Annotated in this window: 53 protein-coding genes, 3 tRNA genes, 1 other RNA gene and 3 other annotated features (1 of these 60 running past the window's edge); of the genes, 15 read left to right on the top strand and 42 right to left on the bottom strand. The window is 29.6% G+C overall.

Annotated elements, in window-relative coordinates:
* From mreD to J418_RS0105315, 11 genes are all read right to left on the bottom strand, one after another.
* Positions 1 to 418: the 5' portion of a rod shape-determining protein MreD gene (gene mreD / locus J418_RS0105365; protein WP_017894986.1), read on the bottom strand. 83 nt of this gene lie to the left of the window's left edge; the window shows 418 of its 501 coding nt (coding positions 1–418); its start codon is at positions 416 to 418; its stop codon lies off the left edge, out of view.
* An 11-nt stretch (positions 419 to 429) separates the two neighbouring features.
* The gene (mreC, locus tag J418_RS0105360) at positions 430 to 1,302 is read right to left on the bottom strand and encodes a rod shape-determining protein MreC (protein ID WP_023625383.1); all 873 of its coding nucleotides are present in this window, start codon (positions 1,300 to 1,302) and stop codon (positions 430 to 432) included.
* Between the two features lie 9 nt (positions 1,303 to 1,311).
* Positions 1,312 to 2,322, bottom strand: coding sequence for a rod shape-determining protein (locus J418_RS0105355; protein WP_017751241.1), 1,011 nt, complete (start codon positions 2,320 to 2,322; stop codon positions 1,312 to 1,314).
* Between the two features lie 20 nt (positions 2,323 to 2,342).
* A complete protein-coding gene (radC, locus tag J418_RS0105350) occupies positions 2,343 to 3,020 on the bottom strand; it encodes a RadC family protein (protein ID WP_017751240.1) in 678 nt (225 codons plus the stop codon).
* 13 nt (positions 3,021 to 3,033) lie between these two features.
* Entirely contained in the window at positions 3,034 to 3,612 is a 579-nt protein-coding gene (locus J418_RS0105345) for a Maf-like protein (RefSeq protein WP_017751239.1), read from the bottom strand.
* A 10-nt stretch (positions 3,613 to 3,622) separates the two neighbouring features.
* Entirely contained in the window at positions 3,623 to 3,883 is a 261-nt protein-coding gene (locus J418_RS0105340) for a DUF4321 domain-containing protein (protein ID WP_017751238.1), read from the bottom strand.
* A 184-nt stretch (positions 3,884 to 4,067) separates the two neighbouring features.
* Entirely contained in the window at positions 4,068 to 4,829 is a 762-nt protein-coding gene (locus J418_RS0105335; RefSeq protein ID WP_017751237.1) for a hypothetical protein, read from the bottom strand.
* Between the two features lie 136 nt (positions 4,830 to 4,965).
* Complete coding sequence (gene thrB, locus J418_RS0105330; protein ID WP_017751236.1) at positions 4,966 to 5,865, bottom strand: homoserine kinase; 900 nt, start codon at positions 5,863 to 5,865, stop codon at positions 4,966 to 4,968.
* A 12-nt stretch (positions 5,866 to 5,877) separates the two neighbouring features.
* Positions 5,878 to 7,122 carry a homoserine dehydrogenase gene (locus J418_RS0105325; protein WP_017751235.1) on the bottom strand — a complete coding sequence of 415 codons (1,245 nt, stop codon included), beginning with the start codon at positions 7,120 to 7,122 and terminating at the stop codon, positions 5,878 to 5,880.
* 65 nt (positions 7,123 to 7,187) lie between these two features.
* Positions 7,188 to 7,423: a binding site (T-box leader), on the bottom strand.
* A 7-nt stretch (positions 7,424 to 7,430) separates the two neighbouring features.
* Positions 7,431 to 7,868, bottom strand: a complete 438-nt coding sequence (locus J418_RS0105320) for an ACT domain-containing protein (RefSeq protein WP_017751234.1) — start codon at positions 7,866 to 7,868, stop codon at positions 7,431 to 7,433.
* A gap of 265 nt (positions 7,869 to 8,133) precedes the next feature.
* Positions 8,134 to 9,987, bottom strand: coding sequence for an APC family permease (locus tag J418_RS0105315; RefSeq protein WP_017751233.1), 1,854 nt, complete (start codon positions 9,985 to 9,987; stop codon positions 8,134 to 8,136).
* A 257-nt stretch (positions 9,988 to 10,244) separates the two neighbouring features.
* Here J418_RS0105315 and J418_RS0105310 point away from each other — a divergent pair, with 257 nt between their 5' ends.
* The 3 genes from J418_RS0105310 (at position 10,245) to ssrS (ending at position 12,008) form a co-directional block, all read left to right on the top strand.
* On the top strand, positions 10,245 to 11,603 hold the full coding sequence (locus tag J418_RS0105310; protein WP_017751232.1) for a sigma-54 interaction domain-containing protein: 1,359 nt from the start codon (positions 10,245 to 10,247) through the stop codon (positions 11,601 to 11,603).
* A 46-nt stretch (positions 11,604 to 11,649) separates the two neighbouring features.
* Positions 11,650 to 11,734: transfer RNA gene (locus J418_RS0105305), tRNA-Leu, on the top strand.
* A 96-nt stretch (positions 11,735 to 11,830) separates the two neighbouring features.
* A non-coding RNA gene (gene ssrS, locus J418_RS16035) (6S RNA) lies at positions 11,831 to 12,008 on the top strand.
* 102 nt (positions 12,009 to 12,110) lie between these two features.
* Here ssrS and J418_RS0105300 read toward each other — a convergent pair.
* Genes J418_RS0105300 through polA form a run of 3 tightly spaced genes read right to left on the bottom strand, consistent with a single transcriptional unit; the run spans position 12,111 to position 15,948 of the window.
* Positions 12,111 to 12,650: a lytic transglycosylase domain-containing protein gene (locus tag J418_RS0105300; protein ID WP_017894985.1), complete on the bottom strand. Its 540-nt coding sequence runs from the start codon at positions 12,648 to 12,650 to the stop codon at positions 12,111 to 12,113.
* A gap of 13 nt (positions 12,651 to 12,663) precedes the next feature.
* Positions 12,664 to 13,293 (bottom strand): dephospho-CoA kinase, encoded by a 630-nt coding sequence (coaE, locus tag J418_RS0105295; protein WP_017894984.1) that lies wholly within the window; start codon positions 13,291 to 13,293, stop codon positions 12,664 to 12,666.
* A gap of 15 nt (positions 13,294 to 13,308) precedes the next feature.
* Positions 13,309 to 15,948 carry a DNA polymerase I gene (gene polA / locus J418_RS0105290; RefSeq protein WP_017751229.1) on the bottom strand — a complete coding sequence of 880 codons (2,640 nt, stop codon included), beginning with the start codon at positions 15,946 to 15,948 and terminating at the stop codon, positions 13,309 to 13,311.
* Positions 15,949 to 16,067: 119 nt separating this feature from the next.
* Between polA and J418_RS0105285 the strand changes: the two genes are divergently transcribed.
* From J418_RS0105285 to J418_RS0105275, 3 genes are all read left to right on the top strand, one after another.
* Positions 16,068 to 16,700 carry a hypothetical protein gene (locus J418_RS0105285; RefSeq protein WP_017894983.1) on the top strand — a complete coding sequence of 211 codons (633 nt, stop codon included), beginning with the start codon at positions 16,068 to 16,070 and terminating at the stop codon, positions 16,698 to 16,700.
* A gap of 230 nt (positions 16,701 to 16,930) precedes the next feature.
* Complete coding sequence (locus tag J418_RS0105280; protein WP_017751227.1) at positions 16,931 to 17,623, top strand: iron-sulfur cluster assembly scaffold protein; 693 nt, start codon at positions 16,931 to 16,933, stop codon at positions 17,621 to 17,623.
* Positions 17,624 to 17,645: 22 nt separating this feature from the next.
* Positions 17,646 to 18,647, top strand: coding sequence for a GGGtGRT protein (locus J418_RS0105275; protein ID WP_017894982.1), 1,002 nt, complete (start codon positions 17,646 to 17,648; stop codon positions 18,645 to 18,647).
* Between the two features lie 71 nt (positions 18,648 to 18,718).
* Here the strand turns inward: J418_RS0105275 and J418_RS0105270 are convergent, their stop codons facing one another.
* On the bottom strand, positions 18,719 to 19,273 hold the full coding sequence (locus J418_RS0105270) for an MEDS domain-containing protein (RefSeq protein WP_017751225.1): 555 nt from the start codon (positions 19,271 to 19,273) through the stop codon (positions 18,719 to 18,721).
* Between the two features lie 315 nt (positions 19,274 to 19,588).
* On the opposite strand from J418_RS0105270, the gene J418_RS0105265 reads away from it, so the two are divergent.
* Positions 19,589 to 19,675, top strand: a tRNA-Leu gene (locus tag J418_RS0105265).
* A gap of 410 nt (positions 19,676 to 20,085) precedes the next feature.
* The gene (locus J418_RS16510) at positions 20,086 to 20,295 is read left to right on the top strand and encodes a hypothetical protein (protein WP_017894981.1); all 210 of its coding nucleotides are present in this window, start codon (positions 20,086 to 20,088) and stop codon (positions 20,293 to 20,295) included.
* Positions 20,296 to 20,380: 85 nt separating this feature from the next.
* Here the strand turns inward: J418_RS16510 and J418_RS0105255 are convergent, their stop codons facing one another.
* The 3 genes from J418_RS0105255 to J418_RS15460 form a co-directional block, all read right to left on the bottom strand.
* Positions 20,381 to 20,785 carry a NusG domain II-containing protein gene (locus tag J418_RS0105255; RefSeq protein ID WP_017751223.1) on the bottom strand — a complete coding sequence of 135 codons (405 nt, stop codon included), beginning with the start codon at positions 20,783 to 20,785 and terminating at the stop codon, positions 20,381 to 20,383.
* 200 nt (positions 20,786 to 20,985) lie between these two features.
* Complete coding sequence (locus J418_RS0105250; protein WP_017894980.1) at positions 20,986 to 22,452, bottom strand: MFS transporter; 1,467 nt, start codon at positions 22,450 to 22,452, stop codon at positions 20,986 to 20,988.
* 159 nt (positions 22,453 to 22,611) lie between these two features.
* On the bottom strand, positions 22,612 to 22,887 hold the full coding sequence (locus tag J418_RS15460) for a hypothetical protein (protein ID WP_017751221.1): 276 nt from the start codon (positions 22,885 to 22,887) through the stop codon (positions 22,612 to 22,614).
* A 148-nt stretch (positions 22,888 to 23,035) separates the two neighbouring features.
* Here J418_RS15460 and J418_RS0105240 point away from each other — a divergent pair, with 148 nt between their 5' ends.
* Positions 23,036 to 23,662 carry a hypothetical protein gene (locus J418_RS0105240; RefSeq protein ID WP_017751220.1) on the top strand — a complete coding sequence of 209 codons (627 nt, stop codon included), beginning with the start codon at positions 23,036 to 23,038 and terminating at the stop codon, positions 23,660 to 23,662.
* Between the two features lie 59 nt (positions 23,663 to 23,721).
* On the opposite strand, the gene J418_RS0105235 is transcribed toward J418_RS0105240, so the two are convergent.
* From J418_RS0105235 to nirJ1, 14 genes are all read right to left on the bottom strand, one after another.
* Positions 23,722 to 25,056, bottom strand: a complete 1,335-nt coding sequence (locus J418_RS0105235) for a bifunctional folylpolyglutamate synthase/dihydrofolate synthase (RefSeq protein ID WP_017751219.1) — start codon at positions 25,054 to 25,056, stop codon at positions 23,722 to 23,724.
* An 80-nt stretch (positions 25,057 to 25,136) separates the two neighbouring features.
* Positions 25,137 to 27,788: a valine--tRNA ligase gene (locus J418_RS0105230; RefSeq protein ID WP_017894979.1), complete on the bottom strand. Its 2,652-nt coding sequence runs from the start codon at positions 27,786 to 27,788 to the stop codon at positions 25,137 to 25,139.
* A gap of 71 nt (positions 27,789 to 27,859) precedes the next feature.
* Positions 27,860 to 28,072, bottom strand: a binding site (T-box leader).
* Positions 28,073 to 28,147: 75 nt separating this feature from the next.
* A complete protein-coding gene (locus J418_RS0105225; protein ID WP_017751217.1) occupies positions 28,148 to 29,164 on the bottom strand; it encodes an ABC transporter substrate-binding protein in 1,017 nt (338 codons plus the stop codon).
* 121 nt (positions 29,165 to 29,285) lie between these two features.
* Complete coding sequence (locus J418_RS0105220) at positions 29,286 to 33,584, bottom strand: 2-hydroxyacyl-CoA dehydratase (protein ID WP_017894978.1); 4,299 nt, start codon at positions 33,582 to 33,584, stop codon at positions 29,286 to 29,288.
* A 353-nt stretch (positions 33,585 to 33,937) separates the two neighbouring features.
* Positions 33,938 to 34,573: a flavodoxin family protein gene (locus J418_RS0105215; protein ID WP_017751215.1), complete on the bottom strand. Its 636-nt coding sequence runs from the start codon at positions 34,571 to 34,573 to the stop codon at positions 33,938 to 33,940.
* 155 nt (positions 34,574 to 34,728) lie between these two features.
* On the bottom strand, positions 34,729 to 34,929 hold the full coding sequence (locus J418_RS0105210; protein WP_017751214.1) for a DUF4177 domain-containing protein: 201 nt from the start codon (positions 34,927 to 34,929) through the stop codon (positions 34,729 to 34,731).
* 65 nt (positions 34,930 to 34,994) lie between these two features.
* The gene (locus J418_RS0105205) at positions 34,995 to 36,680 is read right to left on the bottom strand and encodes an acyl-CoA dehydratase activase (protein WP_017894977.1); all 1,686 of its coding nucleotides are present in this window, start codon (positions 36,678 to 36,680) and stop codon (positions 34,995 to 34,997) included.
* Positions 36,677 to 37,951 (bottom strand): 2-hydroxyacyl-CoA dehydratase subunit D, encoded by a 1,275-nt coding sequence (locus tag J418_RS0105200; protein WP_017751212.1) that lies wholly within the window; start codon positions 37,949 to 37,951, stop codon positions 36,677 to 36,679. Before J418_RS0105200 ends, J418_RS0105205 begins: the two co-directional genes overlap by 4 nt.
* A 78-nt stretch (positions 37,952 to 38,029) precedes the next feature.
* Positions 38,030 to 38,755, bottom strand: a complete 726-nt coding sequence (locus J418_RS0105195; RefSeq protein WP_017751211.1) for a serine/threonine protein kinase — start codon at positions 38,753 to 38,755, stop codon at positions 38,030 to 38,032.
* Positions 38,752 to 38,976: a hypothetical protein gene (locus J418_RS0105190; protein ID WP_017751210.1), complete on the bottom strand. Its 225-nt coding sequence runs from the start codon at positions 38,974 to 38,976 to the stop codon at positions 38,752 to 38,754. Before J418_RS0105190 ends, J418_RS0105195 begins: the two co-directional genes overlap by 4 nt.
* Positions 38,977 to 39,067: 91 nt before the next feature.
* A complete protein-coding gene (ahbB, locus tag J418_RS0105185; protein ID WP_017894976.1) occupies positions 39,068 to 39,532 on the bottom strand; it encodes a siroheme decarboxylase subunit beta in 465 nt (154 codons plus the stop codon).
* A gap of 1 nt (position 39,533) precedes the next feature.
* Positions 39,534 to 39,989, bottom strand: coding sequence for a siroheme decarboxylase subunit alpha (gene ahbA / locus J418_RS0105180; RefSeq protein WP_017894975.1), 456 nt, complete (start codon positions 39,987 to 39,989; stop codon positions 39,534 to 39,536).
* Between the two features lie 21 nt (positions 39,990 to 40,010).
* On the bottom strand, positions 40,011 to 40,988 hold the full coding sequence (nirJ2, locus tag J418_RS0105175; RefSeq protein ID WP_017894974.1) for a putative heme d1 biosynthesis radical SAM protein NirJ2: 978 nt from the start codon (positions 40,986 to 40,988) through the stop codon (positions 40,011 to 40,013).
* The gene (gene nirJ1, locus J418_RS0105170) at positions 40,985 to 42,151 is read right to left on the bottom strand and encodes a putative heme d1 biosynthesis radical SAM protein NirJ1 (protein WP_017894973.1); all 1,167 of its coding nucleotides are present in this window, start codon (positions 42,149 to 42,151) and stop codon (positions 40,985 to 40,987) included. The genes nirJ2 and nirJ1 overlap by 4 nt, the downstream gene beginning before the upstream one ends.
* A 153-nt stretch (positions 42,152 to 42,304) precedes the next feature.
* Between nirJ1 and J418_RS0105165 the strand changes: the two genes are divergently transcribed.
* From J418_RS0105165 to J418_RS0105150, 4 genes are read left to right on the top strand one after another with little or no spacing between them, the layout of a single operon-like run.
* On the top strand, positions 42,305 to 42,679 hold the full coding sequence (locus J418_RS0105165) for a GntR family transcriptional regulator (RefSeq protein ID WP_017894972.1): 375 nt from the start codon (positions 42,305 to 42,307) through the stop codon (positions 42,677 to 42,679).
* Positions 42,680 to 42,696: 17 nt separating this feature from the next.
* Positions 42,697 to 43,554, top strand: a complete 858-nt coding sequence (locus tag J418_RS0105160; protein WP_017894971.1) for an ABC transporter ATP-binding protein — start codon at positions 42,697 to 42,699, stop codon at positions 43,552 to 43,554.
* A gap of 3 nt (positions 43,555 to 43,557) precedes the next feature.
* Positions 43,558 to 44,196 (top strand): ABC-2 transporter permease, encoded by a 639-nt coding sequence (locus J418_RS0105155; protein ID WP_017894970.1) that lies wholly within the window; start codon positions 43,558 to 43,560, stop codon positions 44,194 to 44,196.
* Positions 44,197 to 44,214: 18 nt separating this feature from the next.
* A complete protein-coding gene (locus J418_RS0105150; protein ID WP_017894969.1) occupies positions 44,215 to 44,859 on the top strand; it encodes an ABC-2 transporter permease in 645 nt (214 codons plus the stop codon).
* A gap of 48 nt (positions 44,860 to 44,907) precedes the next feature.
* On the opposite strand, the gene J418_RS0105145 is transcribed toward J418_RS0105150, so the two are convergent.
* Both J418_RS0105145 and J418_RS0105140 read right to left on the bottom strand, forming a co-directional pair.
* On the bottom strand, positions 44,908 to 48,147 hold the full coding sequence (locus tag J418_RS0105145) for a DEAD/DEAH box helicase (RefSeq protein WP_017894968.1): 3,240 nt from the start codon (positions 48,145 to 48,147) through the stop codon (positions 44,908 to 44,910).
* Positions 48,148 to 48,208: 61 nt separating this feature from the next.
* Entirely contained in the window at positions 48,209 to 49,345 is a 1,137-nt protein-coding gene (locus tag J418_RS0105140; protein WP_242822891.1) for a GGDEF domain-containing protein, read from the bottom strand.
* Positions 49,346 to 49,749: 404 nt separating this feature from the next.
* Here J418_RS0105140 and J418_RS15455 point away from each other — a divergent pair, with 404 nt between their 5' ends.
* Entirely contained in the window at positions 49,750 to 50,613 is an 864-nt protein-coding gene (locus J418_RS15455; RefSeq protein WP_017894967.1) for a TerC/Alx family metal homeostasis membrane protein, read from the top strand.
* Between the two features lie 75 nt (positions 50,614 to 50,688).
* Positions 50,689 to 51,189 (top strand): amidase domain-containing protein, encoded by a 501-nt coding sequence (locus J418_RS0105130; RefSeq protein WP_017751198.1) that lies wholly within the window; start codon positions 50,689 to 50,691, stop codon positions 51,187 to 51,189.
* A gap of 156 nt (positions 51,190 to 51,345) precedes the next feature.
* Here J418_RS0105130 and J418_RS0105125 read toward each other — a convergent pair whose 3' ends face one another.
* The 8 genes from J418_RS0105125 to J418_RS0105085 all read right to left on the bottom strand — a co-directional run bounded on the left by J418_RS0105125 (position 51,346) and on the right by J418_RS0105085 (position 57,668).
* Positions 51,346 to 52,272, bottom strand: a complete 927-nt coding sequence (locus J418_RS0105125; RefSeq protein WP_017894966.1) for a methylenetetrahydrofolate reductase — start codon at positions 52,270 to 52,272, stop codon at positions 51,346 to 51,348.
* A gap of 142 nt (positions 52,273 to 52,414) precedes the next feature.
* Positions 52,415 to 54,331 (bottom strand): threonine--tRNA ligase, encoded by a 1,917-nt coding sequence (gene thrS / locus J418_RS0105120; RefSeq protein ID WP_017751196.1) that lies wholly within the window; start codon positions 54,329 to 54,331, stop codon positions 52,415 to 52,417.
* A 66-nt stretch (positions 54,332 to 54,397) separates the two neighbouring features.
* Positions 54,398 to 54,653 (bottom strand) — a binding site (T-box leader).
* Between the two features lie 66 nt (positions 54,654 to 54,719).
* Complete coding sequence (gene ytxC, locus J418_RS0105110) at positions 54,720 to 55,586, bottom strand: putative sporulation protein YtxC (RefSeq protein ID WP_017751194.1); 867 nt, start codon at positions 55,584 to 55,586, stop codon at positions 54,720 to 54,722.
* A 175-nt stretch (positions 55,587 to 55,761) separates the two neighbouring features.
* On the bottom strand, positions 55,762 to 55,950 hold the full coding sequence (locus tag J418_RS0105105) for a hypothetical protein (protein WP_017751193.1): 189 nt from the start codon (positions 55,948 to 55,950) through the stop codon (positions 55,762 to 55,764).
* Positions 55,951 to 56,068: 118 nt separating this feature from the next.
* Positions 56,069 to 56,275, bottom strand: a complete 207-nt coding sequence (locus tag J418_RS0105100; RefSeq protein ID WP_017751192.1) for a hypothetical protein — start codon at positions 56,273 to 56,275, stop codon at positions 56,069 to 56,071.
* A 77-nt stretch (positions 56,276 to 56,352) separates the two neighbouring features.
* Positions 56,353 to 56,763, bottom strand: a complete 411-nt coding sequence (locus J418_RS0105095; RefSeq protein ID WP_017894964.1) for a hypothetical protein — start codon at positions 56,761 to 56,763, stop codon at positions 56,353 to 56,355.
* Between the two features lie 63 nt (positions 56,764 to 56,826).
* Positions 56,827 to 57,216, bottom strand: coding sequence for a hypothetical protein (locus J418_RS0105090; protein ID WP_017894963.1), 390 nt, complete (start codon positions 57,214 to 57,216; stop codon positions 56,827 to 56,829).
* 378 nt (positions 57,217 to 57,594) lie between these two features.
* Positions 57,595 to 57,668, bottom strand: a tRNA-Cys gene (locus tag J418_RS0105085).
* Positions 57,669 to 57,671 lie beyond the last annotated feature (3 nt).

Here is a 57,671-nt window from a genome sequence, read left to right as displayed (position 1 = left end):
TATATACACTTGTAAAAAATACATCACTTATATTTATAGTCATTCCACTTAACCACAATATTACGAAAAGCAATACTCCTTTTAAGATTGACAATAAGAGACATGCTATTACTGGAATGAATCTCTTTTGTCTAAAAATATTTGCACCTACAAATCCTGCAACAAAACATATTATCATATTTACAAATGTATTTGTCCAAAACCCATTTATAAAATAGATATCCTGAAGGAAACCTGAAAATATACCTAGCCAAAGACCTTCCCAACTTCCACTGCTAATGGAGTAACAAACTACAAATGTAAAAAGCAGACTGGGATAAATGGTTTTAATTGCAAAGAATGGCATTAGTGAGTTATCAAGTATAAAGCATATAATACATATAATACCTACTATTAATAATTTGTTCAATTTTTTCATAGAACATCACCTTAATACTTTACATCTATTTGATTCTTGGGAACTACTATAAGCATTTCCTGAATTTTATTAAAATCTACAAATGGTTTTACAACAGCATTTTTCATTACTTTTCCCTTATCCAGTTCCACAGTTACAACACTTCCTATTCTTATTCCCCTAGGATATGAATTATCAATTCCTGAAGTCAAAATTGTATCTCCCTTTTTTATTTTCGACTCAATTGGAAGATAGTATAATTTTGTAAGTAGTTTATTTGTACCCTGATTATACCCCTTTACAATGCCTTCATCTGAAGTTTCATCTGAATTCTGGCTTTTTGTGTCTGATAACTGTGGTTCTGCACCTACGGCTAAATTTTCACTGGCTATAGATCTAACTATTGACCAATTCTTTTCTACATGTACTACCTGGCCTACAAGGCCTTCTGCAGTTTCGGCCACCATTCCTTTTTTTATTCCATCATTACTTCCTCTATTTACAGTAAATTCATCCAATATACTGCTTCCGCCTCTTCCTATTATGTCACAGCCTATATAGTTGTATTCCATTTTTTCCTTTTTAAAATTAAGTTCTTTTCTTAAAGAACTATTTTCACTTTTCAATAAATTATATTCAACAAGTTTATTTTCCAACTCACTATTTTTTTTAGTAAGTTGTTTATTTTGCTCTTTAATATCAGATATATTAAATATAAAACTCAAAGATTGTTTGATACCATTATTTAACTTATAAATTCCACCTTGTATTGGATTGAATACAACACCTACTCCATTTCTCATAAAGAACACTCCATTATTCTTTACGCTAAAAGAAATCAATATTAAAAACGCAACTGACAGTACTACTATAGCTACTGCCAGTTTATTTCTAAAAAATTTCATAATAATTCACTATTTTCTACTAGCTACTATTTTATCTATAGTATCTAGGGCTTTTCCTGCACCTAATGCTACACAGTCCAAAGGAGTTTCAGCTGTGTGAACTGGAATATGTGTTTCTAAATTTATAAGTTGTTCTAACCCTCTGAGCATGGCTCCTCCACCTGCTACCATGATCCCTTTGTCCATTATATCTGATGCAAGTTCTGGTGGAGTTTTTTCCAATGTTGTTTTTATTGAATCTATTATAGCAGCAACAGGCTCTTTAAGAGCTCCCCTTATTTCCTCTTCGTCTATAGATATTAATTTTGGTAATCCTGTTATCAAATCTCTTCCTCTTATTTCCATAGATTCATTTTCACCAGTATCATATGCTGAACCAAGCTGTATTTTTACATTTTCAGCTGTTCTTTCACCTATCATAAGATTATATTCTTTCTTTATATAGTTTATTATAGCTTCATCAAGTTCATCCCCTGCAATTCTAAGTGACTTACTTGTAACTATTCCTCCAAGTGATATTATTGCTACTTCAGTAGTACCACCACCTATATCAACAATCATACTTCCTGTAGGCTCATTTACAGGTAAGCCTGCTCCAATTGCTGCTGCCATAGGTTCTTCCATTAACAGTACATCTCTTGCACCTGCATGTTTTGTAGCTTCCTCAATTGCTCTTTTCTCTACTTCTGTAACTCCTGATGGAAAGCATACAAATATCCTAGGACTGGTAAATGCTGATTTGGGGCTAACCTTTTCAATAAACTTTCTAAGCATTGTATGTGTAACATCAAAATCAGCAATAACACCGTCTTTTAAAGGCCTTATAGCTACAATATTTCCAGGAGTTCTTCCTATCATATCCTTTGCTTCATTTCCAACTGCCATAACTTTTTTTGAATTAGTATTTATAGCAACAACTGATGGTTCTCTGAGAACTATGCCTTTTCCTTTTACATATATTAAAGTATTAGCTGTTCCCAAATCAATTCCCATATCTCTCGAAATTCCGAAAAATCCCATTTATACTTCTCCTTTCAACCTCACAATATTCCTTTTTCTTTCAAACTAATATATTGACCGTTTCCTATTATTAGATGATCAATAAGGTGTATACCCAATATTTCACCACATTTTTCTAGTCTATAAGTAACTTTTATATCCTCATCACTTGGAGATGGATCGCCAGATGGATGATTATGACATATTATTATAGACGCACTGCTGTTTTTAATAGCATAACTAAAAACTTCTCTAGGATGAACTATAGAAGAATTCAAACTTCCTATAAAAACATTTTTTACACTTATAACTACATTTTTTGTATTCAACATTATAACTACAAGGTGTTCCTGCTTTAATGATTTCATTTCTTTCATTACAAGCATAGCCGCATCTTGTGAATTGTGTATTTTATAATTGTCACCATCTTTAAAAGATTTAAATCTTTTAGATAATTCTATTACAGCCAAAAGTTTAGCTGCTTTTGCCTTTCCAATTCCGCTAATATTAGTAAAATCCTCTAGTGTAGAATCAAATACTCCATTTATTCCCCCATTATTTTGTATTATCCTACTACTCAAAGATATTATATTCTCTTTTTTACTGCCACAACCAAGAAGTATTGCTAAAAGTTCTATATTGGACAGAGCTTCAGGGCCATATCTAAAAAGTCTTTCTCTTGGTCTTTCATTTTCAGGTAAATCTTTAATTCTGTTCATTTAAAAACTCCTTTTATAGATTTACCCCCATTCCAATTAACATTTTGTACAATCTGTTGAGAGGCAAGCCTACTACATTGTAATAACATCCTCTAATTTCAGGTATAAATATCCCTGCATATCCCTGAATTCCATAGGCACCAGCCTTGTCTCCATATTCTTCCTTTTTTAAATACTTTTCTATCTCATTATTCGATATGTTGGAAAATCTAACACTAGTTTTCACAAATTCCTGTCTTACAATGCCAGAAAATTTATTAATAACTGCTAGGCCAGTATAAACTTGATGCTCATTTCCACTTAAAGACTTCAACATATGAAAAGCTTCTTCTCTATCTTTTGGCTTTCCAAGTATCTTTCCATTAAAATATACAACTGTATCACATCCTATTATGATAAGTTGCTTATCTTCAAGCTTATTACATACATCATTTGCCTTGCCTAAAGCAAGTTCCATAACATAAGTTTTACAATCCCCATTATACTTAATGCTGTTCTCTACAAAACCGCTTTCTACAATATCGAAATCATCTACAAGCCGTTTTAAAAGTTGCTGTCTTCTAATAGATGAAGATGCTAATATAATTTTCATTCAATCACTCCTAGTATCTTCTATATAATATTATAGCCATAATTACACCTATTATAGTCATAATATTTATATTAAAATTTATTCCTACAGTTAAAGTTAAAATTTTTAAATTTAACACCAAAGGTGTCTTTGCGCCTATTTCATAGGAATCTTTTAAAAATTGAAGTATACTTATTCTGCTGCCTATTGCATCACCTATAAGACTTCCAGCTACAGCACCCAAAAGTATCAGGAACCATAAAAAAGCTGCACTCTTAACTGTCCCCTTCACGTAAATCCCCCTACTTTAACAACATATCTAATATAGTTTATCATTTAATAAAAGCATAAACAAGTAAATATATTATTGTTAAAAAAATTTTTAAATTAAAAATAAAGATGGCAAGTATTGCAAGAGTTTTACTTATACTAACCACCTTTAATTATACACAAATATTACTAATTATTAAATTAGTTTATTTAATTTTTTTCAATACATTATATATATATATATAATTTCCTTCTACTTTATCTTTGGACAGCTGAGATGGGAGTTTGCTTACATTTTCCTTTAAATCTTTAAGTATTATAAAATTTTTGCTATTTTTATCAGCACCTTCCAAAGAGGAGCACCATTTTTTTAGTTGATCTGTCTTTATAGACTGTATATCTTTTTGAGAAAGCTTATTTAAAACTTGTAAATTTGCATCTATTATCTCTATTATTTCTGCATTGCAAACATCAGTCTTTTTTATTGTAAAATCCATATTGGAATTATCTACCTTTTGTTTCGTAAGTGATGCCATGATATCTTTTGCTGTATTATCTCCATATATCCCCAAAAAAATTCTAACTTTATCATCTTCCTGAATTTCAAAAGGTGTTCCATACTGCATGAGTAAATTTTTTTCTGCAGCCACATTTTTTTTATCTTTATAAATTCCGCCCTGTACTGCTACGAATTTAACTTGGCTTCCATCTGCAGAAGACTTTTTATTACCAGTATTTGAAGCAGCATTATTCTTATCATTGCTAACTGTGTTATTACTTTTATTTGAATTATTTTTGACAGTTTGCTGTGTACTTGCGGGAGTAGGTTCAGAAACATTATAATAATCCATGATTATTTTAGATGCCACTGTTCCGATGATAAATGCAGCTATCAATACCAAAGCTATCATAAGTACAAAATTCTTTGTTCCTTTTTCCTTTTTCAAATCATATCGTGTGTATTTCATTTTCCCACCTCATCTTCTTAAAGTTTAAATATTTATATCTATATATTAAAGATATTTAAAAAGTGAGAAAAATATTACTGGCTATTAAAATAAAAGCCTATCACTACCATAAATCAATAATGATAGTGATAGGCTTTTACAAGACCTTCGCTCCTTCTAGATCAGGTTCAAGTAAAATTATCTTCCAACTATTTTCAAGTCCATTTAAAAAATTCTTCATATAACTTATAAATTCATCGGCATTATTATCTTTAACAACAGCCATTAGTGTAGATCCTGATCCACTTATAAATTCACCTATAGATCCAAACTTTTTGACGTATTCAAAAATAGCATCATAATCTTCTATAAGTTTTTTTCTATAAGGTTGATGTATTCTATCTTCAAAACATATTCTAAGTTTGTCAAGTTCCCCATTGTTTAAAGCGCTTATAAGCATGGCAGATCTAGATATGTTGAATATACAGTCCTCTTTTAAATATGACTCAGGTAATACCTTTCTTGAAAGTGCAGTGCTCACCTCAAAGGTAGGTATCATTGCTGCAAATTTTAATTGTGTAGGCAACTTGACTCTAGAATAATTTATTCTATCTTTTATTTTTAAAGATATAACCATTCCACCAAGTGCTGCAGGCACTACATTATCAGGATGTCCCTCTATTTCAGTTGCAAATGAAATTATATCTTCTAAAGACATATTGGTATTCATAATTGAATCCGCAGCCCTTATTCCTCCAACTATACAGGCCGAACTACTTCCAAGCCCCCTTGACATTGGTATATCACATTTTGTTACATTTATTTTAAGTCCTTTATAATCATAACCATATTTATCCATAGTCTGTGTTATAGTTTTATATATCAAATTATCTTTAAAATTTTCTGTAAGTTTAGTTCCACAATTATATATTTCAGTTTCATTGTTTGTTTCTTCAACTTCCATTTCATTATATAATTTAAGAGCCATACCTAAAGTATCAAATCCAGGTCCCATATTTGCTGTAGTTGCCGGTATTCTGATATTCACTTTAGTCATACTATATCCTCCTTAGTTTTTTGAAATCAATATTTTTTTTGCAGACCTGATATATTCTCTCTTCCTTAAATTTTCAATATATTTATTTAGGTTATGTTCATTTTCAGATTTTATAAATGCCACCACTTCATCATCGTCAAATGTAGCTGCACTAGCCAATATATAACTACTTGTAAAATTTTCAGTTATACTTTCAATAACTTCTATTCTATTGTGAGTTTTTAATCTTACAAGCCATTCACTTTGTAATTCCCATTCCTTATTTATTTCAGCTTTTTTATCATTAAAAGTAATACTTTCTTCTTCTTTATGCATTATTATATCAGCTATATCTGCAAATACTGCACTAGCTGTTGGAAACATACCTGCACCTTTACCTGTAAATAAGACGTCTCCTACGGCATCACCTTCAACTAAGATTGCATTGTATTCATCTTCAATTCTTCCAAGTACAGAATTTTCTTTTACTATAATTGGCCTAACTGATGCAAATACATCTTTTCCAGTATCTTCACTGATACCCAGAAGTTTTATACTGCACCCTCTTGTTCTAGCATATCTAAAATCACGATCATCAATATTTGTAATTCCCTCTATATCCATATCTTTCCAATAAATTCTCTTATTATATGCTATTGTAGAGAGTATTGATAATTTTCGTGCAGCATCATATCCCATGACATCTGATTCAGGGTTAGCTTCAGCAAAGCCAAGGTCCTGGGCAAGTTTCAATGCTTCATCATATCCCATATTTTCATGATTCATCTTAGATAGTATAAAATTAGTAGTACCATTTAGAATAGCTCTTATACTCTTTATATCATTTCCAACCAAACACTCATTCATGGATTTTAGTATAGGTATTCCTCCACCTACACTTGCCTCAAAATGAATAGAAACTCCATTTTCCTTAGCTAATTCCAAAAGTTCATGTCCATATTCTGCAATTAAATCCTTATTTGCTGTTACTACATGTTTTTTCATCTTTAAAGCTCTTTTAATATATTCATAAGAAGGATTTAGTCCACCCATAGCTTCTACTACTATATCAACTTTTTTCTTGAAAATATCTTCTATATTATTTGTAATCAATTCCTTATATTTACTGTCTTTGTACTTTTCTACACTTCTTACTAGAATATTTGATATAGTAAGTTCCTCATCCAATCTACTTTTAAATTTATTTCTATTTTTTAATATAAGTTCAGCAACCCCGCTGCCAACAACTCCATATCCAAGCATAGCTATAACTGCCATATTCATTTTCCTCCTTAATTATGTACTTTTTTAACTAATTTGATATATAAAAAGAACTCATCCCTTACTGGGGCAAGTTCTACATGCGGTTCCACCCAATTTAACAGCAATTCTATATTATGTTTACATAGTAATACTGTCATCTCTTATAATTTAACGCAACCAAGCGGAAATACTTACTAAAATTCAGTATTCAATTCAAAGGTGATCTTCAATACTCTTACTTAAAGGATATTTCAGCATATTATCCTTTTCTCTACAAAAGCAGTTCATATCTACTCTTCCTCTTCATAATCTTTAATTTATTTTTATTCTACTGCTACCAACCTAACGTTTACTATACTATCTATAAGTTTTATGTCTTCAATCAATTCATTAATGTCTATTATAAGCTTGGATGCATCAAAAGTTATAGATACACTAGCTGCATTGTTTATAGGTATATCCTGATTTATAGTCAAGATATTGCCATGCTTTTGTGCTATTTTATCAATTATCTGTGACAAAGCTCCTGCTTTGTGCAAAATCATAAATCCCAAGGTAACTTTATGACCATTTACACCTTCTGACATTGCAAAAACTGAATCCTTATATTTATAATATGTGCTTCTACTTATTCCTACCTTTTTTACACCCTCCGATATATCCTTTACCTTTCCAGTTCTAAGAAACTCCTTTACCTTTATAACTTTTAAAAAAACACCCGGAAGAATCTCTGAATCTATTATTAAAAACCTATTATTCATAAGCTCTCCTTATTTGTTTGTCATTCGCGTACATATGTATGTGAAAAATTATATTTCTAATAATATCACATAATAATTTAAAGTTCAATCATAATTTTGAATTATTTATTTCATCTACTGAATATGTTATATTATGAATACGATGCCTTTTATCTTATTAATAAATGATAACGTTATATTTAAGTACATTTTAATAAATTGTAATAATTAAATAAAAAATAGATAAAAATTTGTGAGTTTACAAATTTTTATCTATAAATAATACCTACTTTTCAAATATTATATAAGGCACTGTTACTATAGCTATATTTCTCCTCTTAAGAAGTATGGTTTTAATTAGAAGAGCCGTCTGATTGTGCAGTATGTTTCCCCACCACTTGGTGACTACAAATTGAGGTAGAACCACTGTTACTGTATCTTTAGGTCCAGCTGAATACTCTTCAGATTCTATAAATTTCACAAGGGGTCCAACAATGCTTCTATAAGGAGATTTTTTTACTATTATAGGTATATCCATGTTATACTCATTATTGTATTCATTCCATTTTTTCAATAACTTTTCAGTTGTCATATCATCTACTGAAACATGAAATATTATTATATTATCTGATATAGTTCTTGCATAATTCAATGCTTTTAAAAATGATTTATTCAAAGTATCTATAGGTACTATCACATACCTCTTCTGATCTTTAAAATTTATTTCTTTAGGCATTTCATTTATAGATAATTTTAACTGTCTTGCAACTTCTGAGTAGTGTTTTTTTATAATAAGCATAAAATATACAAGTATAGGTATAACTATAAATACTATCCACGCTCCACTGATAAATTTAGTTATTCCAAGTATTACTGCCGTTACAAAAGTTATAAATGCCCCAATTCCATTTATGATTGATTTACGTCTCCATGCATGTTGTTTTTTTCTTCTCCATCTAATAAACATACCCAATTGGGAAAGAGTAAATGATATAAATACACCTACTGCATATAAAGGCATTAAATAATGTGTATCACTTTTAAATATTATAACCAATATAATTGATATAATACTAAGAGTTACAATTCCATTGGAATATCCAAGTCTCTTTCCTCGTTTTGCAAATTGCCTTGGTGCAAATCCATCTTTAGCTATATAAGCAAGAAGCATAGGTAGTCCTGCAAATGCAGTATTACTTGCCAATATAAGTATAATTGCAGTAGCACCCTGAACTACATAAAATAAAATATTATTGCCAAATACTTGAGATGCAATTTGTGCTACTACAGTTACTTGAGAATTTGGTACTGCATGATAAAGTGTAGCTAGGTAAGATAGTCCTCCAAATATTAAAAATACAACCAAAGACAGCAATCCAAGTACCATTTTTGCATTTTTCTGTGATGGTTCTTCAAAGTTAGGTATAGCATTGCTTACTGCTTCAATACCTGTCAAAGCTGTACACCCGGATGAAAATGCCCGTAAAAATAAAAACAATGTTATATCACCAGTGATCTGTGGGACTTTATAAACTGGCATAGGAGTATATCCTAAAACCTTAACCTTAAAAATTCCCCATACAATCATGGCCAATATCAATATCATAAATATATAAGTTGGAGTACCAAATGTCTTTGATGATTCTCTAAGACCTCTAAGATTCCCAATTGTCATAACAAGTATCAACAATATAGTTATCAAAACCTTATAATGCAAAATCTCAGGTATTGCAGATGTTATAGCTGCTGTTCCAGCTGATGCACTAACAGCAACTGTAAGTATATATCCTATGGTTAGGGATGCTCCAGCTACTAATCCAGGAATTTTTCCCAAATTATCTTTTGCAACAACATAAGAACCTCCTCCTCCAGGATATGCATCTATAGTTTGTCTATAAGAAAGAGTAACAACAAACATCAAAAATACAATGCAAAGCGATGCAAGGAACATATATTTATAAGCCATCATTCCAATCACAGGTATGAGAACCCATAATATTTCTTCTCCTGCATAGGCTACTGAGGAAATTGCATCACTAGACAGTATAGGCAACCCCCAAAAAACATTTAATTTTTGGCCTTTTAACTCTTCAGTTTTTAAACTCTCTCCTATCAAAAATTTTCCCAATTTAAATTTCATTTTTTGCACCTCTAAAAGTAATTTTGTTTTCATTTGATACGGAATGATTATATATTATTATCTATTTTTAGCATAACTCTTTTTTTTATACTTAAAGCTTATTTAGAACTATATTTATTTATATTATGGTATACATATATGTTTTTATCTGTTTTTCACAACAATTCTCCAATTTTTAAATAAAATGAATTCTAATTTTAATATTCATATAAAAATGTTATACTTAGGCTAAATAATTATAATTAAGGATGATATCTATGGATGATAAATTTATTTCAAATAACAATTTATTAAATTCAACATTCAAATCCATCTTTCAATCTGTAAATGATGGGCTTATAATAACAGATGATAAATTCAATATAAAAATGGCAAATCCAACTGCACTTAAAATATTTAATATAGGAGAAGATGTTTTATATAATATAAACTTGAAAAATATTTTAAAAGATACTATGTTGAATTCAATAATAATTACAGGTAAAAATATATTCAATGCAGATTGTATATTTTATTTAGGTAATAAAAAAATAAGATGTATAGTAAATATTGTACCTATAAAACTAAAAGATAAAGTATTGGGAATTGTTCTCTCCATAAAGGATACTAAAAGATTGCACAAAATAGTAAATAATGTGGTAGGGTACAAAGCTTCCTATACATTTCATGACATAATAACCCGCTCAACAAAAATGGAATATATTATTAAGCTCGCTAAAAGAGCCTCAAATACAGATTGCAATATATTGATTGAAGGAAAGAGTGGAACAGGAAAAGAAGTATTTGCACAATCTATACATAATTACAGTAGTAGACATAATGGACCTTTTGTAGCTGTAAATTGTGCTGCTATTCCAAGAGAATTAGTAGAAAGTGAGCTATTTGGATATGAAAAAGGTGCCTTTACAGGGGCTTCAAAAGGCGGCTACCCTGGAAAATTTGAACTAGCTGATGGTGGTACTATATTTCTAGATGAAATAGGAGAACTCCCTCTTGATATACAATCTAAACTTTTAAGAGTACTTGATAATCTAAAGATAGTAAGAGTTGGTGCAACCTACGAAAAATCAATTGATGTTAGAATTATAGCAGCTACAAACAAATTATTAAAAGATGAAATAAAAAATAGAAATTTTAGAGGCGATCTATATTATAGGCTGAGTGTACTTAATTTAAATCTTATGCCTTTACAGGAAAGGAAGGAAGATATCGAAATTCTAGCAAGACATTTTATAGACAGATTAAATTCCAAAAATCCCAACTTTCCAAAACACTTGGATAATTCCTATATTGGCAAATTAATTCTATATAATTTTCCTGGCAACATAAGAGAGTTGAGAAATATTGTGGAGAGATCCTACTATCTATGTGAAGATTCGTTAATAACTGATAAATATCTAATACATGAAAACATCAATTTAGATTTTAAAATAAATCCATTTACTCCCGATATACCAATGCCGCTTGAAAAAGTAGAAAAGGCTTATATAAGTAATGCTTTAAAATACTTTCATGGAAACGCTTCCGAAACAGCTCGTGTGCTTAAAATTGGTAAAGCTACCATATATAGAAAAATAAATAAATACAATATAGATATAAAAAAATTAAATAGTTGACAATATAAGTGAATGTGGTTATAATACAAATGTATCAATCAGCTATGCGAGAGTGGCGGAATAGGCAGACGCGCACGTTTGAGGGGCGTGTGAGTAAAATCGTACGGGTTCAAGTCCCGTCTTTCGCACCAAATTTAAAAAGTACTATTGACTTTTTAAATTACACGTTTTATAATGTGTATGTGGACATGATATTGTTTACATGTTTTAATGTGATATTAATTGATTTTTTTCTAGAATATGCGTAAGGCTTTAATTTGAACCTACATTACTAAATCGGGAGTTTAATATTTAGATGTGTATATGTAACCTTTGAGACATAGGAAGTGATAGATGCATCTGTGAGAACACCCACCTATCGAGAGATAGGTGTCAAATTAAGTTCAGCGGTATTTTGGAGTATCAATGAGAATAAAAGAGAGATTCTTATCTCTCTTTTTATTTTATAGAAAATTTATAGGAAATAATTTTTCAAAATAAATACGGATTGATATCAATCCGTATTTATTAATATAGATATTTATATACCTTATAGCTAACCTTAACTTTTTTCACGTACTTATCAGTTTCCTTAAATGGTATATAGTCCAAATTCTTCCCATCATAGGAATGATTTAAATTGCTAAGCCATTTTTTTACATTGCCCCTTCCACCATTATAAGCTGCCAATACCAAATTCATATTGTTGTTGAACTCACTTTTTAAATCATTTATATACCAACATCCCATTTTTATATTGAATTCAGGATCATCAAGCATATCTTCATTAAAATTATCTATTTTCATTTTTTGTGCAGCCCACTGAGCTGTGTCTGGTGTTATTTGCATAAGGCCTATTGCATTTTTATTAGATCTTACATTTTCTTTAAATCCACTTTCAGTTCTGATTATAGCCATAACCATATATGGATCCAAGTCATATCTTTGAGAGTATTCCTTTATATATGATGAATATTTAAGAGGATAAAAACATTTTGCTATATTTTTAGCATTTAATACTATTACTATTAGAATTATAATAGTTATTACTCTTTTTACAAATTTCAATGATGTATATGCCCTAAATATTTATTTCAGGACACTTCACCCCCTTATATTTTATGACTATCTGTTCAAGTATATCCTTTAAATTTTTTTTGGTTGTATCAAGATCTTTGGAATTATCCAATATATAATTGGAATACTTTTTCTTTTCATCTAATGACATTTGAGAATCAATTCTTATAATGACCTGGTCATATGTCAAATTATCCCTTTCTTTAACTCTATCTATTTGAGTCATTCTGTTAATCCAAACCAATATAAGTTCATCTACATATTTTCTGAAATTATTTTCTATCAAGGTTGCAGCATCAAGTATACATAATTTGTTTCCTTCTTTATCTAAGCTATCCATTTCAAATAGTATGTCTTCTTTTATATATGGCATTATTATACTTTCATATTTACATCTTCTATCACTACATTTAAATATGTAATCACCAAATTCTCTTCTCTTAAGATTGTGATTTTTATCAAAAAATTTTTTTCCGAAAGCATCCTCAATATTTTTAATTATACATGGATATTTATTTAATACTGTCTTGCTTATAAGATCCGCATCTATTACAGGTATGTTAGCCTTTTTTAACATATTGGAAATTGTGCTCTTCCCACTTCCAATTCCGCCTGTAAGACCTATTTTTATCATAAATACACCACCTTGCTATTTAATTTCGTACCAATTATCTCCTGAATTTATATCTACTTCGAGTGGAACTTTAAGGGAAACCGCATTTTCCATTTCTGTTTTTACAATATTTCTAACTACATCCAATTCGTCCTTGAACAAATTTAAAATAAGTTCATCATGTACTTGAAGTATAACTTTGCTCTTTAGATTTTTTTCCCTTAACTTATTATATACATTTATCATGGCTATCTTTATGATATCTGCCGCACTTCCCTGTATAGGCGTATTCATTGCAAGTCTTTCACCCAAAGATCTGACTATTTTGTTTGAAGATCTTATTTCTTTTATAGCCCTTCTTCTATTCATTATAGTAGTAACATATCCCTGATTTTTTGCCATATCAACAATGTCTTCCATATATTTTCTTACATTTGGATATCTTTCAAGATAAGTTTCTATATAATTTTTAGCTTCAGCTCTTGATATATGTAAATCTTTTGCAAGGCTAAAATCACCTATACCATATATTATTCCAAAATTTACAGCCTTAGCATTACTTCTCTGAGTCTTTGTAACCTTGTCTATTGGAATATTAAATACTTCTGATGCCGTTTTAGTATGAATATCACTATGATGTTTAAATGCATTTATAAGATTTTCATCATCTGCAATATGTGCAAGAACTCTAAGTTCTATTTGTGAATAATCTGCAGATAGTATTATACAATCATCATTTTCCGGTATGAATACCTTTCTTATTTCCTTACCCATTTCATATTTTATAGGTATATTTTGAAGATTGGGTTCTGTACTTGAGAGTCTTCCTGTAGCAGTCACAGTCTGATTAAAATTAGAATGAATTTTACCGTCATCATCTATAACAGACTTTAGTCCTTCAATATATGTAGAATATATCTTGGTAAGCTGTCTATAATATATTATCTTTTCTATTATAGGACTTTTATCTATGAGTTTTTCAAGTACCTGAGCATTTGTTGAATATCCGGTTTTAGTCTTTTTTATAACCGGAAGATCTAATTTTTCAAAAAGTATTTTACCAAGCTGCTTTGGTGAATTTATATTAAATTCTTCTTCAGAAAGAGCATATATTTCAGTTTTAACTTTTTCTATTTCTATTTTAAACTTTTCACCTAATTCATTTAATTTATCCAAATCAACTCTAAAGCCTTCACATTCCATGGAAGACAATACCCTTGTAAGTGGCAATTCTATTTTATACAAAAGATCCTTCATGTTTAAATCACTTATTTTTTTATCTAAATTCATATGAAGCTTACTTAATAAAAATGTTTCTTTTATCTTAAATTCACTGTCTTCTTCAGACAAGTCTACCCCAATATATTCCTTTATCATATCTTTCAAAACATATTTCCCTTTAGAAGGATTCAAGAGGTATGATGCTATTTTTACATCAAATTCAATATTAGTCAAATCCAATCCAAGTTTATCAAGTATACTGTATTGCGATTTAATATCATATCCTACCTTTTTAATATTCATACTTTCAAATATTTTCTTTAAAAGTTTCAATGATTTTTCATTATCTTCATCCATTGTAGATTTCATATTTATTACATAGTTATCGTTATAAATGTTTATAAATATATTTTCAATATAGCTCTTAGAATAACTTCCTCCATTGCATATTTCAAAATTAAAATACAATATATATTTACCATTGTATTCTAATATTTTATCCACTGCATTTTGAAACTTGTCAATACTATCTATAATCTCAAAATTCAAATTCAATTCTTTTTGTTCTGCTTTTTCAATTACATCTAAGCCGGGAATCTTATTTATTAAGGATTTAAATTGAAGTTTTTCAAATATATTTTTCAAGCCTAAAGCATCATAGTCATCTTTGGATTCTATAGATTGTAAATCTATTTCCACAGGTACATTTATCATAATTGTGGCTAATTTTTTGCTGAATACTGCCTGTTCCCTATATTCATTTAAATTTTCCTTTAACTTCTTGCCTTTTATATTTTCTATATTCTCAAGTACATTTTCAAGACTTTTATATTTCTTTATAAGCTTGAAAGCTGTTTTTTCACCTATGCCTGGAACTCCTGGTATATTGTCAGAACTATCTCCCATAAGTCCTTTTACATCTATAAATTCAGTGGGTGTAACCCCATATTGCTCTATCATCCTATTTCTATCATATATCTCTTTTTCTGTAATTCCCCTTTTAGTTATAACTATATTGATATTATCTGAAGCCAGTTGAAGTAAATCTCTATCTCCTGTTACTATATAAACTTGTATTCCCTTGTTTTCAGCAAACACAGATAAAGTTCCCATGAGATCATCTGCTTCAAATCCGTCTATCTCAAATGTATTTATAGAAAGAAGCCCTAAAATTTCCTTTAAAATTGGAAATTGTTCTGCAAGTTCAGAAGGCATTTTCTTTCTTCCAGCTTTATAATCGTCATATTGTTTATGTCTGAAAGTTGGTACACTTCTATCAAAAGTACAAACTATATAATCAGGATTTATTTCCTCTTTCATTTTAAAAAGCATATTTATAAATCCATAAACTGCATTTGTATGAAGGCCTTCATCATTAGTCAGTTCTGGAAGTGCATAAAATGCTCTGTTCATCAAACTATGGCCATCCAATATCAATAATTTTTCATTAGTCATTTAACTACTCCTTTTTAATCTTACTATTCCAACTAATATTTTATCACAAATATTAAAATAAGCTATTTCAAAAATATTAAAAAAGAACTAAACTTAACATATACAAAGGGGGATTTCTTATGTCACTTAATTATAGCTTTTATAATAATATTCCAGTATTTAAATGTGATTCTTGCGGAAAATGTTCTAACACCATAGAATCTATTTCTTATACCTCTATCAAAAACAGAGGATGTTGTTGGTACTTTCCGGAATACAGATTAATAGATATTAAAAATATAATAGATAATAATAAATTTAGTTTCATACATTATCTGGCTTCCTTACCAAATTGTTTATTACGAAATTACTCTATAAAAATAAATGGCACTTTTTTAAAGAACAAATATAAAGACTTCAAAAACTCTTGTTTCAAAAAATATAGTAATTTTGATTCATCTCTATTTTTTAAATTATGCCCATTTTCATCTAAAAATGGATGCAGTTTAAATTTTTTATTAAGACCTCATCCCTGTAATCTATATTTATGTAGAGAAATAATAAATTTATGCTCCGAAAAATACAAACCTTATTGTGATGAACGTAAAGACTACTTTGCTTACTGCAATTATTTCGACGAATGCATAAAACAAGACCTTATAGATAATCATGTAAGTTTAATCAGCAATATAAACAAGGCTATAGAGGTAATAAAAAACTGCCATATAGAAAAGTTTAATTCCAGATATTTAAAGCCTATAATTTTCAACTAATATACAATGAATTAAAATTTTTCTCTTTTTCTATTGAGATAGATTAATATATTTGATAAAATTAAATTGTTTGTGAATATATTTGCTCTTTGTGGGATAATTAAAGTCCCAGTGGGATAATTATAAAACCATATGCAAATATAATAATTTAACTTATTGTGTTAATTTAATTAAATATACAATTATTTACTAATACAATAGTTAATTATAAATCAGGAGGGAGATAAAAGATGATTTATTCAACAGAAGTAGATAGAATGTGCTGTGTAGCTAAAGGCCCAAATCATGGACCAGCTCCAATTCCAGAAGAAGGAAAATGGGTACAGGCTAAAGAAGTTAAGGATATTTCAGGATTAACTCATGGTGTAGGTTGGTGTGCTCCACAACAAGGTGGCTGTAAGTTAACTTTAAATGTTAAAGACGGTGTAATTGAAGAGGCTCTAGTTGAAACTATAGGATGTTCAGGTATGACTCATTCAGCTGCTATGGCATCAGAAATTCTTCCAGGAAAAACTATACTTGAAGCATTAAATACTGATCTTGTCTGTGATGCTATAAACGTAGCAATGAGAGAATTATTTTTGCAGATCGTTTATGGAAGAAGTCAGACTGCATTCTCAGAAGGTGGTCTTCCAATAGGAGCAGGCCTTGAAGATTTGGGAAAAGGCTTGAGAAGTCAAGTTGGTACTATGTACGGAACAAAAGCAAAAGGAACAAGATATCTTGAAATGGCTGAAGGTTATGTAAATCACATAGCTCTTGACAAAAACAATGAAGTTATAGGATACGAATTTATAAGTCTTGGAAAAATGATGGATATGATTAAAAAAGGTACAGATCCTGCTGAAGCTATTAAAAAAGCTACTGGTACATATGGAAGATATGCTGAAGCTGCAAAAATTATAGATCCAAGAGAAGAATAAGGTATAGGAGGAGTAGATTGTTATGGCATTATTTGAAAGTTATGAGAGAAGAATAGATCAGATTATACCTGTATTAAAAAAATATGGTATGAGCTCACTCGAAGACGCTAAAGCTGTCTGTGATGAAAAAGGAGTAGATGCTTATAATATAGTTAAGGGAGTTCAGCAAATTTGCTTTGAAAATGCCTGTTGGGCATACACAGTAGGTGCTGCAATAGCTATCAAAAAAGGCTGTACCAAAGCTGCTGATGCTGCTGAAGCTATAGGTGAAGGCTTACAATCATTTTGTATCCCTGGTTCTGTTGCAGATGATAGAAAAGTTGGACTTGGACATGGAAATCTTGCTGCAATGCTTTTAAGAGAAGACACTAAATGTTTTGCATTTCTAGCTGGTCATGAATCCTTTGCAGCTGCTGAAGGTGCTATAGGACTTGCTAACTCAGCTAATAAAGTAAGAAAGAATCCATTAAGAGTAATATTAAATGGTCTTGGAAAAGATGCAGCTTTTATAATATCAAGAATTAATGGTTTTACTTATGTTCAAACTAAATTTGATTATTATACTGGAAAACTTAAAATAGTTAAGGAAACTGCTTATTCAGATGGAGAAAGAGCAAAAGTTAAATGTTACGGAGCAGATGATGTTAGAGAAGGTGTTGCTATAATGCATCACGAAGGAGTTGACGTATCAATAACCGGTAATTCAACTAACCCTACAAGATTCCAGCATCCAGTTGCAGGAACATATAAAAAAGAATGTGTTGCTCTTGGAAAAAAATACTTCTCAGTTGCATCAGGTGGTGGTACTGGAAGAACTCTTCATCCAGACAATATGGGCGCAGGCCCTGCTTCATATGGAATGACTGATACTATGGGAAGAATGCATTCCGATGCTCAATTTGCAGGTTCATCATCAGTTCCAGCTCACGTTGAAATGATGGGACTTATAGGCATGGGTAACAATCCAATGGTTGGTGCATCAGTTGCTGTGGCTGTAGCTGTTGAAGAAGCAATGTCCAAATAATAAATAAAATACTAAAAGTTCTACTTAATTAGTTATAAACTAATTTGTAGAACTTCTTTTATTATTATAAACTAAATATTAAGTAATTTTTGACAATTCTGCAACTCGCCCTTATATAACCTACTGGAATGAGTTGCATAAGATTCTTCAATGATTTTATCATCTATAATATCCCTGGTATTCACATAGTTTTCAAAATCATATGCACACATAACAGAACTTCTAGTTTTATATATAATATCTAACATATCGGAATCAAACTTTAAAAAATCTTCTTTAGAGGAAATAGATATTATATGCTTCACATCTATAATGAATCTAATTCCATTATACCCTTTCTCAATAATTCCATTCTCATATTCAATTAATTTATTCCTAATTGATGATACTCCATAATATTTATAAAGATTTAATATTTTAGGAAAATTACATATGTTATGATACCAGTTTTCATATGCTCCTATATAACTTTTAATATTTTTATACACATCATTATTTACACATAACCATACAATTTCATTTTTTCTTATACCATTCTTTATATAATTATATATATTTACATAAAAATGCTCTAAGCCGAAGTAATAAAATGCAGAATTAACTCCAAAAATATTTTTATCATACATAATTTTTATCCCTTATCCTCACAATTAATTTATTATTTATATTCTACATACTATGCATATACTCCTCTTAATATTAATTAAATCAAATTAAATATTTTTATTATTTATCCCTAAAATATTCTACAATATCACTATTTTAGAATATTTTATATAATATTAGACATATATTCGATAAAACATATAAAAAAATACAATTTTATTATATATACATCATATAATATTGCAGAAAATTTCAATAATATTTTTTTATATTGACATTATACAAATATCATGATATAGTATACAAGTAATCGCAAAAAGAACTTAATATATTATGCCGAAGTGGTGAAATTGGCAGACGCAACGGACTCAAAATCCGTCGGTAGTGATACCATGCGGGTTCAAGTCCCGCCTTCGGCACCAAGTGTTTTCAACGTTTAAGAGAGTATTATTAATTTAATACTCTCTTTTGATTTTTACTATTTGTCATCACTTTGTCATCACATTTATTAATATATGTTAAAGTATAAATTACTATAATAGGATTTGAAGGATTACATTTCTAAATTATTCACATAATAAGGTAGAAATTTTTATAAATATTTAAAACAAATAATATTAATTGAAAAAATATAACTCCAGCTTGAAATTAAGCTGGAGTTTCTATCTTTAATCTATATTCAACATTAGCCTTATATCATAGAATACCTACTTCATTTTTTTAGGTTGCACTCACTTTTCGATATAATTTATTTAAATCTTTATATGATTTAAGAAAATATTAAGGAAACAGGTTTAAAATTATAGTAAAAATATATAAAGGAAGTGTAATCATGTCTAATGACATTAGCTCGTTAATTCCATATTTATACACCAACAGTATAAATACAAGTAATCAAATTTTTCAGAATCCACTTTTAAATTCAGATGATGATTCTGATAATGCAAATGACTCAATTTCAAGTTTGGGTTTGGATTCAATGCAACTTAGTCCTGAAGCATTAAGTCATCATATCATTCTATTAGAGTATTTGGTCGTATAAAACTTAATATTACATATTTATATGCTGCGTTAGTGCCTTGTATTCTCATAGGTGCCGAATTTGGTTTTACTATAGTAAATATATTTTAATTACCTGGCTGCCCTACAATTGCATCAAAATCATTATGCTTTGGATTTTTACCTTCTATTTCTACAATAAGTTTATATGGAGCACATACAACATTATCACCGGGGTTTGATATCCACCCCATCTTCATCCCTATTTTCCGGGGACTATTGGAATCAGAAATACGTATTCTACCTTTTTCAACCTTGATCTTATTAAAACCTGATTTACCATATTTTATAGTGAATTCATAGGATTTTTCTACCTTATTCAGATCAATAGTTTTTATTGTATTTCCATTTTCCTTTATAACTGCTATTTTATTTGAACTACCTAAATGGTTTCTATATGTATAAACTCCAGTTAAACTTATAATAATTAAAATTCCTATAATTAAAATAACAATTCTATCTCCTTTTTTCATATATAACCTCTTTTCAATCATTATAATTAAAATTTAACCATAATATTAATATTATTTGAAGGGCTCTGGAATAATCCAGAGCCCATATCAACCAATTATTTACAAACAGAATAATACTACTTAATTATTTAACAGACATAATAAAAATTTTATATCTATCTACATTTATTATATAGATATAATTCAATAAGTGACACTAATTATCCTACTTTATCCTGTAATTTTTTTATACTATCTTTATTATTGTTATTTATTCTGCTATTATATAATCTTAATCCAGTTATTAATATTCCTAACAAGCACATAACTCCAGCAAATATATATACATATCTCATTCCATATATAAATATATCATCTCTTCCCTTTATATAATCAATTACTCTATATCCAATCTTATGACTCATTCTATTATACAAAAGTAAAGTAGCCACAGCAGTACCTATAACCATTCCTACATTTCTGATAAGTGCATTTACACTTCCTGCAATTCCAAGCCTGTGTTTAGGTACAGTTGACATAATTAATGAATTATTAGGTGCCTGGAACATTCCATTTCCAGCACTCATAATCACTATATAAAACGTAACCATAATCAATGAAGATTTTTGATTTAAACTTGATATAAGAAATAAGCCCAAAGCCATAAATGTAAGCCCAATCAATGTAATTATTTCCGACCCTACCCTGTCTGATAAATGGCCGCTTAATGGAGCTGATATTGACAATACAATTGGTGATACCATCATAAACAACCCCGTAAGGGCTGGAGAAAGTTTCATAGAATCCTGAAAATAAAATGGAATTATTATATTAAATGCACTAAGAGCAACAAAAGCAAGAAAACCACAAACTATACCTATGGAAAACAAACTATTGTTAAAAATTTTTAGTTGAAGCAGCGGAATATCCACTTTGCTTTCTACAATAATAAATAATACAAAGCTTATAATCGAAATTACAAAACAAGAAATCATAATAACATTATCATATCCCATACTCTGCCCCTGGATAAATGCTCCCATAAACAGAATAACAGCTAACATAAAAAACACAGCACCTTTACTATCGAATTTTTCATGTACAACACTTTCTGCCTTGGGAAATACCTTGATAGTCATTATAAATGCAGCTATTCCAATAGGAACATTTATTAGAAATATGTATTCCCATCCTACAGCTGAAACTATAACTCCACCTAATGGAGGACCTGCCATGGCACCTAATGCTACAAAAGTCCCCAATATTCCAAGTGCACTTCCTCTTTCATTGACAGGAAACACCTGAGTTATAATTCCTTGACTATTTGCCATTGCTGCTCCTGCTCCAATACCCTGTATGGTTCTTGCAGCTATTAAAAATATCAATGAATGTGTGAGTCCGCATAAAAGTGATCCTATTGTAAAAAGTACAATTCCATATCTAAATATTCTTGTTTTACCTTTTATATCTCCAAATCTTCCAAATATAAGTATAGTAGCTGAAATCGTCATTAAAAATCCCGTAACTACCCATTCTATTCCAGCCATACTTACATTGAGTTTGGATGACATATCAGGCAGTGCTACATTTACAATACTTCCATCCAATGTAGCCATAAATGTAAAGGAAAGAACAGTAAATAGTATTATCCATCTTTTTCTATACACTTCATCATCAACTTTATTCATATTTTTTTCATCCCCCTACAATTCTCTATTCTATATTTTTAGATCTCCTTGGAAAATGCTATTGAATTTATAATTTGTTCCTCATCACTCCCTGGAGCTAAAATATCAACCAACTTCTCAATAACATTAAAAATCTCAGATATTATATATTTTGCCTTATCAGTTATATAATTTATATGCTCTTATATCATCTAGATTTTCCTTCTTTCTTATATATACCAGTTCTATCAACAATCTTATAGTTATTGCAGACATTGACTGGCCTACATTAAGCTCCATTGGCTTATACCAGGATATTTGCTTAATACAAGCCAATGGATATGTTCCTTTAGTCAGATTAAAATTCTTAAGTCTTTTATCAATATAAACTTGAGTACATTCATATATGATGTTAGTTAGTCTTATAAGATGGGTTACCTTGTAATTCTTGCTCATATTTTTTCTCTCCATACAATAGAATAACATAATTAATAACAATATAGTTAACTATATTGTTATTAATTAATGTAACACTTTATATATATCTACATAAACTACTAACGTAACACCTAATTAAAAATTCTTTAATAAGGAGAGATACAAATTGAAAAACATTAAATTTATAATAGATGAAACAGCTATGGATTCAAACTATGAAGACTCATATGAATTACCTGGTGGATATGATAAAGAAGTTCGTCCAAAAGATAAGTGTCCTGAACCTGAAAAACCAAAGTTTTGCTGTACAATTTCTGTACCAAGAGGGCTTACTGTTATTCCAAAGAGTTTAAAAGCAGCTGTTGTAAAAGGAAAAGGATTTAAGATAAAACCTTATGGAGATATTGAAAAAGAAGTTTGTGGCTGTAAAATAAAGTTAAAAACAATAAAACTCAGTGGTTGTGCCGAAGTATTCGTAAGTGTAGCTGTTAAAGATAGAAGTGGAAATATAAGTCATTTATGTTGTTCAAGTTGTGCATTCTTTGATGATGTAAAGATTACCTGCTGCGACGAGTGTAAAAATGACATTGAATTTAAAGTTAAGTTCTTCCCTATAAAACAGGTATTTGTAGACAAAGATGACTATGACAAAGATGGCTATGATAAGGATAAATGCCACGAAGATGATTATGATAAACCTTCTTCACCTGAGAAAGCTTGTGGCGAAAAAATATTCCAAATCTCAGGAAAAATTTTCACTATATGCAAAGATAATAAATATCCAAAAAAGTAGATATATGAGATTGAGTGCAGATTGGTGCAGAACACTAATCTGCACTCATTTTATAATCATCAGCTGTTAACTATGATTTTTCTCATGTCTCCTATCATATAAAGAGAACCTGAAATTACTATGATATCATCTTCATCTGCACAAGAAAGAGCCTCTCTATATGCATCCTCATAGCTGTAAAAAGCCCTTGACGTATCATTATATTTTAGTATTATTTTATTGAGTTCATCCGAACTCTCAGCCCTATAACTGTTTGGAGTAACAGCTATTACAGTTTTAGCCAATGGTGCTATAGTCGCTATCATTTTGTCAACCTGTTTATCTGCAAGTATACCAAGTATCAATATAATATCCTTATATTCAAAATATGTTTCTATATTATTTCTAAGTGCTTCTATACCTTGTATATTATGTGCACCATCTATTACCACAAGAGGATTTTTGTTTAAAATTTCAAGTCTTCCCATCCATTTTACTGTTGAAAGCGAACTGACTAAATTTTCTTTGTCAATATCAATTCCAAGTTGAATAAGTTCCCTTGCTGCATATACAGCAGTAGCACAATTCAACATTTGATGTGATCCTAAAAGAGACAATTTTATATAATATACTTCATCTCCTATGAAAACCTCTATGTTCTGACAGTATTCGGAACTGCTATTATTTATTTTGCTTGTTTGAACTGATTTTACTGAATCAATAGGAACTTTTGTAAGTTTGCAATTTCTTTTCATACATACTTCTTTTATAACCTTCTCCGAACTTTTTTCCTGAGGGTATAAGGCAACAGGAATACCGTTTTTTATTATTCCAGCCTTTTCATATGCTATTTTATCTAGGGTATCTCCTAAAATTTTCATATGATCATAACTTATGGATGTAATTACACTTAAAATAACTCCTCCACCAGTAGATCTTGAAAATGGCTGAACTACATTTGTAGCATCTAATCTTCCTCCCAGTCCAACTTCTACTACAGCAAAATCTACTTTAGACTTATAAAAATAATAAAACATTACACAAGTTTCTATCTCAAACTCTGTAGGATTATCATAGCCAAGTTTTATTACCTTGTCTACTGCTTTGGATACTTCTGTAACACATTCTGCAAGATCATTTCTAGAAATATTTATTTCATTAATCTGAAACCGCTCTTCAAATTGTTCCAGGTGAGGAGAAGTGTACATACCAACTTTATATCCACAACTGTCCAATATCCTGCTTATCATTGCAGTTACAGAACCTTTTCCATTAGTACCTGCTATATGTATGATACTTATCTTTTCCTGAGGATTATCCAAAAATTCAAGTAATTTTTGGACTCTTTCCAATCCTAGATTAGAGCCAAATTTAGCTGTATCATGTATATACTTCAATGCTTGCTGATAATTCATAAATTCACATCCTAATGTAAATATTAACCCCATCTCTTCGCAAAAGCAAACTGAGGTGGGGAATAATTAATACTTTATATCTATTTTAAGCTATTTATTCTTTCTAAAACTGATTCAAGCATTTCTTTATATTTTTCACCTTTAGCCCTCTCTCCTTCTACTACAGTTTCAGGTGCTTTAGAAACAAATTTCTCATTTTTCAACTTCCTATCTACTCTTTCTATTTCAGATATAAGCTTTCCCTTTTCCTTTTCAAGTCTCGCAAGTTCCTTGTCTTTATCCACAAGATCTAAAAGTGGGATAAATAATTCTGCTCCTGTTGTAACTGCAGATACTGCATTTTCAGGTAAATTGTTTTTATCTTCTAAAATTTCAACTTCACTTGCTGATGCCAACTTTTGAAAATACTCTTCACCGTTCTTAAAAGCATAAAGAGCTTGGCTTTCAGTTACATATACTATAAGTTTTGCTTTTCTTGAAAACGGAACATTCATGTCAGTTCTTATATTTCTAACAGATTTAATAGCTTCAATAATATAATCCATATCCTTTTCTGCCTTTTCGTCTTTTAATGATTCATCATATTTAGGCCATTTGGATATAGTTATGGATTCAGTTTCTCTATTATAGAGATGTGTATATATTTCCTCGGTTATAAACGGCATTACGGGATGAAGTAACTGCAGACTTACAGTAAGAACCTTATTTAATACATTGTATGCTATACCTTTAGACTTTTCATCTTCTCCATACATAACCGGTTTTACGAGTTCTATATACCAATCACAAAACTCACCCCATATAAAATCATATATCTTCTGAGATGCTATTCCCAGCTCAAATTTTTCTATATTATCTGTAACTTCCCTGACAACAGTATTTAATTTTGACAGTATCCACTTGTCTGCTTCAGTATAATCAATGCCGTCTTTATATTTGTTCATCAAATCTTCATCTAAATTCATAAGTACAAATCTAGATGCATTCCATATTTTGTTTGCAAAATTTCGTGAAGCTTCCACTCTCTCAGGATAATATCTTATATCATTTCCAGGGGCATTGCCATTTATCAATGTAAATCTAAGTGCATCTGCTCCATATTTTTCTATTACATCTATAGGATCAACACCATTTCCAAGAGATTTAGACATCTTTCTTCCTTCAGAATCTCTCACTATACCGTGAATGAGTACATTTTCAAATGGAATATCATTCATGCAATATAGTCCTGAGAATACCATTCTAGCTACCCAGAAAAATATTATGTCATAGCCTGTAACGAGTGTACTGGTAGGATAATAGTATTTTAAATCCTCTGTATTGTCAGGCCATCCCAAAGTAGAAAACGGCCATAATGCAGAACTAAACCAGGTATCAAGTACATCTTTGTCCTGTTCTAAATTATGTGAACCACATTTTGTACATTTGGTTGGGTCATCTACAGATACTATTACTTCTCCACAGTCCTTGCAGTACCATACAGGAATTCTATGCCCCCACCAGAGCTGCCTTGAAATACACCAGTCTTGAATGTTCTCCATCCAGTTAAAATACGTTTTTTCAAACCTCTTAGGAACAAATTTAACTCTTTCACTTTTAACAGCTTCAATAGCAGGTTTCGCCAGTGATTTCATCTTTACAAACCACTGTTTTGAAAGCATTGGCTCAACAGTAGTTCCACATCTGTCATGACAGCCAACATTATGTACATGCTTCTGTATTTTAACTAGAAATCCCTGTTGTCTTAGATTTTCTACTACTAACTTTCTGGCTTCATATCTATCAAGTCCATCATATTTAGTGCCTGTAAGTCTTATAGTTCCATCCTCATTCATTATTATGATTTCAGGAAGATCGTGTCTTTTTCCGACTTGATAATCGTTAGGATCATGAGCTGGAGTTATCTTAACCGCACCTGTTCCAAATTCCATATCAACATAGTTATCTGCAACTATAGGAATTTCTCTATTTATTATTGGAAGAATTGCCTTTTTACCTATAAGTTCTTTATATCTTTCATCTTTAGGATTAACTGCAATAGCTGTATCTCCAAAAAGTGTTTCAGGTCTTGTAGTTGCTATTTCAAGATATCTGTCACTATTTACTATTGGATATTTTATATGCCAAAAATGTCCTTCCTGCTCTTCATACTCTATTTCAGCATCAGACAATGCAGTTTGACATTTAGGGCACCAGTTTATTATTCTATTTCCCTGATATATAAGCCCGTCATTATATAATTTTACAAAGAACTTTCTAACAGCCTTATTAAGTCCAGCATCCATTGTAAATCTTTCTCTTGTAAAATCAACAGATGCTCCAAGTTTCTTTATTTGATTCCTGATTCTGTCTCTGTATTCATGCGTCCAATCCCAAGTTTTCTCCAAAAAAGCTTCTCTTCCTATTTCATTTTTCACAATGCCATCTTTTAAAAGCTCTTTTTCCACTTTAACTTCAGTAGCTATACTGGCATGGTCTTCACCGGGAACCCATAGAGTGCTATAACCCTGCATTCTCTTTGTTCTTATAAGTATATCCTGTATAGTATCATCTAATGCATGCCCAAGATGAAGCTTACCTGTAATATTAGGTGGTGGTATTACCATAGTATATGATTTTTTATTTTTATCCGGACTTGGAGTAAAATATTTTTTCTCCTGCCATGCATTATAAATCTTGTCTTCAAATTCCTTTGGATTATATGTAGTAGATATTTCCTTCTTTTCAGACATCCAAACTCCTCCTTAAATATATAACATTTAACTGTATCACTTATTTAAATAATAAAAAAATGTCTCCATCCATAAAGGACGAAGACCCGCGTTACCACCTTTTTTTCTGCGATATCATGCAGACTCTCAAAAATTTAACGGTCAGAAACCGTCTCTGCCTACTCCATTCAGCAAAGAAACTCCAAAGCTACTTTCAAGATATTTCATATAGAAAACCTTTCAACTAATAGATTTTCCTCTCTTTATAATCTATTATCTCTACTTCTCTTTATCACAGCTAACTATAATAATTCAATTTATACAATATTATTATATCGTTAAATCAAGAACTGTCAAGAATTTTTCACTTATTTATTATATTATTTTACTACCTCTTTAGCAAAAGAATTATCTACTATTTTATTAAAAGCTGGTCTCTGAGGTATTAAGCTTGATTTATATGACTGTATTATATCCATAAGTCTATCTAGATTTTCCTGCTTAATTTCAGGGGATGCGGCGTAAGCACCTATACTTCTATAATTTTTTACAACAGATTTAAGTACTTCCATATCAGTACCTGGGAAAAATGATTTTATAGCATTTGCTACTTCTTCATCATTGTGCTTTTGAACCCAAACCTGACCCTCATAAATAGCTTTCGTAAATTTTTTTATTACGTCAGGATTTTTCTCCATATAGGATTTAGTTGAGAAATAACATGTATATGGCAATTTACCTGAAGCCTCTCCTACAGAAGATACTATATATCCTGATTTACTTTTTTCAAGCATACTCGCTGTAGGTTCAAATAATGCAACATAATCTCCTGTACCTGCTTTAAATGCTCCTGATGTTGCTGTAAATGCAAGATTGGTTATTAAATTGACGTCCGTTCCAGGCTTAATTCCATTTTTTTTCATTGCATATTCCAATGCCATTTCAGGTACACCACCTGGCCTTCCTCCTATTACAGTTTTACCTTTCAAATTTTTCCACTCAAAATTTTTCTGCTGTTCTCTTCCAACTAGAAAAGATCCATCAGTTGTAGTCATTTGAGCAAACAATATAGGATAATCCTGTCTCTTTTGATTGTAAATGTATATTACCTGTTCAGGTCCACAAAATCCTATATCAGCATTTTTACTCAACACCGTTTGCATTGTCTTATCTGCTCCCTGACCTGTAGTAATATCCAGCTCAAGGCCCTGTTCCTTAAAAAATCCTTGATTTACAGCTGCATACATAGGAGCATAAAATACAGATCTAGCTACTTCATTCAATCTTATTTTCTTTACCTCATTATTTCCACTTTTACTACTACATCCTGAAAAAATAGCAATTACAAATACAAGGCTAAAGAAAATGGCCAGTACACTTACTTTATGTTTTTTCATATATATCCTCCAATATAATTTTTATATTAATTCATAATATGAAAAAATATTATAGTTGTGTTAATTATAAATATAATTAAAAATGGATTTATACATTTTAGTACAAATCCGTTTTTAAAATCTATTTATTAATATTATTCATCAACACTTTTTCTGCCACAAATTGTCTATTTTCATTGTGAACTTTTTTCTCTTCTTTTTTAAAAGACTTAAATGCCACAGAAAGCATAAGTTTCAATCTATTTAGCTGATTTACCTCACTTGCACCTGGATCATAGTCAATAGCAGCTATATTACTGCCTGGATATTTCCTGCGCAATTCCTTAATCATTCCCTTTCCTGTTACATGGTTTGGAAGACATGCAAAAGGCTGCATACATACTATATTTTTAGTACCACTTTTTATAAGTTCTATCATTTCTGCTGTCAGGAACCAACCTTCACCAGTCTGATGGCCAAGAGATAATACCTTGGAAGCTCCTTCTGCCAATTCTGATATTGTAGATGGAGGTGAGAACCTTTTGCTCTTTCTAAGTGCATTCCTCATATGCTTTCTAAAATGTTCAATAAACTTTATTGCCACACCTTTTGACATTTCATCCATAAGTGTTCCAGATAATTTTTCACGTTTAAATTTAGCATCATAAGCACAGTATAGAAGAAAATCCGTCAAGTCTGGGACTACTGCTTCCGCTCCCTCATTTTCAAGAAGCTCTACAATATTATTATTAGCTGTTGGATGAAATTTAACAAGTATTTCACCTACAACTCCTACTTTAGGTTTCTTTATATTTTTTATCTCAAGGTTGTCAAAGTCATTTACTATCTGATATATGTTTCTCTTGAATTCTCCATGCTTTCCATTTCTAACATTTGCCTTGCACTTTTCAACCCAGTTATTATAAAGTAAATTTGCAGAACCAGATATTCTCTCATAAGGTCTAACTTTATAGAGTACCTTCATAAACAGATCACCATACATAAGTCCCATTAATCCTTTATTAACAAGCCCTGGAGAAATTTTAAATCCTGGATTTTTTTCCATACCTACTACATTTAAAGATATTACAGGTATATTCTCCATATTAGCTTCTTTTAGAGCTTTTCTCAAAAATGCTATATAATTTGTAGCTCTACAGCCTCCTCCAGTTTGTGATATTAGAACAGATGTATTATCCAAATCATATTTTCCAGATTTAAGAGCCTCTATTATCTGTCCTACAACTATTATAGAAGGATAACATGCATCATTGTTTACATATTTAAGTCCCTCATCTACTGCCTTTTTATCTACAGAAGGAAGTATTTCCAATTTATAACCTGATGCATTAAATCCTTCTTGTATAAATTGAAAGTGTATTGGTGACATTTGAGGACAAAGTATAGTATGATTTTTTCTCATCTCTTTAGTAAAAACTATCCTCTTGTTATTTTCTTCAATTTTATGAGGTTCAAATCCAGCCTTGTCTCTTTCCTCAAGTGCAGCTTTTAATGATCTTATTCTTATTTTTATAGCACCTAAATTACTAACTTCATCTATTTTTAATACAGTATATATTTTTTCATACCTATTTAGTATTTCCTGTGCTTGATCTGTAGTAACAGCATCCAATCCACATCCAAATGAATTCAACTGTATTAATTCTAAATTTTTCTGAGTTGCTACAAAACTAGCAGCTGCATACAATCTTGAATGATATACCCATTGATCTACAACTCTAAGTGGCCTTTCTATTACTCCAAGATGTGCTACAGAATCCTCTGTCAATACAGCCATGCCATATGAAGTTATTATATTAGGTATACCATGATTTATCTCAGGATCCACATGATATGGTCTCCCAGCTAAAACTATGCCCTTTTTACCAGTCTTGTTGAGATATTCTACTACTTCCTTACCCTTGTTTCTTATATCACTTTTTACCTTTTCATCTTCTTTATAAGCTAATTCTACTGCATCTTGAATTTCGCCTTCTTTTATGTGAAATTCAGCAAGTTCTTCTATAAGTCTTTTTATAAGCCTCTTTTTATTATCCAATGGTAAAAACGGATTTTTAAAATTTACATTTTTTTCGGCTATAATATCCATATTTTTCTTTATAACTTCAGGATATGAAGTTACTATCGGGCAGTTATAATGGTTATCCGCCTTTTCCTGCTCTTTTTGCTCATAGGGAATAGATGGATAAAATATAAATTTAATTCCTCTATTTATCAAACTCATTATATGTCCATGTACAAGTTTAGCTGGATAACAAACGGATTCAGATGGTATAGTTTCTATTCCAAGAGAGTATAGATTTTTTGTAGAACGAGGTGAAATCTCCACCCTAAATCCTAATTTTGTGAAAAACGTAAACCAAAATGGATAGTTTTCATATAAATTCAACACTCTAGGTATTCCTACCTGTCCTCTAGGAGCTTGTTCTTTTTTCAAAGGTATATAATTGAATATTTTATTATATTTGTACTCAAAAAGATTAGGAATATTATTTTTCGTACTTTCAGCTCCTATTCCCCTTTCACATCTGTTACCTGAAACAAATTTCTTTCCATCTGAAAATTTGTTTATTGTAAGAAGACAATTGTTTGCACACTTCCCGCATCTTCTCATAGAAACTTCTGTATTGAAACTATTTATATCTTCTGGCTTCAAAAGAGTGGTTTCATGTAAACTGCTGAATTTTTCCTTGGCAATAATAGCTGCTCCAAAAGCCCCCATAAGACCGGCTATATCCGGTCTTATAACTTCTCTGCCTGATATAAGTTCAAAAGCTCTTAAAACTGCGTCGTTGTAGAAAGTGCCGCCTTGAACTATTATCTTTTTTCCAAGTTCCTTTGGATCCCTTATTTTTATAACCTTAAACAAAGCATTTTTTATTACTGAATATGAAAGTCCAGCAGATATATCACCTACTGATAATCCTTCTTTTTGAGCTTGTTTAACTTTTGAATTCATAAACACTGTGCATCTAGATCCCAAATCCACAGGTCTTTTTGATGATTCAGCAACTTTTGCAAAATCCTGTATTTTCATATTTAATGAATTGGCAAAAGTTTCAATAAAAGATCCACATCCTGAGGAACATGCTTCATTTAACATTATACTGTCAATAACACCATTTTTAACCTTTAAGCATTTCATGTCTTGTCCACCAATATCCAATATGAAATCCACTCCTGGCTGAAAAAATTCTGCAGCCTTATAGTGGGATACAGTTTCAACTTCTCCTACATCAACAGAAAGAGCCGCTTTTATAAGTCCCTCACCATATCCTGTAACTGCTGAATTAGCTATTTTAACAGTTGATGGCATTTTTTCATAAATATCTTTTAGTATTTCAATAGATGACTTTAATGGATTACCATGATTACTTCCATAAAAAGAGTATAAAAGCCTTCCCTGATTATCTATGAGTACTGCTTTTGTAGTAGTCGAACCAGCATCTATACCAAGATAACAATTTCCAGTATAAGTATTCAAATTTCCTCTTTTTACTACACTCTTGGCATGTCTTTGTTTAAATTCAACTAATTCATGTTCACTATTAAAAAGTGGATCCAAAGTCTGTACATCATCAATTAAAAACTCATTTAAATGTGAAAGGCTTTCTATCAAACCTTTAAAAGAAATAACTTCTTCATCTTTAGAGGAAAGAGCGGCTCCCTGAGCAACAAATAATTGAGAATTTTCAGGAAAAATAATTTGATTATCCGCAAGTCCCAAGGTATCTATAAACCTCTTTCTAAGTTCAGACAAAAAATATAGTGGTCCACCTAAAAATGCTACATTCCCTCTAATAGGTTTGCCACATGCAAGTCCACTAATAGTCTGATTTACTACCGATTGAAATATGGATACAGCAATATCTTCTTTAGCCGCACCTTCATTTAAAAGTGGTTGAACATCAGTTTTTGCAAATACACCACATCGCGCTGCTATAGGATATATGACCTTATAGTTTTTAGCCATTTCATTTAGACCTTTTGCATCAGTCTGAAGTAGAGATGCCATCTGATCTATAAAAGCACCTGTACCTCCAGCACAAGATCCATTCATTCTCTGATCTATCCCGTCATCAAAAAATGTTATTTTTGCATCTTCCCCACCAAGTTCTATAGCCACATCTGTTTCAGGAATAGTTTTTTCTATAGTATTAGTACATGCTACTACTTCCTGAATAAATGGTATATCAAGCCATTTAGATACTGATAATCCTCCAGATCCTGTTACCATTATAGTTATATCTGAATCCTTTAATTTATCATAAGCATCTTTGACAACTTTGGCTATAGTACTTTTAATATCTGAAAAATGTCTTTGATATTTATTATAAACTATACTGTCTTTTATATCAGATACAACTATTTTTACTGTAGTCGACCCAACATCAAGACCTACATGAAATAAATTTCTCATAAATTATCACCTTTTAATAATATAAATTTAATTAAAAGTCCTAGAATGCAATCTTTTAATTATATGATACATTGTAATATATATTAGCAAAATAATAAATACTGTTTAATAATTTTTATTATTTTGTTGGCAATTTATACTCATAATGGAGTACTAAGTTAAAAAAATAACACTATTTATATTATAACATATACCAACATCCATGCAATTTCATAAGCAAGTATTGTTAATTTTACAATATGAACATAAATAATTCAACCCTATATAATTTACTTTTTAGGACTTATACAATAAATGTGGTAAATAAAAGGTACTGTCTCAAAATATGTTTTGAAACAGTACCTTTTATTAAACTAACGAATAAAATTAGTATATATTTTCTCTTCTCTTTCTGGTTCTGGAATATTATCTTTTCCATTTTCAACTAGTTTCATAAGCCATGCCATATTTTTACCAAGCACTCTCATGATCTGCATACCTTCTTCGTCTTTTAATGCATCTCCTGGTACTGTACCACTTATAACATTCCAGTAATTTGAAGACGGCATCAACATTTCAGCATAATTTATATAATTATTTAGTTGATTGAAAACAGGTATTCCTCCTGCACGTCTTACAGCAACAACCGATGCACCAACCTTATGTCTAAGCATCCCCCCATTAGAATCTGTTGCATAAAAAAATCTGTCCAGAAAGGACTTCATTGTTCCAGAAATTCCTGAATAATATGTAGGGGAAGCAAGTATTATACCATCTGCTTCTTTTATCTTCTGTATACATTCATTAACCCCATCTTCAGGAAGCACACATTTCTCATTTTTGTTTTTTGCACACTGATTACATCCTATACATCCTCTAATTGCTTTATTTCCAAGATGAACAATTTCAGTTTCTATTCCATGTTTTTCGAGTTCATCAAATACAGTTCTTATGGCATAATATGTGTTTCCACTCTTATTAGGACTTCCATTAAACGCTATAACCTTCATATATTTCACTCCTTATCAATATGTATAATTAAAATATAAAATACTTTAATATACAATACAAGTACGCACTTTTCAGTAACTATAAGTTTGCAGAAGGTAATGTTTACAACACTGCTTTGTTTAAAATATAAGTTGATTTATAGTCTTTTAAAGGTTCATTGTCCAACTTGTCTCTTAAATACTATCGAATCACTATCCAGTTTACAGGAAACTCCAAGCGTTGGATTGTGTTTCTGTAAAACACCTACAAGCTCCCAACCATTTTTTCCATAATTATTTAGTGTTTCTTCTACATCTAAACTTTTATTTAAGCTATAAAAGTGTTCAAGTGTAAATACTTTATATTCCCATTTCATGATGTATAAACTCACTTTCTTATATATAATATATTCAATAATATTATGATAAAGATAGCCAATTATTATACATTATCCAGTGCAATAAGAGCTGCCCCTAAAGCTCCCACTATCTGTGGTTCATCAGGTATAAATATACCTTTCTGCAATTTCTCTTCCAAGCATTTTACAACGCCTATATTTTTTGCAACTCCTCCAGTCATCATATAATTTTCTTTCTTGCCTACTCTATTTACAAGAGATACCGTCTTGGTTGCAACTGATTTGTTTAGTCCATGAATTATATCTGATATTTCCTTATTTTGTGCAACAAGTGAAACAACTTCTGATTCTGCAAATACAGTACACATACTTGTTATATCTATATCTTCTTTCCAGCTCAGAGATTTCTTTCCCATTTCGTTCAATGGAACTTCAAGAGTTCGACTCATCATTTCAAGAAACCTTCCAGTGCCTGCAGCACATTTATCATTCATGGCAAAATCAACTACATTTCCTCTATCATCCAGCTTTATGGCTTTACTATCCTGACCACCTATATCAATTATAGTTCTGACAGAATTGTTCAAAAAATAAGCTGCTTTACCATGGCACGTAATTTCAGTTATTTCTTTATCTGCAAAAGGAATACTTACACGTCCATATCCTGTAGATATTATTTTAGAAAGCATGCCAATTGTAATCCCTATTTTGTTCAAAGCTTCCTTCATTGCATTTTCTGCACCATTTTTACTTTTAGCTCCAGTTCTTACTATAGAATAAGATACTATTTTTCTTTTTTCGTTCATTACTACTACATTTGTAGAAGTAGAACCACTATCTATACCTGCAACTAAAACATCATTGTTGGAACTTTCATTTTTTATTATTCTTGATTCCTGTATATCCTCACTACCATTATGCTTTGTTTTAATGGTTTCAATAAAAGCTTCTATTCTAGTCTTCATTTGGCCACTACCTTCTTCTGTATAATCAGTTTCTATCTTCAACATTGGTATGGAAATTATATTTTTAAGCTTTGCATATTCAAAAGAATAAACATCACAAAATTTAGTTGTATGATAAACTATTCCATCTATATTGGATAAATTTTCATTTATAACTTTAATCCTGTCACTGTTATCTACCATTCTCATGCATGGAAATGAATTTAATAAAAATGATGAATAACTTAAAAGGAAGTCCTCATCTTTAAAAAGTGTAGTAGTTCTTGTAAAATTCCCCGTACAAGTAAGATTATAATTTACAGAACCGCCTGCATCTTCAATTTGCCTGATAATAGAATTTTTTACTCGTGATCCTATGACTGCAATATTTATATTTGACTGCTTGTGATTTTTTATAACATGTTCCGAATTGACTATATCTATAAACTTATCACTGTCAAATTTTTTACCTGTAAACTCTTCTATTGCATTTATAAGTTTTATAATCTCATTTTTCATCAACAAGCTTGAAGCTCTATTTCTTTTTCTAGGTACATCTATGAGATGTACAAATTTAAAATAAGAACTTTCCCTAAGTACATCATATAATCTTTTTATACTATCACAGCAGTTTACAAGAATTACATTATGAATATCTGAATTCATACACTCTTCAAGTACTGCTTTTGCATATGTACATATACTGGGGTGCATCAAAGTGTCTGCTCTATCAAATCCTTTAACATTTGGATCTATTCTAACAACTTCTTCTCCAAATGCCTTTATTATATGAAAAGGAGTATATTTACAAACATAACCTATCATCTTTCCACCTCCGATTTCTTTTCCAGTATTTCCATGAATGCTTCCATCCTTGTCTTTATTTGTCCTTCATGTGCATTACGTCTATCAACCCCATCTCCATCAATAGATAAATATGGGATATTCTTTTTCTTAAGTACATCCTTTAAAATCATCGTTCCACCACTGCACTGTTTGCATCCGAAGGAACAAAAATTTATAACTCCATCTGCATTAAAATCTTCTGCCATACTAACAACATTTTTTATTTTACCTTCAAAAGAACCATTTAATCTATTTTTAAGGAATTTTTTTGCAAGAGCTTCATAAGGATGATTATAGTCCATTTCATCCAAGTTATCGAAGTTGTAATCACAAACCAGAAGCTGACAATTTCTATTTAAATTCAAATACTCCTTTAAAGTTTCACTATAAAAAGGCATTATGTTACTCCATAAAATTCTCTTTCCCTTATAACTAGAGTATTTTTTTATATCCTCAGATTGCATTTTATAAAAGTTCAGGGTTTCTATTTTTCCTATTCCTAAATGTGAAGCAAATAATTTGAACATTTCCAGAGTAAGAGTATTGGGAAAATACTTAGATCTCAAATTTTTATAAAAACTGCGCATATATTTTTTAGTATCATTTTCAATTTTTATAACTTCCTTTAATTTTTCTTCGTTAAACTTTAATTTCGTTACATCCTCAATAAACTCCACTATTTCATAGAGCTGATCCTCTACGTATTTTTCAGTATACTCATTGTACTCATAAGGTACATCGAGATAATAATAAGGTGCTTTATACTTGTCCGATATATATCTGCATGTATTTAGATTTCCATCACATATCATTGAAGAAGTTATGGAAAATTTCGCCTTGGGGGCTATTCCTGATTCCACGGCCCCTACAAATGCTTTGTGATAATTACATAATGTATCTGAAATACCACATTTTTCAGCATGATCTATAAATATATCTTCACAATAGGTTCCCGAAAGAAATGATGAAAATCCCTCAATTAAAAGCGGTTTTATACCCATTGCATGGAGAATTTCAACTGGTGAAAATATTGTAACAAATGCTGAATTATCAGGATGTTTAATAGGTTCAAGCATAAAATCCAAAGAAATCTTATTCAAATAATTCAATGAAGGTGGAAGTTCTTTATTTTTAAAAGTTGAAGCTAAAAACTTTGCAAGAGAAAATCCCCTTTTTATCAAATTAATTGCCTTGGTAGGATTGTCTATATTTTTTTTTATACATTTTCCATATGATTTAACCAAATTCATCTTTTTTACCTCTATAGTCTGTATTTAAATTCAAGAATTTTTATGCAATAAAATAATTAGGACAGATTTAATTTTCCCTCAAATCCATCCTAATTTCAACCCTAAAAAATCACTTTCTAACTCATAAATACTTTCATATACAATATTTATACCTAATAATCTTTTTAATAAATTCATTTCTTTACAGGAAAGTTTTAATTCCTTATACCATGGTTTTGATCTCTTGCTAATTTTCACAAATGAAGAATAGTATAAATGAAGAAGAAAGTGCCCAAAATATAAAAAGTCGTCAGAAAATATATATTTTTCATTATCAACAAATCTTGCGAGCCCAAAATCTATAAGATAAACATTCCTTTTATTAAGAATAACATTCGGTATTCTTATATCCCTGTGTACTATATATCTTTTATGCAAATACTTCATTATGTCTATTAACTGTATTCCTATAGTATAAATTTCATTACGATTGAATTTATACATATCTCTGAAAATCATTTCCTCTATAGTCTTTCCTTTTTTATATTCTAGAATATAGGCAAATGTATTATTATTTTTTATTGTATCGACTATTCTTGGAATTAGTGAATGATTAACTGTTGAAAGTATCTGTTCTTCAAATATAACCTTGTTTTTGTATTTTTTTACAGCCTTGGCTTTAATTTGTTTTAACACATATCTACTTCCATTTAATTCAACAAGATAACATATCCCAAATCGTCCTTCACCTATAAATTTTATAATTCTATACCCACCAAGCAAATATCCTGGTGGGTGTATATTGCTTTTAAAAAATGCAATCATGACCATGAACTTTTATAATTTTTTCTGTGATATCTTTTATTAGAATAATAATTCTTTCGTGAATTATAATAGTGTCCACTGTTATATTTACTTCTTGAATTAGAAAATGAACCGAGCATTCTAAATAAGCGGCTAAAAAATCCTTGTCTTTTATAGTATTTACTACCTCTGTTTACATCTTCCCTATGACGCCCTTTTGATGATCTTGAAAAAAAGCTCATAATATCATCCTCCAAAACTGTTTTTTATCATTTTTATGGTATATTAATAATAGCATACAATTAACAATATATCAAATATTTAGACTATTCTTTAAAAATATTTTACACTTGTTTTTTTTAATTCTCTTATACTATACAGTACTCTGTAATCCTCAATTTCTGTATTATTAGCTATATTTTTAATGATTGTACTACACTTCTCCCTACTCTTTGCATGTACCATTGTATATAATTCATATTTCCACTCTCCAAACTTTTTTCTGCTGCAGCAGTGACTTATTTCTGGGATGGACGCCATATATCTTCCAATTGTATCCATATCCTTTTTATCCACATTCCAAACTACCATGGCATTGGCCTTAAATCCCGCCCTTCTATGATATAACACAGCTCCTATTCTCTTAAGTATTCCAGTCTCATTATAGTATTTTATTTTGTCTAAAAGCTCATCTTCACCTATACCCAGCTCATCAGCTATATCCTTATATGGTCTGGAGCTTACTGGAATTGAGTTCTGGAGCCTGCATATTATTTTTTTATCAAGTTTGTCAAGCATTTTAATTTTCCTCCATATTGAGATCTACTTTTATTTTAAACAAATTAGTTGCAGGCAAGTTCATTATTTCCTTCAAACCAGCATTTGTCCTTATATCTTTTAATATATTGTTTAATTTTTCTTCAGAATAGGTTATAATTGTAAACCACATATTATATAATCCTTCTCTTATATAATTATGTGTTACTTCATCATATCCATTTATATATTCAGCAACTTCATCTATCCTGTAATAAGGTACTCTTGCAGCACAAAGAGTACTTGTATATCCAAGCTTTTTTGAGTTGAAAATACCACCTATTCTCCGTATTATTCCTTCCTCTTTCAGTTTGTTTATCCTTTCAATTACTTCTACTTCATCAATGTACAATTTCTTGCTCAATATCTGAAATGGTCTTCTATCAATTGGAATTTCATCCTGTATTAAATTAAGCAATTTTTCATCTATATCATCCATAAATATCCTCCGTATAAATATTTAAATTTTACATAATCCATCTGACTCCATATAATTTCCATTGCTGTAATATGATGCTCTTGCCCTACATCCGCCACATATCTTCTTATGTTTGCATATACCGCATTTCCCAGTATATATTTCAGTCCTTAAAACATTAAACAATCTGCTGTTCTTCCATATTTCATTAAATGGTGTTCTGCGTACATTTCCTGCAATGTCCGTTAAATACGCACAAGATTGCACATCCCCTTTCGGGCTTATTATGCAATATTTTATACCTGCTAAGCAGCCTCTTTTGAATCTTATATTCATACCCATATTTTCAGCGATTGGAACAAATTGAGGCGCACAGGTAGGTTTCAATTCTATATGAACCTGCTGCTGTTTTTTCATTATTGATTTTAAAAGAATGTCATATTCCTTTGTATTCAAAAGCTCATCTTCCATATTATTTGCTCTTCCTGTAGGTATCATGAAAAATATATGATGTGCTGCTGCACCTATAGATACTGCAAAGTCAGTAATATCCATTATCTCGTCTTTATTCCACTCCATAACCGTAGTATGTACTTGAAACCTTATACCTGCCTTTTTACAGTTTTTCATGGCAGAAACAGTGTCCTCAAATGCTCCATTATACCCTCTGAAATTGTCGTGTTTTTTTGAGTCCAAACTGTCAAGACTTATTCCTACTGCTGCAATACCTGATTGTTTCAATCTTTCTGCGGTATGCATGGAAATTAACGTACCATTACTGCCAAGTACAGGTCTGAGTCCGGATTGTGATGCATAATTTACAAGTTCGAATATATCTTCCCTCATAAGTGGTTCACCACCAGAAAATATCATTATTTTAAATCCTGCTTTTACAATCTGATCTATAAGCAATTTTGCCTCAAGTGTATCAAGTTCCCCTTCAAGTTTTCTTCCGGAATTTCTATAGCAGTGACTACATTTTAAATTGCACTTATTTGTAGTGTTCCATGATACTATCATAATCTCATTATCTCCTCATCTGTAAGATAGCAGGCAGGATCCTCCTGCCAGAAGTCCCCATATACCGCTTCAGCTCTTGTTCTAAAATTTCCATTGCACAGATCAAGCCATCTGCATTTACTGCATCTTCCCTTGAGAAGCCCTTTCCTATCCCGAAGTCCTTTTAGTATTTTGTGAGAACTGCTTTTCCATATATCACTAAATTTATTTTCTCGTATATTTCCAAAATTATACTGCCATGTAAATTGATCTGAATGCACATTTCCATAGAAATCCACATCAGCAAATGCCATACCACACCTATTCCCTCCATTTACTTTTAAAAGATTTAGTATATGCTCTGACCTATTTTGGAATAATTTTAATGACTTCAAATATGTATATACTCCATCTGCATGATTATCAACAGTAAGTATTTCCGTATTCTTGCCAAATTCAAGTGATTTTCTCATAATAAGGTCCATAACCTCTCGAGTTTCTTCTTTTGTAATGTCTTCATCCATCATTCTGTTCCCTCTGCCTGAATATACCAGATGATAAAAACATACTCTAGGTATATTCTCCTCTTTTATCAAATAGAAAATATCCTCCAGTTCCCTATAGTTGTTTTTATTTATGGTAAATCTTAGACCAACCTTTTGGCCTGATGACCTGCAATTCCTTATTCCAGTCAATGCACTGTCAAATGAGCCTTTTATTCCTCTGAATTTATCGTGGTTTTCTCCTATTCCATCAAGGCTCACCCCTACGTATCCAACATTCAGCTTTTTCAGTGTTTTGCATACATCCCTGTCAAGAAGCGTTCCGTTGGTAGATATGGTACTTCTGATATGCTTTTTATCTGCATATTCCAGTATATCGAAAAAATTTCTTCTCATAAGAGGTTCACCACCAGAAAATAATATTACCGGCACATTAAAATCACTTAAGTCATCAATAAACTGCCTTGATTCATCGAATGTCAGCTCTCCTTCATATCTTCTATCATCTGCATTTGCATAGCAATGCCTGCACTTTAAATTACAGGTTTTCGTACAGTTCCATACAACTACAGGACCTTTCCCCCTGCTAACTCCATATTTTTCAATAGAACTTCCTTTTATATATCTAAGATTGTCACCATAATTATGAGAATCACAAAGGAGTTTGCTCATACTTATCACTTGTACATATCTCCTTTCCAATATTTATTATTTTTTCTATTATATTAATTAATATACATAAGGTCAAATCCATCTATTGACACTTAACCTCATATTGTATATACTGTATATATTCTAATATATACAGTATATACTTCAAAAGGAGTAACAATTATGAACATAATTATTTCAAATATATCCAGGGATCCTATATATGAACAAATTACAAACCAGGTGAAAGACAATATAGTAAGAGGAACTATTTCTGCAGGAGAACTTCTGCCTTCTATAAGGAATCTTGCAAAAGAACTAAAGATAAGTGTAATAACTACCAAAAGGGCTTATGAAGAGCTGGAGAGAGAAGGTTTTATTGAAACTGTACCTGGAAAAGGTTCTTATGTATCATCACAAAACAAAGAACTTTTAAAAGAAAAAAAGATGAAATCAATTGAAGACAAACTAATGGAGGCTATAGAAGAAAGTAAGATTATTGGACTTACAAAATCAGAATTAAAAGAAATGCTGGATATTCTATATGACAATATGTAAATTGGGGAGGAAAATTCATGGACAATATTTTGGAGATTAAAAATTTAACTAAAATTTATAAGGGATTCACTTTGGACAATATAAATTTCAATTTATCTAAAGGCTATATAATGGGTCTTATTGGTCCAAATGGTGCGGGGAAAAGTACCACTATAAAACTTATAATGAATCTTATAAAGAAAAGTTCCGGATCTGTAAAAGTTTTTGGACTTGAAAATATAAAATATGAGAAACAAATAAAACAGAGAATAGGTTTTGTATATGATGAGAACTATTTTTATGAGGATTTAACTACAGTAAGTATGAAAAATATAATATCACGTTTTTATAAGGATTGGGATAATAGACTTTTCGATAAATATATGGATAAATTTGCTCTTCCAAAGAAGAAAAAAATAAAGCAGCTTTCAAAAGGAATGAAGATGAAATACTCTCTGGCAATTGCACTCTCCCATAATGCAGAATTTATAATAATGGATGAGCCTACTTCAGGTCTTGATCCAGTATTCAGAAGTGAAATGCTGGATATACTCTATTCTATAATTCAAGATGAAAATAAGTCCATACTATTTTCCACTCATATTACTACAGATTTGGAAAAAATAGCAGACTATATTACATTTTTAAATTCAGGGAAAATCGTATTTTCAGATACAAAAGACAGCATACTTGAAAATTACAGAATAGTAAAGGGAGACAAGGAACTTCTAAATAATAACATTAAAGATAAATTCATAGGAATACGTGAAAATTCATTTGGATTTGAAGCTCTTACAACCAATTCAGAGGAAGTTAAAAACTTTTTCAGAGATAGAGTTGTAATTGAAAGAGCCAGCCTTGATGACATAATGGTATATACAGTGAAAGGGGAATAAAGAATGGTAAATCTCATCTTAAAAGATATATTAATACAGAAGAAAAGTTTTATTTTAGTTATTATACTTTCATTTCTGTTACTAATTACTTCTAAAAGGCATCTTGAGGGAATTTATCCATTTATAGCGGTGTTTACAGTATATGCATTTGTAGCTACCAGTTTTTATAAGGATGAAAAAATTGAAATTATGTTAAATAGTCTTCCTGTAAATAAAGTAACCATAGTAATATCAAGATATTTATCAACATTTATATTTGTAATTACAAATATAATAATCTTATCTTTAATTGCTATTTTAGTAAAATATATAGGCATACTATATTTACCAAATGTTATAAATATCGAAAGCATACTGGTAAGTTTAATAATAACCATATTTCTAGTTTGTATATTACTGCCTATATATTTTAAATATGGTTATTTTACAACAAGATATATAACAATAGTATTACTTGTTTCTATATTTTTTATATTTATATCATTACCAAAGATATCTGGAGAGAAAGTTCAATATATGTATATTTATTTAAACAGTATTCCTGAAACTATAATGAAATCTATCATACTATTATTGTGCTGTATTGTATTTCTAGTATCAACTACACTCTCCTGCAATATCTATAAGAACAAAGATTTATAAGGAAAAGAGGTCTTAATAATGGCAAATCTTATTTTAAAGGATATATTGATACAGAAAAAAAGTTTTATTACAGGAATCATATGTTCCCTGCCAATACTCCTAAACTTCAGGAATCTTGGTGCTAGCATATACACTTTTCTTCCAATCCTGATTACTTTTGTATTTATAACAAATGCTATTTTATATGATGAAAAAGCTGAAATACTTTTGAACAGCCTTCCCATAAAAAGAATACACATAGTTTCAGCAAAGTATATATCCATATTTTTATTTACTTTAATAGGCATAATCACTATGTTTTTGCTGGTAAATATTATAAAATTTTTAGGGACTACCAATCTTCCAATATCCATGAATATTGAAAATATATTTATAACTTTTGTACTTTCTTTGATTCTTAATTGTATAAACTTTCCACTATACTTTAAATACGGATATCTAAAAGCAAGATTTATACCCTTGATATTAATATTTGGTGTGTTTTTTTTACTATCATCACTAGATGGGATACTTCATAAATATATTAATTATGAGTTTATTGTAATTAATTTAAACAATATGCCTCAGATTATACTAAACTCTATCATAATATTGATATGTTTTATTGTATTTATAATATCATTTTCACTTTCATGTAATATCTATAAAAATAAAGATTTATAAAAGAATTGTTTTTCAAGCAAGGGACTTACCCTTGCTTATTTCTGCAATTTATTTGAACAAGTTTACTATTTCTTCTTCTGATAAAGCTGTAATTCCTGAATCTCCCGAAAGTCCATCTCCTATCAAACTATCTATGAGTTTCTTTTTTTCTCTTTGAAGTTGTATTATTTTTTCCTCAATAGTGCCTTTTGCTACAAGTTTTATAACTTCTACAACATGTTTCTGACCTATTCTATGTGCTCTGTCTGTAGCCTGTTCTTCTACAGCAGGGTTCCACCAGGGATCAAAGTGTATTACTACATCCGCAGATGTTAGATTAAGCCCTGTTCCTCCCGCCTTCAAACTTATCAAAAATACCGGATTATTTCCATTATTAAAATCTTCTACTATTTTCATCCTGCTCCTTGAAGGTACAGATCCATCCAAATAGCTATAATCTATACTCTCTGCAGCTATTTTCCCTGCAATATTTTTAAGTACAGAAGTAAACTGGGAGAATACCAATATTTTATGTCCTTCATCTATACTCTGAACTAAAAGCTCCATTAATGCCTCTATCTTCGCACTATTACCTGTATAATTATCCATTACTATTGAAGGGTCAAGACATAACTGCCTTAGTTTTGTAATATATGCCAGTATTTCAATTTTGCTACTTTTAAATTCATCATCTTCTACTTTCTTTTCAATAAGTGCCAATGCATGTTTTGCATAAGTACCATAAACCTTTTTCTGCTTTTTATCCATATTCACCATAATTGTCTTCTCTATTTTTTGAGGAAGTTCTTTTATAACATCCTTCTTTTTTCTTCTTAAAACAAATGGCTTTATAAGTCTATTAAGGTCCTCAATTACTACAGGTTCTTCCTTAAATCTCTTATAATACCTCACACTAAATCTCTTTTCATCATACAGATATCCAGGCATTATAAAATCGAATATGGACCACAATTCCATTACAGAATTTTCTATTGGCGTACCAGACAGGGCAAACCTTGTTTTTGCTCTTATCTTTTTAACACTTTCAGCATTTTGAGAATGAGGATTTTTTATATATTGGGCCTCATCTAAAATACAATAATCAAAGTCTATTTCTCTATACATTGTAATATCTCTTTTTAAAAGATTATATGTAGTTATAACAACATCCCATTTATCTATATTATCAATAAGTTCTTTACGTTCTTTTTTGGTCCCATTAACTGCAGCAGCTTTCATATGTGGAGCAAATTTTTCAAATTCATGAATCCAATTATATACTAGAGATGTAGGAACTACAATCAATGATTTGCTGTTTGGATTGGAAATCAAAAATGCAATTGCCTGAAAGGTTTTTCCAAGTCCCATTTCATCTCCAAGTATACCGCCAAATCCCAAATAATCCAGCATTTTAAACCAATTATATCCTGTCTTTTGATAATCTCTCAATTTTTCTCCTAAATTATCAGGTTCCTTAAATTCAATGGTATCTATATTTTTTAACTTATCTCTTATTTTTTTAAGTTCCGACTTTCCTTTAATATATCTTATATTGTTCTGTTCTATATATTCATCCAGATATATTCCCTTGTTTTTAGGTATTTGAATATAATTCTCATTAATTTTCTTAGGTGAAACTACATCTAAAAGTTTTAAAAACTTTTTAAGTTCCAATTCCTCCAGGTCAAGATATTCTCCACTTTTTAATTTGTAATATTTAAGATTATCTCTAAAAGCTTGAAGTATAGCTGTTGTTTCATCTTCCGGGATATCTCCAAGCTTAAACTTCATTTCAAGATAATCATACTTTCCTTTTTGAATATTTCCACTAATATTTTTAGAATTAATGGATCTGATTCCTTTGAAATTCTCGGAATAAAAAACTCCCCCTACATTTTGAAGTTTTTCTATTTCACTTTTGAAAAATCTAAATACATAATCATCACCCCACATTAGGCGAAATTCATTACCCATACGTTCAAATCCAAGAGACCTTAGCAATCCTAAAATCTCCAATTCTCTTTTAGAATCTCTATATATGATTTTTTCCCTGCAATCCTCAAATATATTAAATTCAAAAGATCCATATTTAACTTTAGTTGTAAGTATAATATGTTTTCGTTTCTCATCAAAATAAAAATTAAATTCACATTTTTCATTAACTATCTTGTTTTTTATGGGTCTTGAAATAGCCACACTATCAGACAATAAATTAAGCTGAGGAATTAAATTTCTAAGTATAAACTCCTCTTTAGATGCCGGTAACGCAACAGATCTAACACCATTGAAAACCGTAAGATAAGGATTTATTCTAGTACAGTATTCAGCATCTGGAATATATATAGTTGATCCATAAAAAAACACATTGTTTCGTGAACTCAGTGGAACAGGGGGACCATTTTCCAGTTTGAGAATATAATTTCCCTTGGACATTCTTAAATCAAACTCTATAGGTGGATACTTTTCCAGTATTTCAGTTTCAATACATCTATATAAAAATCCCTCATCAAGATAAACTCTATGATCTTTTACAACTTCAAAAAATTCTCTTACAAGATAATCTGGTATATGTACATATTTTCCATCTATATTTGACTTTTTTATCTTACTTCTATATGTATGACTTTCTTCTAAACTACTTACCATTTGAATAAAATCTATAAGAACCTTGTCTTTTATGCTTAACTTGTTGTTGCTCATATTAAAAGTAAATTTTTTTCCATAGTTTATTGGTACATTATTGTAAAGTGCCATCAAAAACTGTTTTAAATTCTTGAGAACATATAGTTCATTTGAATTCATGCTACTAAGCCCTATCCTAAACTCAGCAGAAATTTTATTGTCCCATTGATTCCTATTCACATAAATTTCTATTTTTATTTCTTCTTTATGTTTTTCATCACCTAAAAGCATAGACAGAGTATCAACATTATTTTTAGATTGGAAAATATCTTCTTCCTTGTCATCATTAAACAGAGAATTTTTTAGGATATCATCTACAGACTCATAAAATGTAGCTACCAAATGCTTACAACAATAATTCTCACTTCTAAATTCATTGTTTTCATAATCCGGGCAGCTGCAATAAGTTGAAACTATCTCTTTATTTACAGCATCTATTTCAATTTGCGTTTCATACTGATTAAAAAGACTCTCTGAAATAACATTGCCTTTTATATAAATAAGATTATCTTCGTTTTCAATATTTACAGATGAAATCAAATCATTATTTATAATTCTCATTGCCTTAACATGGTTTTTACCACTTATTTGTTCATTAAATATTTGAAGCAATTTATCTCTATCCATTATATCACCTTAATAGTTAAGTATTTTTACTTACCATTATATATAATAAGCTTAAAATTTTCTATAAATTCATGGACTTTCTAGCCTGCTTAGTTTTATACATAAGATTATCCACATCATTTATGTATTCATTAAAATGCAGAGGACTACTAGAATCATACAATTTATAACCATAACTAAAAGTTAATTTATATGACTTGATATTTTTTCTATTATATTTATCAAACAATTGTAGAATTCTGCTTATAATGTTTTTAATTTCCTCTCTGTTTTCTACATTTAAAAATATAACGAACTCATCTCCTCCATATCTTGTTATAAAGTCATCTTTATTTAAAACAACTTTTATTAAATTCACTACAATTATTAATGCTGTATCTCCTTCATTATGTCCCCAATTATCATTTATATATTTAAAATTATCAAGATCTATGAAAACAACACAAAATTTTTGTTTATAATTCCCAGTTATTATTCTATTAATTTTAACAATAAGCTTTTCCCTGTTATAAGCTCCTGTGAGAGAATCTGTCTGAAGCATTTTATTTTGATAAAACATATACACAACAATAAGTATATAAGAATTTACACTTAAAGATACAATAAGTTTAAATATCAACTGAATAACTGTCCCCAAAAATATACTGATAATAAATAATACTATTATCAAAAATTCATTTTTATCTATTTTGTACTTATTTTTACATGAAAATAAAAAACTATACAACAAAAAAATACATGTACTTATTAAAGTTATAAAAATAAAAGGTCCTCTAGTATATACATTTTGTGAATTAATATTAAACATAAATTTTGAATAAGGATTAGTAATCACAAAAACACTATTTATAATAATCGGCAAAAATAAAAATATCTTATTTATAAATTTTCTATTTTTATCTACCCATGATTTTATAAATAGATACCACAAAAATCCATTTATTGGTTGTAAAATAAATATAGCCATATCCAATATTTCGGATACAAGTATAATCCCATTGAAATCTTGCCCTTCTATAACACATGCAAATGTTTGTAATATTAAACAAATTATATTTATCTTAAACATGTTAATATATAGTTTACCTCTACGCTCTATTTCATCTAAAAATATATTCTTTATAATAAATAAAAAAATAAATGATATTATAATTGCAATAATATTATTGGCAATCTTTAATTCCAAATACAAATACATCAGCTCCATATAACATGTTTTTTAGTATAAAACAACTCCAATATTAATATTAACACAAATAATGTGCCCTTATCATTAATTTTCCATTTAAAATACATATTGCCTTATTGGTTACGAATTAAGTGATATTGATTAACTTGTTATATGATTTATTTTTATGTGATATGTGATATTTTTAGCTTGATATTTCTTTAAACCTATGCTAATATATTTAACATAAAATATAATATTGAATATTAAAAGGGAGTAATTAAAATTACAAAGTCAACAGTTCGATTTAGAATATCTAAATCTGGTTTTGTAAACCTTCGGGTAATAAGACTTTTATCATAATTCACATATAAAATAGAATTATGATAAAAGTCTTATTTTTTAATAATTATTAAATTTAGGAGGGTAACTTTATGTCTACAAAAAAATCTTTAATACATCTAGGATTCTGGATAGGAATGGCACTTATATTTAATGCTGGGATTTATATATTCATGGGGCATGAAAAAGCCTTAGCTTTTTTAGGTGGATACGTTATAGAGCAAAGCCTTAGTTTGGACAATCTATTCCTGTTTCTCATAATATTTGAATGTTTTGCTGTAAATCCTCAATATCAAAAAAGAATACTTACTTATGGAATTATAGGCGCAATAATTCTCAGGTTTATATTCATAATCTTAGGTGTTACTATCATCAATCAATTTCACTGGATGCTATATATATTTGGCATAATACTTATAATAAGTGGAATCAAAATGATATTTAAAAATGATGTAGTAGTTAATTTTAAAAATAGCCGGGTAATTGGATTATTGGAGAAGATAATCCCTGTTTCCGATAAGATCGAGGGAGAAAAATTTTTTATCAGGAAAAATAAAATACTATATGCTACACCTCTATTTGCAATATTAATACTTATAGAGGCTTCTGATATAATTTTTGCCATAGATTCAATACCTGCTGTATTTTCAATAACTACAGATCCATTTATAGTGTATACTTCTAATATATTTGCAATATTAGGTCTTAGAAATATGTATTTTTTACTTGAAAAACTTCATAATAATTTTGCATATGTTAAATATGGAGTTGCATGTATATTAATATTTACAGGTATTAAACTTTCCATTACTTTCTTCCATATAAATGTTTCAGTAATAACGTCTTTGGCAATTATATTCTCCATACTTTTAACAAGCATTTTTGTATCCATTATTCTAAGCAAGAACAAAAAATCACCTGTTAATTCAAAAACTTGCGAAGACATAGCTGAATAGATATAAAATAATAATGTAACTTTATAAAACATATGAACATAGATTATATCATAAGCAATTTTATGGAGTACTTATGTGAATTATATAAATAGTACATCTTATTCTAGGGTTAACGCTGTAAATTATGCCTTTAAATATGCCTTGGAACCAAATCCAAATTATAAATATTTTTTAGTGTATAGTACTAATGGAGGAGATTGTACAAACTTTATATCTCAATGCTTAAGAGCTGGGGGTGCACCAATCGTAACTTCAGGGAGAAATCAGTGGTGGTACAATAATAGGAGCTGGTCTGTATCTTGGTCTACTGCCGGCTCCCTTTACTGGTATCTCAAAATTAACGATAAGGATAAACTATATGGTATTAAAGGCACAGAAGTGAATTCCATATCCATGATGGAACCTGGAGATATAATATTCTATCAAAATGCAAATGGAAGAATGCAGCATTCGGCAATTATAACATCATACTATGAAAACTATCCTTTAGTTTCCCAACATACCCCAAATGTATTAAATATACCCTATAAAAAAGATTGGTCAGTTAAAATGCATTTTTTAAAAATACATCTTTAAAAAGTAATTTTAACCTTATTTTAGTGAAATTAGAGATGGAAACAAATCCTATGCTCTATTAAAAACTCTATCTGTAAGTTCAACCAAATAAACATAAAAAGCACTATGGATTCACTCCAAAAGTGCTTTTTATATAATAATACAAAATATTTATATCTATTTTAATCTCTTTTCAATTATTGATTTTATATCTTTAACCAATTTTATTGAAGCTTCAATTTCAACTTTTCTAATTGACAAACTTTCAATATTAAATCCAACTGGTATATCCTTCTCCAATGCAAAATCCAATAATTCTTCAACAATATTCTCTGATAAAGATACTGATTTATGCAATATATCCTGTGAATTCATAAGATCATTTTCCATCCACTTTGGGACATTTATTCCAAGCCATTTCATGAATTGCAATGTTTTTTTAGATCCACAAGGCGTAATAGTAAATATTATAGGTTTCATCTCAATATTATTATTTTTACAGTAATAATAATAATCCGATAAAAAATTCTTGGAATTTTCCAGATTATATATTACCTGCGAGACAAAAAATTTACATCCTTTACCTACTTTATTGATTATCCTTATATGTTCATCTTTATGGGTCACATGTCTTTCAGGTATTACAACTCCACCTAAAATTAAATTTGGATTTAATTGTTCACTTATTCTATATGCTTCAGATAATTTCAACTTAACTTCCTGTTTACTAGAAGATGCTCCAACAAATACAGAAAATCTATCGCTATCTTTATCAGATTTTATCCATTTTGAAAACTGATTTTCATCATATTTTCCTACACATCTGTATATAATTTTAGGAACAGTTAAATTCTTTAAATACTCCTCATTATACAAAGCTGGATCCAATGTTTCAATAAAAGGAAATGGCCTCTTTTCTTTCTGTCTGTCAATTTCATCTTGAATATCATAAATAATTAGGCCATCTACATCAATGTTCTTTATCCGCTCTACCTGTTTTTGAGAAATTTCTACAATTTTTTGATGTAAATTGTTTAATTTTGGCGGTGTTATTGCATATGTTATTATTCCAGTTTCTCTATTCAATATTTTATCTTTAAGCATTCATTATCTCCTTAAAAAATAGTTTGATATTTATAATAAATTATACTATATAACAAAAATTTTTTCACCAATAAATGCCTCTACTAATTCTGCTATTATATTTCATGTTTAAGTGCTTAATAATTATCAGGTAATTTTCCATTTACATAATATCTTTTGCCTTGGTATCTATTTCTTCCTTTACTTTAGAAATAAAATCATCAATTGCAAATGTTCCTAAATCTCCATCTTTTCTACTTCTAACTGAGATATTTCCTTCATTTACTTCCTTATCTCCTATTACAATCATATATGGAACCTTCTGCATTTGAGCTTCTCTTATCTTATATCCTATCTTTTCATTTCTTAAGTCGGACTCCACTCTAATATCATTCTCTTTTAATTTGTCTACTAAATTACTTACATAATCCAAATGTGAATCAGTTATATTCATTACTTCAACTTGTACTGGTGCAAGCCAAACCGGGAATGCTCCAGCATAGTTTTCTATTAAAATTCCTATAAATCTTTCTATAGATCCAAATACAACTCTGTGCAGCATAACTGGTCTGTGTTTTTCTCCATCTGATCCTATATAAGTCAAGTCAAATCTCTCAGGCATCTGAAAATCCAATTGAACAGTTCCGCATTGCCATGTTCTTCCTATAGAATCCCTCAAATGGAAATCTATTTTAGGTCCATAGAAAGCTCCATCCCCCTCATTTACCTTGTAAGAAAGCCCTGCAGCTTCCAATGCAGATTTCAATCCTTCAGTTGCAGCATTCCAATCTTCATCACTTCCCATGGAATCATCAGGTCTTGTAGATAATTCAACAAAATATTCAAATCCAAATACCCTGTAGAAATTATCTATAAGTTTTATTACTTTAAGAAGTTCATCTTTAATCATATCTTTAGTTACAAAAATATGTGCATCATCCTGAGTAAAACATCTAACCCTCATAAGTCCGTGAAGAGCTCCAGATTTTTCATGTCTGTGTACAATTCCCATTTCACCATATCTTATAGGAAAGTCCCTATATGAATGTATCTTGTTTTTATAAACAAGTATTGAGCCAGGGCAATTCATTGGCTTGATGGCATAATCTTCATCATCTATTTTTGTGAAATACATATTATCTTTATAGTGATCCCAATGACCTGATTCATGCCAAAGTTTCTCATTTAATATAATTGGAGTCATTATTTCATCATAACCAGCTTTTCTATGGACTTCTCTCCAGTACTGTTGAAGAGTGTTTCTTATTATCATTCCCTTTGGATGGAAAAATGGGAATCCAGGTCCTTCCTCATGAATACTGAACAAATCCAATTGTTTCCCTAATTTTCTATGATCTCTCTTTTTAGCTTCTTCCATCATATTCAGGTAATCTTCAAGATCCTTTTTCTTTTCAAATGCAGTTCCATATATTCTCTGAAGCATTTTATTTTTTTCATTTCCACGCCAATATGCTCCTGCAATAGAAAGAAGTTTGAATGCTTTTACCTTGCCTGTTGATGGTAAATGTGGCCCTGCACAGAGATCAATAAAATCACCTTGTTTATAAAAAGATATAACCTCATCTTCTGGTAAATCTTCGATTAATTTTACTTTATATGGCTCATCCTTTTCCTTCATCAATTTTATTGCTTCATCTCTTGGCAGCTCAAATCTTTCCAATTTCTCATTTTCCTTAACTATTTTTTTCATCTCAGCTTCAATTTTTTCAAGAAGTTCTGGAGTAAATGAGAACTCTGCATCCAAATCATAATAGAATCCATTATCTATAGACGGTCCTATAGCCAATTTTACATCTGGATACAATCTTTTTACTGCTTGCGCAAGTATATGAGATGCAGTATGTCTTAATATCTTCTTGCCTTCATCATCTTCAAATGTCAATATTTCCAGTTTACATTCTTCGTCCACTGCCTGCATCAGCTCTACAACTTTTCCATTTAATTTAGCTCCTAAAGCTTTTTTTCCTAAAGATATGCTCAGTTTAGAAGCTATTTCCGCTACCTTGGATCCCTTCTCAACTTCAATTGTTTTTCCATCTTTTAAAAATATTTTTATCATTTCTTTTTCCTCCTCCTATAAAGTAACTAGAACTACTAACTCCAAGTAAAAAAACCCCTCCCATAACCATGGGACGAGTTGCCGTGTTTCCACCCAAATTAACAATAGCTACAAAACTCAAATTATAATAAAAAATACTATTGCCATCTCTATATCTTTAACGCAGATTTACGAAAATGCTTACTAAAAAATATAATATATAAATTCAGCATTTGACTCAAAGGTGGTTTTTCAATAAATATTGCTTAAAAAACCTCTCAGCTAACAAGTTTTTATCTCTTGAAACAATATTTTACCTACTTTTCCTTTTCATTGCCTTGGTTTATTCTATTATTTTATTATTCAAACATACATATGTCAATAACTAATTATAAAATATTACTTATTTTTAAACATTGCAGCTGTTATAAAACTTTACCCTGTCAGTAAAAACTTTCTGTATGGTATCTATAATCTCACTATTTCTACAATTTTCTACTGAATGTATACATATATTCTGTGGAGAATTAGTTATAAGAACACTTATAAGTAAATCTTCTGAACTAACATCCTTATCTGTTTTAAACTCTGTCAATTCATTAAACAACTTATTGGTTATATCTATTCCCTGCTCATTTCTGACAATATAATCTCCATTATCTTCTATAACTATATCCATATATTCTATTTTGCTTTCCTGAATTTCCACAAAATATTTTAAAAGTTTTATAAAATCATCGTATTCTTTTTCTACCATATATTTTTCTACTACTTTATCAATTATATTTTTTAAGTCACTTAAAGTATTTTTCATTCTAAATGATATAAATCCTTCAATATTTATATTATTAGATTCTCTCATGCAATCTATTATTTCTTCCAATATATTATTTTTTTTATTTATACAGTAAATAGAATTTTCATCTATAATGGATATATCCCCCATAAGTAAATTATAACTTTCATTTTTTATATTATCCATCTCATCATTTTGAAGGAAAAAATAATTCTCCTGTAAGAATAAATCTATTTCTTTTTTATAAAATTCCTTTACTATTATTCCATATACTATATTAGCTATCTGTATATTAAATATATTAACTAGCCTTTTATTCAGTTCACAATCACTATATATCTTTAGGAAGTGAGTACCAGACTCCAAACTTTCAGATACACCTATATTTATATTTTTTTGTTTGAAATATTGTTTTAAAGATTTTATTCCATTTATTATATCCTCTCTTTCATTATTATAAATTAGATTTAATAGTGGCATTCTCTACACTCCCTTCCAAAATAGTATGTGTTGAAAGAAAAATCATATTCAAAATTTATTTGTCAAATTTCGACAAACTTATTTCTTATAGATTAGCTTCTATAAATATTATATTTAGGAATTTAAAAATTGTACATAATTGTTATGGAAGGTATGTTAATATAAAATCTAAAAATTATCTTTTATCTTTATTTAAAAATAGTATACATTCTTCTTTATTTCTAAATTCTCTTGTAATTACTTTTCCTGTACAATTATCTATGGCTATCCATAATCCTCCGTCCTGACTTATAAACTTCCCCACCGGTCTGTATAAGTTCATTATTCTAAGTGATGTTATATGATCCACTTCTTTTATATTCATAAAAATTCCTCCAAGTATTTTAATATCTCAATATAATTATTGTCAATTATAATTTATTTTTAAAAATTAAAAAGAGCCCCTTACGAGCTCTTAATCATCTTAATAATTATATTATATACTATTTTGAAATTATATATCCATCAAAATACAAGGATATTCCATCATAATGATATTTATTTAGTTTAATATATTTTTCTTTTTTTAAATTTTCAGCTTTTTCAATATATTGTTTGGCTGAACATTCATCCATAACATATCCTTTAATAAAATGTCCTTTTTTATCACTAAAATCCCTAAAATCACTGAGTAAATCATAGTTTTTCATATTAAAACCACCTGCATAATCATTCAGATTTTCTCTTTCTTAAAATTAAAAATTAATGCAGAATTTAATTAAATAGTTTATGATCTATTTAGAAATCTTTTCTTTTCATTACATATGTTAAACACTCTTATCATATATCGATTAGTTACAAAATATAGTATTATTGTAAAGGCAACTACCACTGAAATAACTATGGGAACCTTCAAAACAAGACTAACAAATATAAAAATTATATCCATTGCCATACACAATTTAAATAATTTTTTTCTTGCCCTGTTTAGTATATTTTGATTGTATTTTACTAGCAAGTCTTTATATGCTCTAATTTCGTCTATACTGTAAGTCTTGATTTTATTTTTATTATAATAAAAATTATCAAAACAAATCTGTTTTTCATGACAGTCCTCATCTTTATTGGAACATTTATCTTTATTGGAGAACTTATCATTTTTAATAATTTCGATCAATTTTTTAAACGATAAATCCATAATAGACACCCCTTTTAAATACATTATAGCATCTGTTGGATTTTTTTACCATATAGTATCAGCTTAATAATTTATTAGTTTTCTCTTTTCCAGTTCTTTTATCAATTTATTATATTTTGCTGTTTCTTTGATAAATTCATCTTTATTTTGTAAGATCAAATCAACTTCTATATTATTTCTCAATCTTTCTATATTTCTAACTAAATACTCATCATCGGATAACCATTCATATATTTTTATTTCACCCATATTTATCTTAGTTTCTAACTGTTTATAATTTAAACAAATATTAAGCCATTTTGATAAATATTTATCAATTATAAAGTTAATATTATTATAATTTTTTTTGTTTATAATGAACAAATCAGACTTTCTATATTTTGATTCTATCCAAACCTTTGAACCATTTTCAATTCTTATAATATCATCAAGATTATATACTTCTCCTTTCATATGTTCACCCTCTTATTATTAATATACTTTCATTGTAATCCTTTTCCGCAATAAATTCAAATTATATATATAACATCAATTTAACATAAACTTATAAATCTGGTATATCAACTATAAATATTGATTTTTATTATAAGAAAAAACAAGCACTTGTGTATCAACAGTACTTGTTTTTGTTATCTGTTTATAATAGGGGGAACTATTATTTTTGATTTTCTCTAAGTTATTTCCTTAGGATAATTATTATTATATGTGGTTTTTGTTACAACTTAATGTTATATTTATTAATTATTTGTAAACACATTAATTTTAGTTTAACATATAATTATTTACAAAATATAAAAGCTCTTGAAACTGTTAAAGTTTCAAGAGCTTTTCTGGAGGCGCCACCCAGATTTGAACTGGGGATAAAGGTTTTGCAGACCTCTGCCTTACCACTTGGCTATAGCGCCATA

This window comes from Clostridium tyrobutyricum DSM 2637 = ATCC 25755 = JCM 11008, assembly GCF_000359585.1.
Taxonomy (GTDB): domain Bacteria; phylum Bacillota; class Clostridia; order Clostridiales; family Clostridiaceae; genus Clostridium_B; species Clostridium_B tyrobutyricum.
The sequence above is the reverse complement of the archived record's forward strand: the minus strand, read 5'-3'. Positions and strand labels throughout refer to the sequence as shown.

Coding starts and splice junctions, on each gene's coding strand:
- mreC (WP_023625383.1), bottom strand. CDS start 1,302: ATGAAATTTTTTAGAAATAAACTGGCAGTAGCTATAGTAGTACTGTCA.
- J418_RS0105355 (WP_017751241.1), bottom strand. CDS start 2,322: ATGGGATTTTTCGGAATTTCGAGAGATATGGGAATTGATTTGGGAACA.
- radC (WP_017751240.1), bottom strand. CDS start 3,020: ATGAACAGAATTAAAGATTTACCTGAAAATGAAAGACCAAGAGAAAGA.
- J418_RS0105345 (WP_017751239.1), bottom strand. CDS start 3,612: ATGAAAATTATATTAGCATCTTCATCTATTAGAAGACAGCAACTTTTA.
- J418_RS0105335 (WP_017751237.1), bottom strand. CDS start 4,829: ATGAAATACACACGATATGATTTGAAAAAGGAAAAAGGAACAAAGAAT.
- thrB (WP_017751236.1), bottom strand. CDS start 5,865: ATGACTAAAGTGAATATCAGAATACCGGCAACTACAGCAAATATGGGA.
- J418_RS0105325 (WP_017751235.1), bottom strand. CDS start 7,122: ATGGCAGTTATAGCTATGCTTGGATATGGAGTTGTTGGCAGCGGGGTT.
- J418_RS0105320 (WP_017751234.1), bottom strand. CDS start 7,868: ATGAATAATAGGTTTTTAATAATAGATTCAGAGATTCTTCCGGGTGTT.
- J418_RS0105315 (WP_017751233.1), bottom strand. CDS start 9,987: ATGAAATTTAAATTGGGAAAATTTTTGATAGGAGAGAGTTTAAAAACT.
- J418_RS0105310 (WP_017751232.1), top strand. CDS start 10,245: ATGGATGATAAATTTATTTCAAATAACAATTTATTAAATTCAACATTC.
- coaE (WP_017894984.1), bottom strand. CDS start 13,293: ATGATAAAAATAGGTCTTACAGGCGGAATTGGAAGTGGGAAGAGCACA.
- polA (WP_017751229.1), bottom strand. CDS start 15,948: ATGACTAATGAAAAATTATTGATATTGGATGGCCATAGTTTGATGAAC.
- J418_RS0105285 (WP_017894983.1), top strand. CDS start 16,068: ATGTCACTTAATTATAGCTTTTATAATAATATTCCAGTATTTAAATGT.
- J418_RS0105280 (WP_017751227.1), top strand. CDS start 16,931: ATGATTTATTCAACAGAAGTAGATAGAATGTGCTGTGTAGCTAAAGGC.
- J418_RS0105275 (WP_017894982.1), top strand. CDS start 17,646: ATGGCATTATTTGAAAGTTATGAGAGAAGAATAGATCAGATTATACCT.
- J418_RS0105270 (WP_017751225.1), bottom strand. CDS start 19,273: ATGTATGATAAAAATATTTTTGGAGTTAATTCTGCATTTTATTACTTC.
- J418_RS16510 (WP_017894981.1), top strand. CDS start 20,086: ATGTCTAATGACATTAGCTCGTTAATTCCATATTTATACACCAACAGT.
- J418_RS0105255 (WP_017751223.1), bottom strand. CDS start 20,785: ATGAAAAAAGGAGATAGAATTGTTATTTTAATTATAGGAATTTTAATT.
- J418_RS0105250 (WP_017894980.1), bottom strand. CDS start 22,452: ATGAATAAAGTTGATGATGAAGTGTATAGAAAAAGATGGATAATACTA.
- J418_RS15460 (WP_017751221.1), bottom strand. CDS start 22,887: ATGAGCAAGAATTACAAGGTAACCCATCTTATAAGACTAACTAACATC.
- J418_RS0105235 (WP_017751219.1), bottom strand. CDS start 25,056: ATGAATTATCAGCAAGCATTGAAGTATATACATGATACAGCTAAATTT.
- J418_RS0105230 (WP_017894979.1), bottom strand. CDS start 27,788: ATGTCTGAAAAGAAGGAAATATCTACTACATATAATCCAAAGGAATTT.
- J418_RS0105225 (WP_017751217.1), bottom strand. CDS start 29,164: ATGAAAAAACATAAAGTAAGTGTACTGGCCATTTTCTTTAGCCTTGTA.
- J418_RS0105220 (WP_017894978.1), bottom strand. CDS start 33,584: ATGAGAAATTTATTTCATGTAGGTCTTGATGTTGGGTCGACTACAGTA.
- J418_RS0105215 (WP_017751215.1), bottom strand. CDS start 34,573: ATGAAGGTTATAGCGTTTAATGGAAGTCCTAATAAGAGTGGAAACACA.
- J418_RS0105210 (WP_017751214.1), bottom strand. CDS start 34,929: ATGAAATGGGAATATAAAGTATTTACACTTGAACACTTTTATAGCTTA.
- J418_RS0105205 (WP_017894977.1), bottom strand. CDS start 36,680: ATGATAGGTTATGTTTGTAAATATACTCCTTTTCATATAATAAAGGCA.
- J418_RS0105200 (WP_017751212.1), bottom strand. CDS start 37,951: ATGAATTTGGTTAAATCATATGGAAAATGTATAAAAAAAAATATAGAC.
- J418_RS0105195 (WP_017751211.1), bottom strand. CDS start 38,755: ATGATTGCATTTTTTAAAAGCAATATACACCCACCAGGATATTTGCTT.
- J418_RS0105190 (WP_017751210.1), bottom strand. CDS start 38,976: ATGAGCTTTTTTTCAAGATCATCAAAAGGGCGTCATAGGGAAGATGTA.
- ahbB (WP_017894976.1), bottom strand. CDS start 39,532: ATGCTTGACAAACTTGATAAAAAAATAATATGCAGGCTCCAGAACTCA.
- ahbA (WP_017894975.1), bottom strand. CDS start 39,989: ATGGATGATATAGATGAAAAATTGCTTAATTTAATACAGGATGAAATT.
- nirJ2 (WP_017894974.1), bottom strand. CDS start 40,988: ATGATAGTATCATGGAACACTACAAATAAGTGCAATTTAAAATGTAGT.
- J418_RS0105165 (WP_017894972.1), top strand. CDS start 42,305: ATGAACATAATTATTTCAAATATATCCAGGGATCCTATATATGAACAA.
- J418_RS0105160 (WP_017894971.1), top strand. CDS start 42,697: ATGGACAATATTTTGGAGATTAAAAATTTAACTAAAATTTATAAGGGA.
- J418_RS0105155 (WP_017894970.1), top strand. CDS start 43,558: ATGGTAAATCTCATCTTAAAAGATATATTAATACAGAAGAAAAGTTTT.
- J418_RS0105150 (WP_017894969.1), top strand. CDS start 44,215: ATGGCAAATCTTATTTTAAAGGATATATTGATACAGAAAAAAAGTTTT.
- J418_RS0105145 (WP_017894968.1), bottom strand. CDS start 48,147: ATGGATAGAGATAAATTGCTTCAAATATTTAATGAACAAATAAGTGGT.
- J418_RS0105140 (WP_242822891.1), bottom strand. CDS start 49,345: ATGTATTTGTATTTGGAATTAAAGATTGCCAATAATATTATTGCAATT.
- J418_RS15455 (WP_017894967.1), top strand. CDS start 49,750: ATGTCTACAAAAAAATCTTTAATACATCTAGGATTCTGGATAGGAATG.
- J418_RS0105125 (WP_017894966.1), bottom strand. CDS start 52,272: ATGCTTAAAGATAAAATATTGAATAGAGAAACTGGAATAATAACATAT.
- thrS (WP_017751196.1), bottom strand. CDS start 54,331: ATGATAAAAATATTTTTAAAAGATGGAAAAACAATTGAAGTTGAGAAG.
- ytxC (WP_017751194.1), bottom strand. CDS start 55,586: ATGCCACTATTAAATCTAATTTATAATAATGAAAGAGAGGATATAATA.
- J418_RS0105105 (WP_017751193.1), bottom strand. CDS start 55,950: ATGAATATAAAAGAAGTGGATCATATAACATCACTTAGAATAATGAAC.
- J418_RS0105100 (WP_017751192.1), bottom strand. CDS start 56,275: ATGAAAAACTATGATTTACTCAGTGATTTTAGGGATTTTAGTGATAAA.
- J418_RS0105095 (WP_017894964.1), bottom strand. CDS start 56,763: ATGGATTTATCGTTTAAAAAATTGATCGAAATTATTAAAAATGATAAG.
- J418_RS0105090 (WP_017894963.1), bottom strand. CDS start 57,216: ATGAAAGGAGAAGTATATAATCTTGATGATATTATAAGAATTGAAAAT.